Source organism: Streptomyces sp. TRM49041 (genome assembly GCF_008271805.1).
Lineage (GTDB): Bacteria > Actinomycetota > Actinomycetes > Streptomycetales > Streptomycetaceae > Streptomyces.
The window spans coordinates 1-55,627 of sequence record NZ_VSRY01000139.1 but is presented as its reverse complement, the minus strand read 5'-3'; the positions used below and the strand labels follow the sequence as shown (position 1 = coordinate 55,627).

Here is a 55,627-nt window from a genome sequence, read left to right as displayed (position 1 = left end):
GCCGGTTGGCCAGTGCGCAGCCTGCCGAGCCTCCGCCGACGATGATGTAGTCGTACTCCGTCCGGCCCATGCCGCTCCTCGGGTTCTTTGCGCTCCCCAGCGTGACGCGCTAAAGATAAACGGCGAGGAATTTCTGCGCACAACGGTGCCGGCTACATTCGGCTCAACCGGGGAAGGACTGCCACGTCCAGTCTGTTCATCGGCGGAAAGTGGATGGCCGCCTCCGGTGGCGCCACACGCGACATCCTGAACCCCTACGACCAGTCCGTGGTCCGAACGGTCGACGAGGGAGACCGGGCCGACGCGCTCGCGGCCGTGGCCGCGGCGAGGGCCGCGTTCGACCACGGAGCCTGGCCCTCATGGACCCCGCGACAGCGCTCCGAACTGCTGCACAGAACGGCGGATTACCTCCAGCGGGACCGCGCGGAGATCGCCCGGCTGGAGACGCGGGACACCGGCAAGACACTGGTCGAGAGCGGTATCGACGTCGATGACGTGACAGCGGTTTTCCGCTACTACGCGGGCCAGGCCGAGGCGGACGCCGGGCGGGTGGTGGACGCGGGTGACCCGAGGGTGCGCAGCCGTGTCGTCCACGAGCCGGTCGGGGTGTGCGCGCTGATCACGCCCTGGAACTACCCGCTGCTCCAGGCGTCGTGGAAGGTGGCCCCCGCGCTGGCCGCCGGAAACACCATGGTCGTCAAGCCGAGCGAGATCACCCCCCTGACCACCGTCAAGATGGTGGAGCTGATCGAGGAGGCCGGTGCACCCGCCGGCGTCGTCAACCTCGTCCTCGGCGCGGGCGCGACGGCCGGCGCGCCGCTGGTCGAGAGCCCCCACGTCGACCTGGTGTCCTTCACCGGCGGGCTGTCGACCGGACAGATGATCATGCGCACGGCAGCCGACACCGTGAAGAACGTCGCCCTGGAACTGGGCGGCAAGAACCCCAACATCGTATTCGCGGACGCCGATGTCGAGACCGCCATCGACCACGCCCTCACCGCCGTGTTCTTCCACGCCGGGCAAGTCTGCTCGGCGGGCACACGGCTCATCGTGGAAGACTCCCTGCACGACGTGTTCCTCGCCGAGCTCGTCGACCGGACCGAGCGCATCAGGCTCGGCAACGGGCTCGACGAGCACACCGAGAGCGGCCCCCTCGTCTCCGCCGAGCACCGCGACAAAGTCGAGTCCTACGTCCGACTCGGCATCCAGGAGGGCGCGAAACTGGTCGCCGGCGGCAGACGCCCCGACGAACCGGAGCTGCGCAACGGCTTCTTCTACCGGCCCACCGTGTTCGACGACTGCACACAGGACATGCGCATCGTGCAGGAGGAGACCTTCGGACCCATCCTGACCGTCGAGCGCTTCACCGACGAGGACCGCGCCGTCGAGCTGGGCAACCACACCGACTACGGACTCGCCGGCGCCGTATGGACCACGGACACCGCCCGCGCCGAACGCGTCGCACGGCGCCTGCGGCACGGCACGGTGTGGATCAATGACTTCGGCCCGTACCTGCCACAGGCGGAATGGGGCGGCTTCAAGCGCTCCGGCATCGGCCGGGAGCTCGGCCACGAGGGCCTCGCCGAGTACCGCCAGACCAAACACATCTACGAGAACACCGCCCCCACGCCACAACGCTGGTTCGCCCGCTGAGGCCCCGGCCAGCCGTCACGGCTGCCGGTCCGACCAGCACCCGCAGCGCGAGGACGCTCCCCGCCGGGCGCCCGGCGACCCGCCGCGGCCCGACGCCGCGCGGGCCCCGTACTGTCCCCGCGGCGACCCACCGTTTGTCCCTTCAGGAGCCCGGCAGACGCGCCGGCCCGCACCGTCGGCACGCGAGCCGACACCGTCCTCGGCGCCGCCTCGGCGTGCTCCCGGGAGGCCCTGGGGCCGTGTACCCCCCTGCCGCCCCTTCCGGTGCCGGGCTCGCCCGGGCCCGGCACGGCACCCGTCTCCCCCGATCACGACAAGGCCCCCGCCGACCACCGGCCGTAGCAGCTGCTGCCGACCTCGATCAGCGCTTCGATCAAAGGCTCGCGAGCAGACTTTCCAGGGGAGCAGGTACCCGCTCGGAATCGAGGGCCTCGACCAGGAGGCGGCCGTAGCGGATCTTGCGGCCCTTCTTCGTGCCGAGGAAGCGCCGCATCTGTTGCTGCGGGGGCCGGCCCTGGTGTGCGGGCTGGCGCACGAAGGTCTCCCAGGCCGGGAGCTCACCCTCGGCCCGGACGATCTCCTCGACCTGTGCCACGCCCAGCGCCCGGATGAGTTCGTCCTCCAGGTCGGCCACACACACGAAGAACCCTTGGCGCGGCGCGCGCGCCCGCTCAAGACCGCGGTCGTAGAAGCGCTGCTCGCCCTCATCGCACAGTCCGGTGAGGCGCAGCCCCAACCCCGGCGGCCCGAGGAGGCCGGCGTAACGGCCGACGCTCATGGCTCCGCCCATGGGCATGACGCACACCCCCTCGGCGGCCAGGTCCCGGCCATAGCGGGCCGCCAGCGTCTCGACGGCGGCGAGGTCGCTCGCCCCTTCCAGCAGCACCGCAGTGCGCACGCGCAGCCGCACGGCCAGCTCACCGGCCGGCCCACCGGGGCTGCCCGCCGCCCAGCTGGTGACCGCGTCCCGGAACGCCTCCATGTCCGCCATGGGGCGATTCTGCTCCGGCGCGGCGGCCGCGGCACGCGGTTTTTCGTCGGCCGCCCCGGAAGGGGCTCACATGAGGCAGAAAAGCGGCTCTGCCCGTTCGCGACACCTCGTCAACTGCGAGTCTCCAGCAACCCCAACCACCCCGTACAGACCCGGGCCCTGCACGCCTACGTGCGGTGGCACGAGCCGAGCCCCGTGAAGTGATCTGAGTCACGTCCTGTCACAGCGACCGATGACGCGGTGTCTTGAGGCCGAACACCTGGAAACGGAGGAGGCACCATGACTGAGAACACCGACGTGGTCGTAATCGGCGGCGGATACGCGGGCGTGATGGCCGCGAACCGGCTGACGCGGCGCGCCGACGTGACCGTGACGCTGATCAACCCGCGCCCGACCTTCGTCCACCGGGTCCGCCTGCACCAGCTGGTGGGCGGGTCCGACGACGCGGTCGTCGCCTACCAGGACGTCCTGGCCGGCGGCGTCCGGCTGGTGGTCGACACCGTGACCCGGATCAGCGCGGCCGAGCGCAGCGTGACACTGGCGGCCGGCGGCACGCTCGACTACGACTACCTGATCTACGCAGTGGGCAGCGGCGGCGCCGGCCCGAGCGTGCCCGGGGCGGCCGAGTTCGCCTACCCGATCTCCACCCTGGAGGAGGCACAGCGGCTGCGCCCGGTCCTCGACGCCGCGCCCGCTACCGCCCGCGTGACGGTGGTCGGCGCCGGTCCCACCGGCATCGAGACCGCCGCCGAGCTGGCGGAGTCCGGCCGCACGGTGACCCTGGTCTGCGGCGGCGTGCTCGGCCCGTACCTGCATACCCGCGGCCGACGTTCCGTCGCCAAGCGGCTGGCCAAGCTCGGTGTGACGGTCGTCGACGGCTCCGACGCGAAGGTGAGGGCCGTGACCCGCGACGCCGTGCGGCTCGCGCACGGCCGTGAGCTGCCGAGCCAGGTCACCATCTGGACCGCCGGCTTCGGCGTTCCGGACCTGGCCGCGCGCAGTGGGCTGAGCACTGACACCCTGGGCCGCCTGCTCACGGACGAGACGCTGACGAGTGTGGACGACGCGCGCATCGTCGCGGCCGGGGATTCGGCGGCACCGTCCGACCTGCCACTGCGGATGAGCTGCCAGGCCGCGATGCCGCAGGGCGCGCGGGCCGCCGACACCGTGCTCAGCCGGCTCGTGGGTGAGCAGCCGGAGAACCTTCACCAGTCGCTCCACGCCCAGTGCATCAGCCTGGGCCGACGCGCCGGTATCTTCCAGTTCGCCAACAGGTCGGATGTCGCGGTGTGGTTCCACATCGACGACCGACTGGGCGCCAGGCTCAAGGAGGCCGCCTGCAAGGCCGTCCACAAGCAGCTTGCCGACGAGGCGCACAAGCCCGGCTCGTACAGCCTGCACCGCATGGCAGGAGGTGCCGCCAAGCGCCGGCAGCTGCTACGGGCAAAGCGCGCCGGGGCACCGGCCGCCGCGGACCGGGCAGCCTGACCGGTGCGTGCCGTGAGGATCTTGCTGTGGACGCACGTGAACGCGGACGGCCGCCAGGGCCGACCGCGAAGGACGAGGAGAAGGGCCGAGAGATGAGCGACGACGCCACCGACCCGGCGACCAGGGCGTTCCTCGCCCATCGCAGCCTGCTCTTCACCGTCGCCTACGAGATGCTCGGATCGGCGGCCGACGCCGAAGACGTCCTCCAGGAGACCTGGCTGCGCTGGGTCAAGGCCGACCAGGGGCAGGTGCGCGACCAGCGTGCCTACCTGGTCCGCATCACGGCCCGGCAGGCGCTCAACCGGCTGCGCACCATGAAACGCCGCCGGGAGGCGTACGTCGGTCCCTGGCTGCCCGAGCCGCTGCTCACCACGCCGGACGTGGCCGAGGACGTCGAGCTCGCCGAGAGCGTTTCGATGGCGCTGATGCTCGTCCTCGAGACGCTGTCGCCCACCGAGCGCGCCGTCTTCGTGCTGCGCGAGGTCTTCGATGCCGGCTACGACGAGATCGCGGCCGCTGTCGACAAGAGCCCCGCGGCCGTCCGCCAGATCGCGCACCGCGCCCGTCGGCACGTCGATTCCCGCCGCCCTCGCCGGGTGGTCTCGCCGGGCGAGACCGAGGCGGTCCTGGAGTCGTTCCAGCGCGCGCTCGAAACCGGGGACCCGAAGGACCTCCTCGAAGTGCTCGCCCCCGAGGTCGTCCTGGTGAGCGACGGCGGCGGCGTGAAGCACGCCGCACTGCGGCCGGTTGCCGGCGCCGAGAAGGTGGCCCGTATGTTCGCCGGCGGCATCGGAAAGCTCGAAGGCAGGCTCACGGCCGAACCGACCGTGGTCAACGGCGACCCGGCGTTCCTCGTCCGCCTGGACGGCGAGCTCGACGGCGTCATGGCGATCCGTGTCGAGGACGCCCGCATCACCGGCCTCTACTACGTCCGCAACCCGGAGAAACTGTCCCACGTCGCATCCGCGAACCCGCTCACCCTGCGCTGAACACCACCGGCCCCCCGACGCGCGGACGCCAATCCTTCCAAGACCCCGCACAACGATGTGAGGAGGGTCGTACCGAAGTGCTGATACGCCGTGCACTCATGCAGCGGAGCCCGTGACCGGGGACCAAGGTCCCCAGCAGCCCGGGCCACGCCGGGACGCCTGCGGAGAACCCCGCCTCGCCTCCGGCGACTTGGAGGCGAGGCGGGCGCACCTGGGGCCACCAGCTCGGCGACGACGAGACCACCGTCGACCAGCTCCGCACATGTAGTGCACACAGCTCCTCCGCGCTGCTCACGGCGACGAGGATCCCCGGCCCCGGCCGGCACGGCTCTCGCCTGAGCTCGGCCCACCCACGCCCTACGCTGTTTCATCACGAGAAGCGTGGTCCGAGGAGACGGTCGACGACCAGGCCAGGGGGGCGAACTGCCGGGGCCTGCGGGCAGTGCCTTCATCTCCGCCGACGACGACCCTACTGACCCGAACCCACCCACCGACAGCAAGGGAACTTCACACGTGCTGCCCATCGAGTACACCACCGGCGACGCCACCGCCCCGCAGACCGGCGACAACAAGATCATCGCGCATGTCTGCAACGACATGGGCGCCTGGGGCGCCGGGTTCGTACGAGCGCTTTCCCACCGCTGGCCGGAGCCCGAGCGGGAGTTCCGGCGCTGGTACCGCGATCGCGCCACCGAGGGCTTCCGCCTCGGCGCCGTGCAACTGGTCCAGACGGAGCCGGACCTGTGGGTGGCGAACCTGGTCGGCCAGCACGGCATCCGGACGCGCACCGGCATCCGGACCGACACCGGCACCCAGCCCACCGAACGCGGCACCGAGCTCCCCGACAGCGGCCCGCCCATCCGCTACGACGCGGTGCGCGAAGCCCTGCATACCCTCGCGGAGCACGCCCTGCGGCTCCACGCCTCCGTGCACATGCCCCGCATCGGCTGCGGTCTGGCGGGCGGCACCTGGGACCGTGTGGAACCCCTCATCGCCGAGGCCCTGGGAGCGCGGGACATCCGTACCGTGGTCTACGACCACGCATAGCCGGCGACTCCGCCCGGAAACCGGCATCGAGCCCTTCGACGCGTACGGCCCCGACGTCCTCGGATGCCCTGACACCGGCCGCGAGCGGCGGCGGCACCGGTACGGAACCGGCCGGACCCACGCGGGGCGACCTGGACCGCGCCGGGCAACCCGGACAGGGAGCCGACCACGCGGCGCAGAAGCGAGTACTGCCGGAACGCGCGGTCAGTCCCCGTTGCCGACGGCGCCCTCGGGCGGAGCGTCCGCCGGTTCCCAGCCGGACCGCAGCGCCTCCCGGCATGCCTCCGCGCTGTCCAGCAGCATGTCCAGGGCGGTCGGGTAGGCGCTGGTCACCATGCGGGCCGCCAGGAGGGGGGCCGCCTCGGCGATGCGGGGGTGGCTGGTCGCGGGAAGACGCGCGTAGGTCGAGCGCCACATGTCCTCGTCGGCGCGCTGGGAGGCACGCGGCAGGACAAGGGCCGCCGCGTCGAGGGCGGCGAAGGCCAGGGTCTGGTCGATGAAGGCGTGGTAGATACGCACGGTCTCGGCCGGCGGGAAGCCGGCCGTGCGCAGCACGTCCAGGACGGCCTCGTCGGCGGCCAGCTCGTTGGCCCGGCCGGTGACACGGCTGGTGGTCAGCTGGGCCGCCTGCGGGTGGGCGACGTAAGCGGCATGGATGCGCAGTCCGACGGCCCGCAGGTCGGCTCGCCACTCTCCCGTCGGCCGCCAGCCGTGCAGCGCCCGTCCGATCAGCGCGTCGCCGATGGCGAGCGTCAGGTCGTCCATGCCCCGGAAGTAGCGGTAGAGCGTGCTCGGGTCGCAGTCGAGGGCCAGGCCGAGGCGCCGTGCCGTGAGCCCGGCGCTGCCGTGCTCACCGAGCATACGCAGCGCGGTGTCGACGATCAGTTGCTCGGACAGCACGGTGCCGCTCTTGGTGGGACGGCGCCTGCGCCGCTTCTCCTCCGGCACGACCGGTTTCGGCACCACGGGTCTCCCTTGCTGTTCGCTCCGCTCCGGACGGCTCCCGCCCTTATGCCAACGCCATTGACCTTAGCCCGTCCCGACGGGTTGCATCTCCGGCGGGGCCCCATCACGTCGTAGACCTTCAGCCGAGGGAGTTCTTGTCATGCGTGTACTGCTCGTGGGCGCCGGTGGCGTGGGCACCGCCATCACCCGGATCGCGGCCCGGCGGTCGTTCTTCGAGGCGATGGTCGTGGCCGACTACGACCCGGCACGGGCCGAGGCGGCGGTGGCCGCCGCCGGCGACGCGGAAGGCCGGTTCCGGGCCGCGCGGGTCGACGCCGGTGACGAGGCGGCGGTCCGTGCCCTGCTGGCGCGGCACGACTGCGATGTGCTGCTGAACGCCACCGATCCGCGCTTCGTGATGTCTCTCTTCCGGGCGGCCCGAGCCGCCGGCGCGACCTATGTCGACATGGCGATGTCGCTGTCGCGGCCGCACGTGGAACGCCCGTACGAGGAGTGCGGGATCAAGCTCGGCGACGAACAGTTCGCGCAGGCCGGGGAATGGGAGAAGGTAGGAGCCCTGGCGCTGGTCGGCATGGGCGTGGAGCCGGGCCTGTCGGACGTCTTCGCCCGGTACGCCGCCGACGAACTCTTCGACGAGATCGAGGAGATCGGCGTGCGTGACGGTGCGGACCTGACTGTCGACGGGCATGATTTCGCGCCGTCCTTCAGTATCTGGACCACCATTGAGGAGTGCCTGAACCCGCCCGTGGTCTACGAGGCCGGGCGCGGCTGGTTCACGACCGAACCCTTCAGCGAACCGGAGGTGTTCGACTTCCCGGAGGGCATCGGACCGGTCGAGTGCGTGAACGTGGAGCACGAGGAGGTGCTGCTCGTGCCCCGCTGGGTCGGCGCGCGCCGGGTCACCTTCAAGTACGGCCTGGGTGAGGAGTTCATCCGCACGCTGAAGACGCTGCGCCTGCTGGGCCTGGACCGCACCGAGCCGGTGACCGTGCCGGGCGCGGACGGCCCGGTGCGGGTCTCGCCCCGGGACGTCGTGGCCGCCTGCCTGCCGGATCCGGCGGCGCTGGGCGAGCGGATGCGCGGCAGGACCTGTGCGGGCACCTGGGTCCGCGGCGTCAAGGACGGGGCGCCGCGCGAGGTGTATCTGTACCACGTGGTGGACAACCAGTGGTCCATGGCGGAGTACGGCTGCCAGGCGGTCGTCTGGCAGACCGCCGTCAACCCTGTCGTGGCGCTCGAACTGCTCGCCACCCGTATGTGGACCGGCTCCGGAGTCCTGGGCCCCGAGGCATTCCCGCCGCGCCCCTTCCTGGACCTGCTGACCGCGTACGGCTCGCCGTGGGGCATGAGAGAGCAGTAGAGCCGGCCCGCGTCGGCCGCTCCTCGGCCCCCGGTCGGCCGGCTCAGCGAGACCGCAGGACTCCACGTCGGCTCTGACTCCGCGATGCCGAACTCGCCCTGCCGGACATCACCGCCCACCAACCGGTGCCTTCGCCGGGAGACGGGAGAACCCGGGGCGTCGAGCCCGACGGTCCGCATCGCCGTGCCGACCCGGCCACGCCCCCCTGCCGGGCGGCCCTCCGAAAGCGATCCGCTCGGAGCAGGCGCTGTCGCCGTGACGGTCCGTCGGTTTCCGATGCCTGTCGCGTACGGACATGGGATGGTTGGGATCGTGACGCCTCTGGAAGCGACGTGAACCGGAGCATGACGTGACCCGGGAAGAAGCACTGGACGCGCTGCGGAACCGGGTGGCGGAAGCCATGGCGGTGCTGGAGGGGCGCTCACAACCCGGCCCGGAGGCAGCCCTGTTCGACGAGGCGGCCCGGAGCATGGCCGCCCAACTCGCCACCAACGCACGGCTGGACGGGGAGGCACGCTTCGTCCTGGGCCTGTACCACTGGTCGCGTCACCTGGTCACGCTGGACGGCGACAGCCCGCATCCGGTGAGGGGGCACGGGACACACACGCACACGCGCACCACACCCGACCAGCCAGACGACGAATCGGACCTGGAGGCAGCGGTCCGCTGCCTCCAGCCGGTCTACGCCGTCGAAAGCCGGATGGTGCCGAGCGCGCTGCACCCGCTGCTCGCCGCGTCGGTCGAGCTGTCGCCGGACCAGGGGGCAGCGTACGAACTCCCCGATCCGATCCGGCAGACCATCTCCGGACTGGAGAGGTACCGTCACAGCGCGGACCCCGCCGATCTCTCGGCGGTCATCGGCGCACTCACGTCCTTCGCCACCCCGGCGCGGCGGGCAACCCGTGCACTGCTGGCCGACTGCCTGTACAACCGGGCCGTCCGGCTGGGCGAGCTCACCGGATCGCCGGCGGCCGAGGCGACGGCCGAGGCTGCCGAGGCGACGCCCGAGGCGACGGCCGACAAAGCGCCCAGCGACAGTGCCCCAGTGGTGGAAGCCATCGGTCTCGCGGTCTCGGCGTACCGGAGTCTGGCCGAGGAAGACCCCGCGCACCTGCCCGATCTGGCCATGGCGCTGCACACCCAGGCCGTCGACCTGACCACGGCCCGACGGTTCGCCCAAGCGGTCGAGTCGGAGCGCGAGGCCGCCGGGATCTACCGGGCGCTGGCCGACGACAACGACGATTATCTGGCAGACCTGGCGACCTCGCTGGGCGGCGTCGCCCACCGGTCGTACCTGGCCTTCGGCGCCGCGCAGGCCGTGGAACCGGCGAGACAGGCGGTAGACGCCTGCCGCCGGCTCCCCGACGGCGGCCGACCCGACCTCCAGATCATGCTCGGCGACGCGCTCGGCACTCTCGTCGGCTGCCTCGCCGAGGCAGGGCTCGCCGCGGAGGCGACCGCCGCGGCGGAGGAGGCAGCCGAGCTGCACACCGATCTCGGCGCACAGGCGGACGCCCTCAACGACCTGTCGAACCGGTACGCCGAGCAGGGCCGCTGGGCCGAGGCGCTGGAGGCCGCCGAGCGAAGCGAGTCCATCCGGCGCGGCCTGCCACTGGACACCGCTGAAGACCGCGCGGACCTGGCCATGGTGCTCACCAACCTCTCGAACCGGCTGGGCGACCTCGCACGGCCGGTCGACGCGCTCGGCCCGGCACGAGAAGCGGTCGCGCTCTACCGGGAGCTCGCCGACGGCTCTGCCTCGCCAGATGTCGCGCTGTCGCTCAACAACCTCAGCATCTGGCTCTCCGACGCGGGCCGGCACGCCGAGGCCCTCGCCGCCGCACAGGAGGCCGCCGACATCTACCGGCGGGTCGCCGCCACGTCCCCGCGACACCGGCCGCAGCTCGCCGCCGCGCTGAACAACCTGTCGAACCGGCTGGTGGAGGCGGCGCTCCCGCAGGAGGCCGAGGGGGTGATCGCCGAGGCCGTGACGATCCGCCGCGAACTGGTGGCGAAGGAACCCCATGCTCATCGAGCCGACCTCGCCGGCAGCCTCAACAACTGGGCGAACCGGCTCTTCGACACAGGCCGTGGGGTACAAGGGCTCGCCGTCGTGGGAGAAGCGGTGCGCACCTACCATGAGCTCGCCACCGAGGACCCGAGGGCTTACGGCGGCGATCTGGCCATCGCCCTCGACACGGCCGCCCTCTGCCTGGAATCGGCCGGCCGCCACGACGAGGCCGTGGTGGCCGCCTCCGAGTCGGTGACGGCGTACCGGACCCTGTCGGCGGAGGCTCCCGGCGCCTACCGTGGACGACTCGCCTTCGCGCTGGCCAACCTCGGCGCCCGCCTCCTGGCCGCGGGGCGCTATCCGGAGGCGGCCGAGGCGTACCGGGAGGCCGGCGACAGCCCTCAGGCCGGACGGCTCGTGCAGGTGCAGGCCGCGCGCGGGCTGGGCGCGGCACTGCATTCCGCCGGACGGTCCGCCGACGCGCTGGCGGCGTACCAGAAGGCGGTGGACTCCCTTCCCCTGGCCTCCGCACGGGCGTCACTGCGCCGCGACCGGGAGCTGGGGCTGGGCCGGCTGGCAGGGCTCGGCCCCGACGCCGCGGCGGCGGCGATCGCCTGCGGCGAACTCCCCCGCGCGATCGAGTTCCTTGAGCGAGCCCGTGGCGTCATCGCCGCCGACCGGCTCGACGTCCGGGGCGATCTGCGGCGGCTTCGCCGCGTGGACGCACCGACCGCGGACACCCTGGTCGCCCTCCGGGACCAGATCGACGCTCTGACCCACGCCGCGCTCGATCCGGCCGACGGCGACCCGGCCACAGCCGGTGGGGCGGCCCGGTTCGACGAGACCCTACGCCAGGTGAACGCCGACCGACTGGCACGGCTCGACGCCCGGTTCACCGCCCTGGTCACCGGCGTAGGCACGCGGAAGGGTTTCGAGACCTTCCTGCGGCCGCCGTCGTTCGAGGAGCTGGCCTCCGCGGCCGCGTACGGTCCCGTCGTGATCGTCAACGTGTCCCGCTACGCGTGCCATGCCCTGCTGCTCACACACGGCGGGCGAGCCCCGACTGAGGGCCCTCCCGCTCGACATCACCTTCGAAGACACCGCCCGGCAGGCCGTCCGCCTGGTGACCGCGGCCCGGCAGGCGTTCACAGCCGACCTCGGCCTCGCGGCGCGTCTCCAGGCGCAGCGGACGGCGGACGAGGTTCTGCGCTGGCTCTGGGACCGGGTCGCCCAACCGGTCCTCGCCGAGCTGGGCCTCTTCCCGGCGCCTCAGGAGCCGACGCCGGAGGTACCGCACATCTGGTGGTGTCTCACCGGGCCTATGTCCTTGCTGCCCGTCCCGGCCGCCGGAGACCGCACCGGCGACGCCCCCACGGCTGCCGACGGCAGGCAGGAGGGGCCACCGGTCCGGCGCAGCGTGCTGGAGTACGCGGTGTCGAGCCTCGCCCCGACGGTGGGCGCCCTGGTGCACGCCCGGACACGGGTGAGCCCGGTGCCGGTGCCGCACCCAGGGCCATCCGCACCCGGCCGCGGGCCCCTTCTGGTGGCGGTCCCCGACGCCGGCCAGGCGCCCGCTCCCGAGGCGGCAGGTTCGCTCGACCAGGCGGAGGCCGAGGCGCGGGCGCTCACCACGCTGCTCCCCGGCGCGCTGCCGCTGATCGGGCCGGACGCGACGCGGGACCGGGTGGTCGAGGAGATCCGCCGCCGCGGCATCGCCCACTTCGCCTGCCACGGTCACAACCATCCCAACGACCCTTCGCAGAGCCGGATGATGCTCGCGGACGGCCCGCTGACCGTGCTCGACGTCGCCCGACTGCAACTTCCGCATGCCACGCTGGCCTACCTGTCCGCATGCCACACCGCGGCCCCCGGCGACTGGCTGCCCGACGAGTCCATCCACCTCGGCGCGTCCCTGCACCTTGCCGGCTACCGGCATGTCATCGGTACGTTGTGGCCCGTGGACGACCAGCCGGCACGTCAGCTCGCCGAGCACTTCTACGCCGCCCTGATCCCGCGTGACGGCCGCGGTCCCGAACCCGATCGCGCCGCGCACGCTCTGCGGCAGGCCATGCTGCGTCTGCGTCGCACCACACCCTCATTGGTGTGGGCGGCCTATGTGCACGTCGGCGCGGTATGAGCGGCAGGCGCGCCGCTCGCCGACGGTGCGGCCCGCCGTGATGGCGCCCGCTAGCGCGCCCGCCGGGACAAGGGCACCGGCTCGGCGTGCGACAGCGTGAGCTGATCCTTCCGGGTACGGTCGGTGATCGCGGCACCTACTTCCTGCGTGAGGTCTCCGGAATGGACGATGCCCAGCCTCCCGGCCAGCTCGGCACCGTACAAGTCGACCGTGGCCTCGGTGAGATCGGCCAGCACCGCTGCCGCGCCGCGGCCGCGGACCTGCGCTGTCGCCGCCACGACCAGGGTGATCGCGGCCGCCGGCCACCACAGGACCGCGAGCGGCGCGTACAGGGCAGCCCACCCCATGAGGCGTGTGGCCGCGGAGTAGGCGTCATGCGCTGTCACCAGCTCCTTGCGTGTCTCCTCGGCCACCACCAGCCAGAGACGCGGCCAGGCCGCGGCGAGATCGAGATCGTATGCCTCCCGGCAGCGGAAGTCGGCGGACCCCAGCCGATCCCCGATCCAGCTGGCATGTGTGGGCGGAACGGGGCAGACACGGTCCCGGGCGCGCACAGCCGAACGCAGCTCCGCCTGCGGCACCGGGCCGGGCCTGCTCAGCACCGCGCCCATCGCTTCACCGATCCGCCGACTGGCCTTCTCCCATCGCCGCTTCCGCCACCGGGCGAGCACCCGCAGCGGTGGCCGGCTGCCGGACAGCGTCCACAGACCGTGCACCAGGCGCCCCAGCGCGGCTGCCGCAAGCCCGGCCCCGGCAGCCGCGATCAGCGTCGCGGCGAGGAGCAGGACGATGACCCCGGCGTTGTGGCTCGCAGGGTCCGAGGCCCGTGCCGTGATCCATCGGCCCAGCTCCCCGACGTCCAGAGCTTGGGAGTGTCCCAGCCGCAGCGCCGCACCGGCAACGCCGACATAGAGCAGACCCGGCAGCACCAGGAGCGCGACCCAGCGCTCGGCAAGCTTCTTGCCGAGTTCGGAGAGCAGCGTGGTCACCGGCTCGGACGCTTCCGGACCAGCGGGGAGTCGTCGACGGCACAGGCGGGCGGATCCGTCGCCGCGCCGATGGCGTGCCAGCGGCCACAGCGGCCCTGGGGCCCGCGGGGGCAGGCCCAGACCTCCGCCGTCAGATGGCCGCCGTCGGAAGCGGCCGGGCTGGCCTGGTATTGCCGGGCCGTGGGTGTCAGGCCGCCCACGATGCCGTACCGGATCAGCGCAGCGTCGAGCCGGTCGAGCTCTGCCCCCAGCGCTTCCTCCGGCGTCCCGGACCTGAGGTCGGCCAGGATCTGATCGACGGCGTCCGCGGCACCGGCGTCGGCAGCGACGGGCCGCAGGTCCCCGCTGGCCAACTCGCGGCAGAATGCCGCCAACCGCTCGGATAATTTCGACATTTCCCCTCCCCGATCTTCCGAACCCATCCTTCCCGGCTCGGGCGCACCCGACCCGTCCTTCACGCATCGGGAATGGAATGCCCTCTGACCGTCCCCACCCGAGCCCCCGTCGCGGGGCCGACCAGGAAGGAGACCCGCGGCACGCCGAGGAGGCCGGGTGCACCCGGCTGACCTCTGGCGCGAGCCGGGGCTTGCGCGCGGCCTCCTCCCGTACCGGGCCGTGAAGGCCGCGACCTGGATCGGGCCGCCGTGCTGCTGCTGCGGGGCGTTGCGGGGTCTGGTCCTGTCCGGCGTGATGGCACGGTCCCCGCCCTGGTCGCCCACAGGCCGGTGCCCCGCCCGGCCACGGCGGCCGGGCGGGGCACCGGCCGCACCCCGGCGTCCGTGACCGTGCAGGCCGCGGGCAGGCGACGATACGGGCCGGGCAGCACGCGGCGCCTGTCGGTGTCACTGCCCGGCGGCGGGGCGTGACGGGCGAGGCGCGCCCTCGGGTGCCAGAGGCACCCGGAAGCCCCGAGCGACCGGCCCTATCACCTCGTGCAGAACCCGCGGACGGATATCCCGCCGCGCCGCGACCTCATGAAGGCCCGCAGCTCACAACACTCCGTGCTCGCCGCGCTCGCCGCGCGCGCTCGCTCCAGGCGACGGCGGGCGGCGTCGCCACAGGGACGAGTCGTCGCGGCCCCGCGGACGGGCGACGCGCACACAGCTGTGAGTGTGGTGTCTCACCCGCCGACATTGTCGTCCGCTGCCCGGGACTGTGGGACCGGTGCCGCCGTGGAGGGCGCGGGGGTGGGGACCGGGTTACGGGGCGTTGAGGGCTGGTTGGTGTCGTCGCCTGTGGTGGCTGGGGGCGTTGAGGGCTGGGGTGGTGCCGGACGGCTCGTCGGCGCCGACGGTGTGGGTAGCGGCGTCGGTGGGGTCGGCGTCGTCCGGTCGCCGGCCGGCGGGGGAGCGAGCGGTGGCGTCGGGGACGTGGGGGCGACCGGACTTGCGAGGTACAGCGGGATGGTGATGAGGGCTGCGACGGCGCAGGTCACGCCGAGCCCCGCCGCCGTGCGCAGTGTGCGGCGGCGGGATGCTGTGCGGCGGATCTGCGCGAAGCGGCCGGGCGGCGGGGCCAGGTGGTCGGAGGGAGCGCGCAGGACCGCCGTGAGGTGGTCGTCGGGTGTGGGCTCCGGACCGTCCACGTCGTCGTCAAAGCGTGTGGTCAAGGCTTCTCCTCATCTGGGTGCGGAGCAGTTCGCGGGCCGCGTGGAGGTCGGCCTTGACGGTTCCTTCCTTGCGCCCGGTCAGCATGGACACCTCCCGGATCGGCATGTCGGCGTAGTAGTGGAGAAGGATCGGGGTGCGGAGTCGTTCCGGCAGGGACTGGACCAGCAGGCGTACCGAGGGGTCGGCCTGCTCGTTGTGTGAGTGCACTCCGGCTTGCGTCGTCACCCGGCGTATCGCCCGCCGCTCGCGCTCCAGTTTGCGCCAGTGGTCCCGTACGAGGTTGGCCGCGGTGACATAGAGGAATCCGCGCGGCTCCTTCACCTGGCTCCAGCGGGCCCAGAGCCGGGTGAAGGATTCGGAGGCGATCTCGTGTGCGGTCTCGTCGTCGTCCACGAGGCCGCGGCACCAGCCCGCCAGGCGCGGATAGAGGGCGGTGAACAGTTCGGAAGCTGCCTTGTCTCGGGACCGTTTCAACGCTCTCCATGGTCGTTGGGGCTTCGCACGGTTCGGTGGGGAAGGATGCGGGGCCGCCGACAGCCGACCTCCGGTCGGCTGCCGACGTTCCGGTCTCCGTGCGTGCCGTGTTCTTGGGGTCAGGGGGCAGGGGGCGTAGAGGCGGCCAGGCGGGCGAAGACGATCACGTTGTCGCGGTACTCGTCGCCCGTGCGAGGGCCGCCGCACGTGATCAGCCGCAGTTCCGGGTGGCTCGTGTCGCCGTAGACGTCGTCGGCAGGGAAGTACGCCTTGGCGACGGTCCGTACGGCGCTGACCGCGAACTCCGCCGATGCGCCGTCCTGCCTGCGTGCCACGATCCGGTCGCCCCGGCGCATCCGGGCGAGGTGTCGGAACACCCCGTCCCCGTAGGGGCCCACGGTGACATGGCCGAGGATGACCGACGGACCGGCCTGGCCCGGGGTCGGCGAGTGTCGGTACCAGCCCGCCCGGTCGTCGGCCGTGACCGGCGGCACCCGCACGGTGCCGTCCGGAGCCAGCCCCAGCCCGATGACCGGGGTGTCGACCCCGATCGCCGGGATCTGCAGCCTGACCGGGACCGAGCGTCCGAGGGAACGGGCCGTGTTCGCGGATGCCGAGGGCGCGGGAGGGGGTGGCGGTGGCGTGTCCTCGGCACTTCTGTGCGTGCCCCCCGCAGCGCCGCTCGCCCTTCGGGGACGTCTGGTGGAGTCCTGCTGCTCGGCTTCGCGGCCGGCACACCCCGCCATCAGCACAGCCACGCCCGCCGCGGCGAATGCGCGCCTGGAGAGCGGCGTCATGCCCCGTTCGCACGCCTTCGCCGTACGGCGAAGGCCGTTGTGCCGCCGACGGCGAGTATCGCGGCGGCTGCACCGCCGATCAGCTCACCTCGTCCGGTCCCGGACCCAGAAGCGGCCGCCGTCACTCCGGTGTCGGGAGCGCCCGACGGTACGACGGAGACCTGGCCGCCGTCGGCCGCCCGGGTCGGTTCGGCCGACGGCGGTGAGGGGACGGGGGAGGGGGCCCGGGTCGGTTCGCCACCGTCGGCCGGGGTGGCAGTGGCCGAGGGGACGGTGGCCGTAGGGCTGGGGGCCGGGCTCGTGGAGGTCCCGTCGGCGGATGCGGGCGTGGTGCTTGCCGTCAGGGCGGTGGCGGTGAGTGCCATGGCGCTGAGGATGATTCGGCGCATCGACTCGCTCTCTTTCTTGTCCGCCCGGTGTGCGGACGGGCTGGGTGATGGGTCGAGCGGAGAGACGACACGGCAGAGGGCCGGGTTGTAAAGAGAAGGCAAAGGCATCCGAAGCTCCACGCCGGCCCGGCTCACGCCCGCCCGCCGGCGACTGCGGTCGCCTTCCTCCATCTCCTCAACTGGCTCGAAAGCCAGAACCTCGCCCCGCCACTTGCCGCCGGGGTGACGGTGCGCTGAGCCCTCTCTCAGAAGATCGCCCGCGGTCCCGGCTTACGGCGTAGGCGTGGCCGGGCTTAGGCCCGGGGCCGGGACGCCGTGATTGGCGCCGCATCGTCTGCGCGTACATCCCCAGCACCCGCAAGATCACTTCCTGGATCACGCGGCCCAGCGCGTTGCTCACCGAGAGCCGGAGCGAGCGGCTGCTTCGATTTCGGCTCGCCTGCCCGGGGCGTCACCCAGGCCGGCGCCCGCCATGTGGCCGACCCCGCCGACCCCGCCTGGACAAGCAGGAGCACACCGAAACGTACGGCCCATCCGGCGATCAACACCTGTGCGCGGGCTTGCCTACCTGTTCGGTACTCACCGCGCCCAGCGGCATCTCATACATGAATCGAACGATATGGGCATGTTTGAGGCAGATACTCTCCCTCACCCCTTGACCAGCACTTCCGGGCATACCTAACATGTATGTACAACAGGTCCGGCGAGGGACAGCAACTGGCATCGAGCCGGACAAGGTCACGGGAATCGGGTGTGACGCTCGTGACGAATGAAGCCGGGCGTGAGGATTCAGCGCCGTTCGCCCGGACTGCTGATGAGATGAGCGAGGCAAGGTCATGGCTCTGGCACCGACCACCATCTGCCCCACCGCATCGCGCGGGCGTCGCCTCCTCCACGCAGGCTACGGAACGTCGCCCGCCAAGCGGCTCGCGACCGGTGAGGTCACCGCCCACCGCGTCGTGATCACCCTGCCGGCCGAGGAGCGCCGGGTTCACACGGTCCGCCGGTTCAGCGCGGCTCATCTGTCCCGCTGGGGGCTGAGCGAGCCTGACCGGGACTCCGTGGTCCTCGTCATCGGCGAGCTGGCCGGCAATGCCGCGCGGCACGGCGGCAAGGACATGACCGTCAGCCTGGCCCTGACCGGCCAGGAGATATGTGTCGACGTGGTCGACACCGGAGCTTCGGACCGCCCCCGGGCCCAGGGTGGCGCTGTCGCCGAGGACGAACACGGCCGAGGTCTGGGCATCGTGGATCACCTGGCGATCTGGACCAAGTTCGGCCCCGACGGGGACGGCTGGCGCAGCCGGGCGGGCCTGCGCATCACTTCTGCGGTGGTCGCCACCGGCTACTAGACCGCCCCCGGTCCGGACGCCGGTGTCGCCGCCGTTGCGGTGCGGCCTCGGCTCACAGCGAGTCGCTCAGCGTATCCGTGACGCGCTGTCGCACGGCCCGGGCGGCGGGTAGCGCCGAGACGGCAACCGCGCCCGTCACCGCAGCGGCCACGACAACGATCAGGTAGGCCGGCGGGGGGCTCTGGGCGATGCCCGCGCCGATGCCGCTGGAATGGCCTTGGAGATCGATCAGCCAGTCCGAGACCTGCACCCCGACGACCGTTCCGAGCACGCTGGCGGCAAGTGCGATAAAGCCTGTGTCGGCCACGATCACCGACATGATCTGGCGTGGAGTGAGCCCGATGGCCTTGAGGGCGAGCAGGTCCCGGCGCCGGTTCTGAGCACCCGCGGCGGTGGTCGCCGACAGCTCGGCCAATCCGATCAGCCCCAGCACGACGATGAGGCCAATGATGATCACGCTGCGCACCGGTGGGAGCGCTTCCGCAGGTTTGCCGATTTCGCGGACGTCGAGCCTGCCCTCGGCGGTCCCGGCCAGATCGTCCTTCACCGCGCCGGCATCGGCGCCGTTCTCGAGTACCAGATGATGGAAGCCGGGCCGCAGCGCAGGACTACTCTCCCGGAGTGTGTCCAGGGATGTGGAGATCACGCGTCCGTTGTCCTCCGGCTCGATGCTGCGCCCGACGATGTGGAGCACCTGAGGGTTCCCCTGCACCGTCACGCGCACCCAGTCGCCGACCTCGGCATCGAGGAGATCGAGCAGGCCCTGCCCCGCCACCGCCTCGTCCGGACCGCTCGGTGTCCGTCCTTCGGCGACGACGAACGGGTACGGGCGGTCCTCCTCGCCGAGGCCCCGGAGCCTGATCGTGCCGGTCTGCCCCGGCACCAGAGCCGCGACTTCGGAGCCCGGGTATGCCGCCGCCACCTCGGGGTGAGCCGTCAGCAGCTGTCGTACGGACGCCTGGTCGGGACCCTCGCCGCGCGCGGTGAGCGAGGCGGCGAGCCCCACCGCCTGCGGCCGGTGCTCAAAGGCGTCCAGCGTGGTCCAGGTGCCCAGGGCCACAGTGATCAGCAACAGTGGTACGGCCAGTCGTCCGACGGCTGCCACAGCGCGCCCCGGGCGGTCGAAGGCACCGCGCCAGCCGAGCACGAGGGCAGGTGGGAGGCGCAGCCCCAGGGCACGGCGTACGCTTCTGGACAAATGGCGGCCGGTCGGGACCGCTGCCCGCGCGACCGGCACGGGCGGTACACGTCCGGCCCGCCAGGCGGCCGCCCCTGTCGTGGCGGCGATGAGCAGCAGCGTGCCCGCCGATATCGCCGCGGGCACCCACGCATGGCCGGGCAGCGCCTGCCACAGCTGCATCGCCTCACCGACTCGGCCAGGCAGCAGCGGGCCCAGCAGTTCGATGGCGAGCGTCCCGCACACGACGCCGACCAGTGCCAGCAACAGGTGCTCCCCCAGGTACATCCGCACCAGTTGCGCGGGGGTGAAACCGATTGCCTTGAGCACGGAGATGTCCCGCAGATGTCCCCGGATGCGGGTGCTGATGGCGCCCGTCACCGCCAGGACCGCGGCCAGCAGGGCGCCGAGCCCGAATACCCCGAGAAGCAGACCGAGGAGCCGGCTCCCGCCTTCGGCCTCGCCCTGGGCCTGCTGCCAGGTGGAGACCCTGGCCACCTGGTCGGCTCCGAGCTCGGTGACCGCCCGTTGGACGACGAAGTCGGTGTCTTCGGCATTCTCCAGCCGAAGCCCGATGGTCTGACCACGGCGCTCGGGGTCGGGCGCCACCTGGGCGAGGACGGTCGGCAGCACCCATCCGACGCCGGGGGTTTCTTCCGCGCGATAGCGCGGTTCCGCGGTGTCGGCGGTGCCCACGACGCGCAGGGTGCGGTCGGTTCCGTCGGTGCCGCGCAGCTGCAGCGAGTCGCCTGGCTCGGCCACCAGCGCCTGGGCCACCGAGTTCTCCAGCACGATGCCCTCGGGGTCGTCAGGCGTGAGCCAGTGACCGGACACGATCAGTGGGCGCGCCACGTCCGGCGGCTGGGAGGCGGTGGCGCGCATCTCCAGCGTCGCATCGACGCCACGCAGTTCCGCTGTGGCCTCCGCGGTGCTGAACGGCCCCGACACGCTCTCCACGCCGTCGATGTCGGCCAGTGATCGGGCGTCGGCCGATGCCGTGGTGTGGATCCAGACATGGGCGCCGGACGACTGGGTGAAGACCCGCTGCCAGGGGTTGGTGGCGTAGGAGAGGAAGGCGCTGGCGAGCAGCAGCGAGATGATGATCCCGGCCGTTGCGAGGACCACCAGCAGCGCTTCGCCGCGCACTGCCCGGAGATCGGCGCGTACCCAGCGCACCGGGGCCCTCATCGCCACTCAGCCTTTCAGTTCGATCGTGCCGGCGACGCCCCCCGCGCGTGGGGGCTCCTTGCCGAACGTGGCCTCGTCGACGATCCGCCCGTCGAAGAGGTGGATCACCCGGTCCGCGGCGCTGGCCAGCCGGGCGTCATGCGTCACCATCACGATGGTCTGGCCGCGCTCGTGGTAGCGGGAGAGCAGCCGGAGGACCTCCCGGGTGCCCTTGCTGTCAAGGCTGCCCGCGGGTTCGTCCGCCAGGAGCAGGGTGGGGTGGTTGACCAGCGCGCGGGCGAGCGCGACCCGCTGCTGCTCACCGCCGGAGAGCTCGCCCGGCACGCTGCGCTCCCTGCCCTCCAGGCCCAGCTCTGCCAACAGCCCGGCGCGTGCCTGACGGGCCTCCCGGGTCGAGTACCCGGCAAGCAGCGCCGGCAGCTCGACGTTGTCGGCCACGCTCAGGTTGGATATCAGGTTGAAGAACTGGAAGACGATGCCGATACTTCGGCGGCGCAGCACGGCCCAGCGGGCCTCACCGTAGGTGTCGACCCGTTTGTCCCCGAGCCAGATCTGTCCACTGTCCGGCCGGTCAAGGCCACCGAGCAGGTGGAGCAAGGTTGACTTGCCGGCTCCCGAGGGCCCGGTGATGGCAAGGAACTCGCCGCGCTCCACGCGCAGATCGACACCGCGTACGGCTTTCACGGGGACACCGTCGGCCTGGTGCGTCTTGACCAGGCCCTGTGCTCGCACGATGGGTTCGGAATCGGCGGAGGTGCTCCCGCCTGCCGTGACGGGAGGGGCTTCGTCACTCATTCCAGGTCCTCCTGGCAGCGTTCGAGCCAGTCGAGGTCCGCCTGCAGGTGGAGCATCGCGCCCTCGATCAGCAGCTGCGAGAAACGGTTGTCCCGGTCCTCGGACGCGGCCAGCTTGGACAGGTCACGCATGGTGTTGAGGTAGTGACGCCGCTGCATGTTGATCAGGGCGATCCGTTTCTCCGTGTCGGGCGCGAGGGCGAGCTTCAGAAAGAACTCGTCCCGCAACCGCGGCTCCTCGGCCGGTTCCTTGAGCCATGAGGCCACAGCGTCGCGTCCAGCAGGGGTCAGCTGGTAGATCCGCTTGTTCGGCCGGGTCGACTGGGCGACATCCGTCCCTTCGATCAGCCCAGCCTTTTCCAGCCTACCGAGCGTGACGTAGATCTGTCCGATATTAGGCTCGGGATATGCTGTCCCTAGAAGCTTCTCCAGGGACTGCTTGAGTTCGTACCCGTGAGCCGGGCCTTTCGCGAGGAGAGCCAAGAGGGGAAGACGCACCGGGGTCCTCCCTCCTGGAATACCTTCTTGCTGAGTGGACACCTCCGGCCGTGAGCCGTATTGCCCACGGCCAGATTCCCCTATCCATTATCCGCCTTGCCTAACCGATATGCATGCACCGGATGAGGCGGCAGGCACCGATGGGCCGGGAGGAACCGATGCGGCGGAATCGTGCTCCGATCGGGGGCCTTCTGGCCACGGCGCTGATCTTCGCGGCTTCCGTGGGCGCATGTTCCTCGGGAAACCAAGGCGGATCGGATGGCCGTGGTCCCCTCACGATGGTCGCGAGCGCGGACCCGTCCGGCTACACGCGAGGTGTGTTGGCCGAGTGGAACCGTACTCACCCGACCGAGAAGGTCACCCTGCTGCAATTCCCCTGGTCTTCGGACGAGGCACGCGCCCAAATGGCCAGCCACCTGCGATCGGGCAGCGACCGCTTCGACGTGCTCGACCTCGATGTGGCGTGGACGGTGGAGTTCGCCGCCGCGGGCTGGCTCGCACGGCTGAACGCCGACCGATTCCCGATCAAGGAATTCCTGCCGCCCGTCGTGAACACCGCGACCCTTGACGGGGAACTGTACTCATTGCCGTACATCACCAACGCCGGGATGCTCTACTACCGCAAGGACATCCTCGACCGGGCCGGCGAGCGCCCACCGCGCACCTGGGCGGAGCTGGAGCACCTGGCGAAGACGGTGGCTCCGAAGTACGGCCTCCAGGGCTACGCGGGGCAGTTCCTGCCGTATGAGGGGCTCACGGTCAACGCCACCGAGGCCGTGCAGTCGGCCGGCGGCTCGATCCTCTCGGACGACGGCACCAGGGTGACGGTGGACTCCGAGAAGACGCGCAAGGCCCTGGCCTTCCTGGCCGACGGCGTGCGCGACGGATGGATCCCCAGGGAGGCGCTCACCTACAAGGAGGAGGAGTCCCGCAAGGCATTCCAAGACGGCAACCTGCTCTTCCTGCGCAACTGGGCTTACGTCTACCCACTGGCCAGCGGGAAGGACTCGAAGGTGGCGGGCAAGTTCGATGTGGCCCCGCTGCCCGGTCTGAACGAGTCCGCCGTCGGCGTCCTGGGAGGGTCGAACCTGGCGATCAACGAGAACTCCCCGAACAAGGCGTCGGCAACCGACTTGCTCGCCTATCTGACCAGCGAGAAGGTCCAGCGCCGGATGCTCACCGAAGGCGGGCTCGCACCTGTGCGGGCCGACGTGTACGAGGACCCGTCCCTGGTGCGCCGGTTCCCGTATCTGCCGACTCTGCGCGACAGCGTGCTGGCGGCCCAGCCGCGGCCGAAGAGCACGCAGTACGAACAGGTGAGCAGCGTAATCCAGGCGGTGGTCCACGACACCCTGGCCCAGAGGGAGACACCCGAGGACGCCGTAGAGCGCCTGACGCGGGAGTTGAACGCCATCGTCGAACGCGACTGATCCGATCCACCCCGGAACCCGGCCGGTCCCCTCGGCACGCGCTACTCACTTGTCCTCGTGGAGAGCCGCCCCGACCCGTGCGGACCGGCCTTGAGCGGCGACGGCCTGCAGGTAGTCGGTCATGGTCGGTCATGCCCCCTCGAAGATGCTTGCCGGAGTCGTTCGTGCCGGCATCGAGTACCTTCCTGTCGACGGTTGGCCGGGGTCCTCGTTGTCATGGCAGGGAGTTGGTGCGGCAGCTGGTGCCAGACAGTTGTGGGATCCTTTCCTTCGAGTGAAGCCCGAGGCGCCGGTGCGTCCGCAAGGCGGTGGACGTCGGAGGGCTGACGATCGCGGAGTCCTGGCCGCGATTCTGTTCGTTGCCACCTCGGAAGTCCCGGTCGACCAGGTCCGGCGGGCGGGGCGCCGACGGATCGGGGACAGTGGTCCGCCGCCGACGGCGGATGACGCCCTCCAGACCCAGCTCGCGCATCAGCCGCTCGACCGTGCGGCGGGCCACGACGATCCCCTTGCATCGCAGTGCGCGGGTGATCCGGCGGGCGCCATAGGTGCCACCGGAGTCGGCGTGAAGCTGTTCGATCAGCGGCATGAGTTGCTCGTCGCGGAGGCTTCGGGCCGACTTCGGCCGCTTCTTGCGGGCGAAGTACGTCGACGGCGACAGCTGCAGGATCCGGCAGATCGGATCGACCCCGCGACCCTTCTCGCGCAGGTGGTCGATCACTTAGACGTCATCTCATTTGGTGAGTCCGTGCGACGATTCGTCGGCCAGTAGGAAGCCACGAGCAGGGGCGAAGGTCGATGGAGTACGTCAATCTCGATGCGCAGGTCGGCGACCTGTCAGGAGTCTTGGACCCGGCTCGCTACCTTGACCATCTGCCCTCGATCTCCGGTGATCTGCCGCCGGGTGCTCGGGCCTTCGCCACTGACAGGGACCACTACGACTTCCAGAGCAGGCGATGTGTGAAGGACCTGACGCTTGGGGCCGTCCGGGGCGCCGGCGGCGAGGAGATGGAGGTCGAGTTCCAGCACAACTGCTGGAAACATGACCGAGACCTCGTCATCCGCTACACAGGGGTGTCTAGCTTCGCCATCGATCCTGTCGACGAGGACCGAGGGGCGGACCCCGGGGCGGTGATTCTCGACGAGGTCCTGCCGCACAGGGACGGCTGCAGCCACGAAGTCGCCTGCTGGGAGGGCACACTCACCATTGTCTGCCGTGACCTCCGGGCGATCTGGACCGAGACCGACTGCTCAAGCAAGTCGTAGGCGCGACAGTTCGCCAGCGGGTGGTGCTGGACGCGCCGTGTCGGCCTCAGGGCGATGGTCGGCGTCGGCATGGCGACCGGAGGTGCTGGCGGCGATCGTGTTCGTGGCCACGTCGGGCTGTACGTGGCAGCAGCTGCCGACAGCGTCCTTCGGCTTGTCAGGGGGCAACGGCTCACCGGCGGTTCAGCGAGTGGTCGCAGGCTCGGGTGTGGGCCAAACTCCACCGCGTGGTGCTCGATGAGCTCGGCGCCCGCGGCGAGCTGGACTGGTCCCGCTGCGCGATCGACTCGGTGAACATGCGGGCCCTGAAAGGGGGGACCTGACAGGTCCGACTCCTGTCGACCGGGGCAAGTACGCTCAAAGATCCACTTGATCACCGAGCGGACAGGTCTGTCCATCTCTGTCGGGATCCCGGCGGCGAACCTGCACGACAGTCAGGCCCTGATCCCGCTGGTGAAGGGCATACCGCCAATCCGGTCCCGTCGCGGACGCAGACGGCGCAAGCCAGGCAAGCTACACGGCGACATGGGATACGACTACTCCCACCTGCGGCGATGGTTACGCGAGCGCGGCATCACCCACCGCATCGCCCGCAAAGGCATCGAGACTTCACAACGGCTGGGCCGCCACCGCTGGACCATCGAACGCACCATGCCCCGGCTCGTCGGCTGCCGCCGACTCCACCGACGCTACGAACGCGAAGCCGACTTAGTCACCCTGTCCGTCGGCGCCGAGCCGCTGTTCATGGCGCTGGGAGACGCCGCCCGCCGTCGGGAAGTCGTGCCGGCGGTCTGGACGTCCTCGGGAGCCGGGTCGCAGGCGACAACAGCGCTGGCTACGGAGTCCGGTGACCGGCGGCGCGGCTCAGACGCCGTCCCGAGGGCGCCGTGTGCGTGGTCTCGATCCGTGCAGGGACGCGGTGAGGATACGGGGCTGTCCCCGCCTGCGGCGTCCACTCGCACGATCCTGATGCGGCACGGACCACCGTGTACGGCAGCGAGGAGCGGGGAAGCCTTTGCCCAGGCGGTGCGTCGAGGGGGAGCCGCGACGCACAGGGGGTCACGCCAAGGGGGCACACATGGTGCGGGGCGGCCGAAGAATCCTCATTATCGTGGTGGCGTTGCTGGTCACGGCGTTGACGCCCGTGGTGTGGCTGCTCGACAGTCCTGACACCGGGCAGTTCGTGGGCGCGTCGATCCAGGCCGGTACGGGCGTAGCGGCGGTGGTATGGGCGCTGCTTCAGCCATCGGGCGGACCACCGGCAGGGCCGGACGACACGGTCGTCGACACGGGAGAGGCCGAGAGTACGGATGGGGGAGCGGCTCGTACGGGGATACGGCGTCGCGGAGCCGCCGACGGGGCCGGTTCTGCGCGGGCCGAGCGGACCGGTGACGCCGCGGCACACGGCCCGGGCAGCGCTGCCTCGACCGGCATCGAATACGACTGAGGGCCGGTGCCGCAATGAGGTCCGACGAAGGATGTGCTGACACGCGTGCCGGGGCCATGGGTTCGGAAGCCGAGCCGGGGGCGCCGGGGCCCTCCGTGGAAGTGGCGGACACGGGGGACGCCGAGGCCGGCGACGGAGGGAGGGCGACGACCGGCTACCGGGGACCGGAACCGTCCGGTGACGGGCGGCAGTCCGGCACCGTGAGCGTTGCGGGCACCGGCAACGCCACGGCGTCCGGGCGTGGGGCCGTGGCCAACAGCGGCTATATCCATGCGCTGACCGTCGTGCACCAGGAGGCGCCGCGGGCCCGGAAGCACCTGCCGCACCAGGTCGGTGTCATCCCGCCCCGTGCTCTGGCTTTCCAGTACCGGGCCGTGTCCGGGCTGCTGCACACGGCTGTGGGGAATGGTGGGACTGCGGTGCTCCATCAGGTCCTCTCCGGGCTGGGCGGTGTAGGCAAGACGCAGCTCGCCGCCGAGTACGCGCGCCGAGCGTGGCGGGAGCGCGCGGTCGATCTGCTGTTGTGGGTGACCGCGAGCAGCCGCGCCGAAGTCCTGTCGGGCTACGCACACGCCGCGGCCGACGTTCTGGGCGCCGACCCGGAGCGGCCGGAGCAGGCCGCCCGGGAGTTCCTCGCCTGGCTCGAACCCAAACCGCGATCCCCGCGCTGTCGGTGGCTGATCGTCCTGGACGACCTGTCCGAGCTGGCGGACATGCGCGGACTGTGGCCCCCCGGCAATCCCCTGGGCCGTACTTTGGTCACGACCCGCCGCAAGGACGCCGCGTTGAGCGGACACGGGAGACGGATGGTGACCGTGGGCCTGTTCACTGCGCAGGAGGCCGTCTCGTACCTCACGGAGGTTCTGGCCGCCCGCGACCGTCGAGAACCTCCCGCGGAGCTGGCAGCCCTGGCCGCGGACCTGGGGTATCTGCCGCTGGCGCTGTCGCAGGCCGCCGCCCACCTCGTCGACGAGGGCCTCGACTGCGCCGCGTACCGCAGGCTGCTCGCCGCACGCACGACGAAACTCCGCGACACGATGCCCGAGGAGGGCGGCTTCCTCCCTGACGACCAGGCGACCACGGCGGCGGCAACCTGGTCCCTTTCCATCGACCGTGCCGGCACCATGCGGCCCGGGGGTTTGGCACCCCGGGTCCTTCACCTGGCCGCGATGCTCGACCCCAACGGGATCCCCGGCGCCGTCATGAGTGCGGCACCGGTGCTGGTCCATCTCGGCACCGCCGCCGAGCCGCTTCCCGCCGATCAGGTCACCGGCGCGTTGAGGGTCCTGAACCGGCTCAGCCTTCTCGAGCACATACCCGACACGCCCCATCACGCGATCCGCGTGCACCAGCTCGTCCAGCGTTCCGTCCGCGACGGGCTGTCGGAGGAGCGCCGCCACCAGGTGGCCCGCACGGCCGCCGACGCACTCGCCGCGGCCTGGCCCGAGATCCAGCGCGACACCGTACTCGCGGGGGCACTGCGCACGAACGCGGACGCGTTGCTGCGGCACAGCCCCGAGGCACTGTGGGAGCCGGGCGCCCACGCCCTGCTGTTCCGCCTGGGCACGAGCCTCGGGGAGAGCGGCTACGTCACGGCCGCCACCCAGTACTTCCACGAGCTCGCCCATACAGCCGCCGAGCGACTCGGAGCCGATGACCGCGCGACGCACACGGCGCGCTTCGAGCACGCCTCGTGGCGCGGGCAGGCGGGCGACGCGGCGGGTGCCGCGGGCGGGCTCGCCGACCTCCTGCACGACTGCGAACGCGTCCTGGGGCCCGAGAGCCGCCAGGCCCTCACCGTACGCAGCCATCTCGCCCGCTGGCGGGGTGAGGCGGGGGATACGGGCGGCGCCGCGACCATGACCGCCGAACTCGTCCGCACCATGGGCCGTGTGCTCGGTCCCGACTGCGTCGACACGCTGGCCGCCCGCGGCAACCTCGCCCGCTGGCAGGGCCGCTCGGACGATCCTTCCGGTGCCGCCGACGCGTTCGCCCACCTGGTGGTCGACCGAGAACGCGTCCTCGGCACCGATCATCCGTTGACCCTGGCAGCATGGCACGGCGTGGCCTTCTGGCGCGGCGAGGCGGGCGACGCTCCGGGTGCCGTCGAAGCGTTCACCGACCTCCTCGAACACCGGATGCGCGTACTGGGCCCGGACCATCCGCACGTGCTCACCACCCGCCACGACCTGGCCCGCTGGCAGGGCACGGCGGGAGACACGGCCGGCGCCGTCACCGCACTCGCCGGGCTGCTCGCCGACCGCGAACGCGTCCTTGGCCCCGACCACCCGGCCACCATAGCGACCCGAGCCGAACTCGCCACCTGGTGTGACCTGGTGGAGCCTCAGGACGGGGCCTGAACTCCGGCACAGGCGTGGCGCAACTCTGCGCCGGACACTGCGGACCGCGGCGTCAGTGCCCGTACTTCCAACGGGGTCGCACCGGGCGTACGGCCACCCTGGTAGGCGACCTCGTACATCCAACCCACCCTGACCTCGTCGTAGGACGTCCGCGCGGTCGAGGGACCGGAGTCGACGAAGCGGAAGGTGCCCGAGCTGGTGGTCATGGTCAGCTCACCGCCCGACTCTCCCTTCCGGCAGACCACCACGGTGCTCGTCCGGACCCTGTCGCGGTGCGCATACTCGTACAGCAGATAGGCGGGGTAGGCGAGGACGAGCAGAGCCGCCAACGAGCAGCAGCCTCCCCGGCTTCGGGTCGGGCCGCGGTGGGTGTCGCCCCACCGCTGCTGATCCTCGAGGTGACGCTCCCGCTCCTCATCCCACATATCGTTCCCCCCGACTCCCGCCCCTCGTACGGCCGTCCCGTGCCACGCCCCGTCGGTGCACGGGAAGGGCGTGGCGGTCAGGGGTCGCCGTTCGGGCCCGTCGACAGAGGGCCTGCCCGCCGAGATGCGGCTCCAAAGACCGCTCGCGTCCGCGGGAGCCGGATTCCGTGGGCGGCACCGCCATCAGGCGACGGCAAGACTACTCAAAGACTCACGAACCGCCCTCTCAAACCCCTGCCGATCGACGGCTATGGCCGTGACGTGCCCCAAGGTCGTCAGGTGGTGTCGTGACTGCAGCGCAGCATTTGCATGGGCCAGGCGGCACACGGGTGCGCATCCACCGCCGTTGCAGCCGTTGCAGCCGTTGCACCGGATCGCCGGAACCGCCTCCGGCGGGGGAGACGTCCCGAAGGATCAAGTGGCCGGCAGTCCATCAGGGTGATCCGCTCACCCATCATCCGGTGTGAGCCAAGGCTCCTGAGGCTGGTGGTCTTGCAGGTGCTCTCGTGGCTACGGTCATGACCGTTCCTGAGGGCCCCTGTCTCCGGCTGACCACTGGAGCTTCCCGAAGCAGACTGACCAGGGGGAGTTGGTTTCGACGTGCGACACGCCTTCAGCGATGGGTAACCATGCGACCTCACCGCGGCGCCATCGCCCACAAACGCATCCGGCCCTACCGCCTCCGGACCAACGGCAAAGTCAAGCGCTTCAACCGCACCCTGCTCGAAGAATGGGCCTACCTGCGGCCGTACACCAGCAGCACCGAGCGGACCGCAGGCCTGGCTCATGCGTCATCCGGCGCCAGGACCGGACCGTACTCGGTGAGCAGCAGGGCGATGTCGTCGGCGCGGTACGGGGAGCGTCGGGCGTCGTGCAGAAGCCGGTCAGCGAGTTCGTCCAGTGAATCCGCGCGGGCGTGGGCCAGGGATGCCCGCAGCCGGTCGATTCCCACGTCGATGCCGGTGCCACGCTCCTCGACCAAGCCGTCCGTGTAGAGGGCGAGCACGGAGCCCGGTGGGAGGCCGAGACGGGTTCCCGGATAGGTGCTCGTGCGATCCACACCGAGAAGAGGGCCGACGTCCAGGTCGAGGACGTCGGTCGTCCCGTCGGGGCGGCGGAGCAGAGGCGGGAGGTGGCCGGCACTGACGGCGTATGCCTGGTGGCTGCGGGGGTCGAAACGGATGTAGCAGCAGCTGGCCAGCAGCCCGGCATCGAGATCGATGAGGGTCCGGTTGGCGCCCGCCACCACCTCACCGGGCGTCAGACCCACCGCCGCGAAGGCCCGTACCGCACTGCGAAGTTGAGCCATTGTTGCCGCGGCAGCGATGCTGTGCCCCTCCACGTCTCCGATGACGAAAGACACTCCGTCACCGGTGAGGATGACGTCGTACCAGTCGCCGCCGATGTCCATTCCGCTGGTGCCGGGCAGATAGCGCGCGGTGCTGCGGGCGCCCGGGACTGCCGGCAGCCGGTGTGGCAGGAGGGCCTGCTGCAGACCGCGGGCGAGGGCGAATTCCGAGTCGTAGAGCCGCGCTCGTTCCAGGGCCTGGGCGATCAGCCCGGCAAGTGCAGTGAGGACGCCGCGGTCCTTCGCGGAGAACGGATGGGTCTCGTCGAAGCCGAGAACACAGGTGCCCACGGGGCGGCTGGAGGCGATAAGCGGCAGATATGCCCAGGAGCTCACCTCGCCCGCGGGTATGTCCGGGTATCCCTGGGAGAGGTCCTGCCGTGACTCGATGAAGAGCGGGGCCCCGGAGGTCAGAGCCTCCGTACCGGGAAGGCGGGCGTGCAGAGGTACGCCCTCCGGCAGGTCGGGGAAGTTCTCGTGGTGGCCGGTGTGGAACAGCAAATGCATCGTTCCCTCGCGGACCACGTAGATCGCCAGCTGCTGGCCGCCGAAGGCCGGAAGAAGCTGGTCGGCGACGACATCGCAGACTTCGCGGACGGTGACTGCCTCAGTCAGCGCACTGCCCAGCTGCAGGACGTGATACATGACGCCGAGACGCGCCGACGCGGCCGCGGGTGCCGACACGGCCGATGGGGCAGGTGCTGTTCCCGCGGGCGGGGCAGCCCCTGCCTTCGCACCCGGGGCAGGATGCTCCACGGAGACCACCCGGCCGGTCACCCCGTCCGCCTCCGGATGGAGGTAGAAGGCGAGCCACCGGTCGGGCGGGCGGCATGCAAGGAAGGAGACCGGCGTCTGCGAGATCATCGCGGACCGGTGCCGGTACTCGAAATCGGGGTCGGACAGCCACGGCAGCACGTCCCAGAGGCACTGGCCGAGCAGCTCGTCGCCGCGCACGCCCAGCAGCTGCTCAAGCCTGTGGTTGGCGTGGCTGATCCGTCCGTCGGGAGCGAGGGAGAAGAACCCGTCCCGGAGCCGCTCGACCGCGGCAACGGCCGCGCTGCCGGCCCGCGCGTCGACGACCCCGCCGACCAGATGGGTGCGCGCCTGCGCGCCGTCAGGCTCCGGTACGCGGCCCCACAGCTCGACGGTCCGGTACGCCTCGCCATGGCCCGTTCGCTCTCGTATGCGCAGCCGCCGTCCGTTGATCCGGCCCTCGTCGGCTGCGTCGCGGGCCGCGGCCCGGAAGGCAGCGAGGTCACCGGGGTGCAGGCGGGAAGTAAGCGTTGTGGCTCGTCCGTCGAAAGCGCGCGGGTCGATACCGAAGATCGCGCAGAGCTCGTCGTCCACGGTGAAGGTGCCGGCGACGAGGTCCCAGTCGAACAATCCGACCCGCACAGCCGACTCCGAGGGAGCCGGGAACTCGACGGGAACCGTCTGCGGGTCGCACTCGACGGGATCGCCGGTACGGGCCCGGAGCGCGTCGAGGGAAGCTCCGAGCCGGTTGGCGATGGTGCGCACCTGGCGGCGCTGGGCCTTGGACAGCCCTTCGCCACCCTGAGACGCCCCCCAGACGACCGCGAGCGCCCCGAAGGTCTCGCCCGCTGCGCTCACCGGCACGGAGCACGAGCCGAAGGCATGCGGCAGAGCCAACGCGAGCTGAGGAAACCGGCGCATCGTTTCGTCGGTGTCGGCCAGGTGCACCGTGCGCCCGGAGCTGTACGCCACGGCGACCGGGATCGGGCTGCTCACCGGAATGAGACGCCAGCCGCCCAGCAGGGAGGGCGGCACCCCGCACGTCGCGGCGAGCACAATCGAGCGGCGGTCGCCGGAGCGGAGAAAGACGCTCCCGGCGTGCGCGCCGGTTCCTGCGACGGCTTTGACGACGGCCGCAGCAAGCAGATCCTCGCGCTCCGCCGTCTCAGCGGCGATTGTCCCGCGCATGGTCCCATTGTGCGCGGATCTCGCCCGACCGGCCCAGTACGGCAACCCAGCGAGATGCGCTGATCACAGAGCGGAGCGCCTTCCGCCGACTGCGGTGGGCATCTAAGACATTTTTCTCTCTCCAGCGCCCCAGACATCGCCGCCGGCTCCTGCTCGGTCACCGTCCGCCCCCGCGCGGACGGCTCCTGGGCGGCGCGGACGTCCATATGTCGCTGGTGGCGCGGCTGCTGGAGCTCGATGCGGCCGGGGCGTCGACCACGGCGCATGTGCGTGCGGGCGCGCAGGTCGGTGGGGTGAGTTGTGCGGACGGTGCGGCGGTGGCTGGAGGCGGCGCGGGCGGATGGCCGTGTGGAGCACAGGCGCGAGCCCGGCTGGAGTTGTCCGACCGGGCGTGGGAGGTGCTGGCACAGGCAGGCGGGGAACGTGGCGGCGCTGCACCCGCGACTGAAGGAGGCCGGGGGTCAGATGCCCTCGCTGGCGTCGTTGCACCGGGTGGTACGCAGGGATCTTCAGGCCGGCAGGATCCTGCCGGATCGCGTGGTGGTGCGGCGGGAGCGGGAGGAGCAGCAGACGAATCAGGCGCTGGCTGACCTCGCCCTGGCCGGGCCGCGGGAGGGGCGCGGTGAAGATGTCTGCGCCACCGTGTCTCGGACCGGATGCGACCAGCGGCTTGCCGGTGGGGGAGGGCGGTGCGGTGGCGGGTGTGGCGTTGCCGGTGGGAGCGCATCTGGTGCGGTCGTCGTCGGTGCGGGCGGTGGCCCAGGCGGTCGGGCAGGCGATGGCGACGGAGGGCGCGGTGTGTGTTCGGCGACCCGGGCCGGGGAAGACCGTTGCCGTGCGGATGGCGCTCCACGGAGTGCCTGCAGGTTTCGAAAGGTGACGTGGGTGTCAGTGCCGGTTCGGCCGTCGGTGGCCGGCATGAGGCGGGCGGTGTTCGACGCTCTGGCGCTGCCGGGCCGCTTTTCGCACATATCTGCGCTGGCCGACACCGTGGTCACGGGGGCTTTGGGCGAGGCGCGGGTGCTGGTGGTCGATGAGGCGCAGCGCCTGCCTGTGCCGTGCGTGCAGTACCTGCAGACCTTGTGGACCACCCTGGCACGCGGATCACGTTGGTGCGTGGCGGGCAGCTGTCGACGGTCAGGCAATTCCCCACGATCTGCATGATCAGCGTCACGTAATTCCCCATCCCTGCGATCACGACTCCCCATGGGGACGGCGAATCCGTCGGTGTGCACTCGGCAGGCCGTGACCGGCCCTTACGATGATCCGATGCGTCAGCCCGCCGCAGAGCCGTACTGGAACACCAACGTTGCCCGGCACCCGGGCATCCTCCGGGCTGTTCCTGAGGGGTGCGGTGATGCCCTGGACGTTGGCTGCGGGGACGGGCTGCTGGCGCGGAAGCTTGCCGGGCGGGCGAAACACGTCATAGGGATCGACAAGTCGCCGGACATGATCGCCTGCGCACGCGAGTTGGCTGCCGGCCGCCCGCAACTCACCTTCGTCGAGGGAGACTTCCTCGCCGCAGAACTTCCCGGTTCGGGGTACGACTTCGTCTGCTCGGTGACCACGGTCCATCACATGAACTTCGAGGCGGCCCTCGTCCGCACGAGGTGGCGGCACGATGAGCGTGATGGACACCGCCCTGCGCGAGTCACTGAGCAGTGTGCATCGTGAAGTCGCAGGTCACGGGTCTGGCGTGAGTCGTCTTCGGAATTCTCGGGCTGGTAGTGGGCGGATGCCTCTCGCGAAGATCATCGGTCAGCGGGCGATTTCGCGGTTGGTCAGCACCAGCAGGGCCTGACCAGCGCGGTCGCCGACTTCGGGCCGGTGGGGAGGTTTGTAAGGACGCGCCAGTTCTTCAGGTGGGCGAAGCCGTGCTCGACCGGGGCGCGGACTGCGGCCAGCACGGTGTTCGACAGTTTCTGGCCGGGGGTCAGGGGCCTGTTGCGGGCGGCCTTGTAGCCGGTGAGCACGGCCGGGCCGGCATCCGGGTTGTCGTTGTCATCGAGGCCGATGAAGCCTAGGTCGGCGATGGCGCCGAGGCCGGTCGCGCGCAGACGGGCGGTGAGGTGGTCGTGCCGGCAGGCGGTGATCTCCGAGGTGCATCCGGGCCGGGCCGCGGAGACCCAGAGCAGCCGGCCACGATCATCTGTGAGTGCGATCACGAGTAGTCCGTGGAATTTGCCCTTACCGGAGTAGCTCTTCCGGTTCGCGTCTCCGGTGCGGCGTCGGGTGCGTATCAGCGAGCCGTCCAGCAGTACGATGCCGCCGCCCGTTCGGGCGATCTTCTTGAGCGCGCGATCCAGGCGCTGGGCGCGGGCGGCCAGCAGGCCGACGACCTCGCGTACCCACCGGCTCACGGTGGTGCGGTGGATGCCGTTGCCGCCGGCCAGGTCGCCGGGCCGCTGATCACAGCGCAGCGCCGCCAGCACGATCCCGGCGATCTTCCCGGCGGGCAGCGCCCGCCACGGCGAGCGGATCTGCTTGCAGTGGCCGCGGATCAGATCGGCGAGATAGTTCAAGGTGGCGCTCGACAGCGGCAGGCGGGAGGTGTAGACAAGGCCGTCAGGGCCCTCGACGGTTTCGTTGCTTTCTTCACACCAAACTCAACTGCCGCCGGGTGCCCACCGGTTACGCCCACCCGCTCTTCGAGTCCGGCGACTACGGGCGCACGGCGAACTTGCCGTCGCCCCGCTTGTGCAGCCAGCCCGATCGGCCAGCTTGGTCAACTTCCCGCGCAGCGGCTCCAGCTTGCCCCGCACCCCGGTGTCCAGATCCAACGCCTCACCGACGGCCCGGGTGGCGACCGGCCCGCCGGCCTACCGCACGGCGGCCAGGATGCGCTGGTAGTCCGCCGGCAGCGCGGACTCGGCCACCCCTGACGCCCGGTCCGGGACCAGCCGCACCGCCCGACCGGCCACTTGCACCACCGGCGACCCGGCCGTTGCCCGCTCGTCAGCGAGCTGCTCGCTCATCCGCTGCCACACCCCCACCGCCAGGGCCAGCCCGTCCCGCTCGGCCCGCACCTCGGACAGCTGCTTGACCAGCTGCTCTTCGAGTTCATCCAGCTCCGCGCGGCGCGCGGTGATCCGCTCATGCACCTCGGGGTCCACCATGCGCCGGAGCGTACAAGCGCAACCCAAGACGGCGGATGAGAGTTCGCAAATCCCGTACCTGCCAGACGATCTACGTCCCAGACTGCCGCCTTACCTGGCAGCCCCGGCGTCAGGCCGTCCGGATCCGGTCCCGCACCTCCGGCCACACCTCGAACCCGGCCGCCTTGTACGCGGCGACGCCACCGACGTTGGAACTCGGCGTGCACACACGTACGCTCGACGAGCCCATCTCCCGCAGCGCGGACGCCCCGGCCACGGTTATCGCCCGGCCGTAGCCGCGACCACGGTGGTCCTCGTGGACGCCCATCGGCTCGACCAGCCCCGGCTTCCCCGGGCCGGCCGACCACACCGTCACCACCGCCGCCACGCTGCCCCGGTCGTCATAGGCGCCCAGGCAGCGGGCGTCGGCGTAGAACGGTCCCGCCGACATCGCGTGCCAGTACTCGCGCGTAGGCCGCGAGGTGTTGAACGCCGACCGCAGAACGTCGGCGAAGTCCTGCGCCCGCTTCGGGCCGATCGACTTGATCTGCACGCCGGGGTCCTCCACCGGCTCGGTGAGGTCGCGGAAGAGCGGCGTCCACGGCTCGTCGACGCCCCAGCCCTCCTTGCTCAGCAGGTCGTGGAGCAGCAGGCCCAGCGGCGCCTCGATGGACACCGCTCCTTCCGGCAGCACGCCGCGCTCAGGCAGCGAGAAGTCCTCGACAAGCCGCCGCGCCAAGTTCTCATCCTGGAAAGCGTCCGGAGCGACCGTCATCCGCACCAGCGTCGGCGAGTCGAGCATCCCGACCGCGAGAATCCGCCCGTCCCGACTCCAGGTCCGGACCACCGCGGCCGTCTCGGCCGTTCCGAACCGGTAGTTCCAGCCGATGTCCCCGGAATGCAACTGCATCGGCGCTTCGTCGTACTGCCACTCCCGCAGCGCGGCCATGGCCTCGCGTACCCCGTCGACAGTCGGCGTACCCAGCACAATCGTCATAGCCGGGATCAGACACTCCATCCCGAAGGTCCGCAACCGATTAACCGGGCCGGCCACTGCTCCCGCAGCGGCCCGACCAAGAGCTTCTGCTCCCGCAATTGCCCAGCAGCTTCGGTGCCCCCGTTCCTCGCGGCGCGCGGTGATCCGCTCATGCACCTCGGGGTCCACCATGCGCCGGAGCGTACGAGCGCAACCCGAGACGGCGGGCGAGAAATCGCAAAACCCGCCGTCCGCGACGACGTCCGCGCCTACGCCGTCGATCACCTCGGCACCGGCAACAGCGTGCTGATCGTGGACGAGACCGGCTTCGTGAAGAAGGGCCACGCCTCGGCGGGAGTGCGGCGCAAGTACACCGGCACCGCCAGGCGCAACGAGAACTCCCAGGTCGGCGTCTTCCTCGCCTACGCCACCAGCCGGGGGAGGGGCTGGTCGACCGCCGGCTCTACCTGCCCGAGTAGTCCTGGTGCGGCGATCCCGGGCGCCGCCAGGCTGCCGGGATACCCCAGGAGGTGCAGTTCGCGACCAAACCCCGCCTGGCCGGGGAGATGATCGCCGCCACGCTGGAAGCCGGGGTGAAGGCGCAGTGGGTGACCGGCGACGAAGCCTGCGGGCAGGACCCGCAGCTTCGTGCCGCTCTGGAGACACGCTGCACCGGCTACGTGATGGCCGTCGCCTGCTCGACGCGGGTGCGGATCAACCAAGGCCGCACCCCTGTCCGCGCGGACACCGTCGCCGAACGCCTGCCCGCCACCGGCTGGCAGCCGCACAGCGCGGGCAACGGCGCGAAGGGCACGCGCCACTACGACTGGGCCTGGATCCACATCGGCACCGACGAGCACCGCCACCTGCTGATCTGCCGCAACCGCACCACCGGGGAACTCGCCTTCTACCTGTGCTGGTCACCCGCCACGGTCACCCTTGCACAGCTCGTCCGCGTCGCCGGTGTCCGCTGGAGCGTCGAGGAGTGTTTCCAGGCCGCCAAGGGCGGCCGGACGCGACCACTACCAGGTCAGGCACTGGACCTCGTGGCACCGTCACATCACCCTCGCCATGCTCGCCCTGGCCTTCCTGACCGCCGTCGCCGCCGACGCGGCACAACAACGGGCCACCGATCCGCACCAGCCCGCCCGCAGCAGCAACCCCATCGCGTTGACCGTCCCGGAAAGCCGCCACCTCCTCCGCACCGTCCTCCGCCCGCCACTCGTGTCGGCAGCCAGACTGCTGCACTGGTCCACCTGGCGCAGACACCACCAGGCAACAGCCCGACGCAGCCACTACCGACGGCGAACCCACTGGATAGATCACGAAACCACACTGGAGTACTAACCGGCATCATTCGACGCAATCTCGCAACTGAGGAGGTCGCCTGGCTGGCATTCGAGGATGTCGCAAATAGCCGTCAGTGTGGAGAAGCGGACGGCCTTCGCGTGGCCGTTCTTGAGGATCGACATGTTCGCGATGGTGACGCCCACCCGGTCCGCGAGTTCGGTCAAGGTCATACCGCGGTCGGTGAGCAAGGTGTCGAGGTGCACTCTGATGCGGTGCGGGCTGTCGGGGTCTGCCGCCATGGGTCAGACGAGTCCTTCCACCTCTTTGCGGAGCGTGCTGCCGTGGTCGAACGCCTCGGCCAGCGCGAACAGCACCAGCCCTCCCACTATGGGCAGGAGCGAAAGGTTGAAGGCGACGTCGAGCTTCCCACCAATATTCGCATGGTCTACGAGGTAGGAGGTACAGGCGAAGCTCGCCACCTGGACGGCGGGGCCCGCGAAGGCGCAGATGCCGCCAGCCTGCCGCAGGCGTCGTGGCACTCGGGCCTCGAACGGCTCACCCGCCTTCGTGGCGCGTGCCATTGCGTACAGAGCGATGGACACCGCAAGCAGGACGAGCAGGGGACCGGCCGTGACCAGGCGGACAGCCAGCTGGTCCGCGAGGGAGGGATCTGCCAGCCTCACGACGGCCTCGCCACCCGTGATACGTATTCCGTTCCCTGCGGCACCGCCGACGGCCGTGATGGATTCGGGGGTCACCGCGGCCTTCACCTCCAGTGGGCCCACGCCTCGGTGCTCGACCAGTTCGGTGATCGTCCTGCCGGTGGCCAAGGCCGCCGCGGCGCCGACTGCACTGACTGCGATCAAGGCGCCCAATAGAACCCGGAAGTACCCTGACGCCTCGCGGTCGGCCCTGTTCCGCACAGCTGCGCCCACGGCAAGCAAGGCAACACCGATGGGAATGTGCCGTTCGGCACCCCCGAGCACCGAGCCCGCGCGGCGCTGAAGCCAGAACAGCCCCCCGGCGCAGAGCACCAGAAGCACGAGCACAGCGAGACCGCCCAGGGCGTCCTTCGTCGCGACCGGCTCCCCCTCCTCTTCAACACCCACCTCAGCAGCGCCATCCTGATTCTTGCTCGTGTTCATGTGCTCCCCTCCACGGCTGAGGCGTCAGGCATGCACCCACACCCGACTCTTATCGAAAAACGATAGCATTGTTTTTCGATAAGAGTCGGGTGTTCGGAGGGTCTCACCCTCGGGCGACCCGCACGCTCAGGAGGTGGGAAGGGGCGGCACCGCTGGTCAGGTGGCTGGCCTCGGCAGGGCAGTGCGGCAGGTACGGGAACAGATGGCGCAGATGGGCTCGGGCATGGCGCAGCCAGCGGGCCTCGCTGGTGAAGCCGAGCAGGGCCTGCATCACCGCCAGGGTGGCCAGTTCGGCGTCGCTGAGCTTGGGTGCTATGCCACCGCCGGTCGCCAGGGGGCCAGGTACGGAGCGGCTTTCAGCAGGTCGTCGGTCGTCACGTGAAGTGCGGTCGCGAGGGTGTCCAGGTTGTTCGCCACACAACGATCTTGGACACCTCGTTCACGTCTCCACGGGCGCCCCTTGGAATCGATCATCTTAGAGGCTGGGGAAGGTCAGAGTGGTGGTGCGCCCTGCCCGCACGGCCACGCCGTCGGCGTTGCAGCGGCTGCCGTCGGTCGTGTACGAGACGTCGTACGTGCCGCGGTCCGGGGTGACGAGGTACGTCGCGGGCGCGGTCGGGGTGAGCGCGCGGGAGACGCCGACGGTCGGCCCGGCCGATGGCTGCAGGGCGAGCGAGCCGGGGCGCGCGGCGCGGATGCGCAGGGTGGCGAGGTCCTGCGCGGCCGGGTGCTTCGTGAGGCCGGTGAGGGCGCGCCGACCGGTGACGGTATGGCCGAGGGCGTAGTCGACGCCGCTCGGCGACGACCAGTACGCGTCGAACCACTGCTTCACCGAGCCGGGCTCGGCGGCCGGGCCGAGGTGCGCGACGCGGAGGTTCGGGCGGGAGTTTATCCGGTTGAGGAACCGCTCCGCGCCCCTGTGGGAGACGGTGAGGAACATCCCGCTGTGCAGGAAGCGCGCGGAGCCGTCGGGCGGGCGCACGTCGACGGGGCGCGCGGTGCGGGCGTCGACGGTGACGGTGGTGTCGCGGTCGAGGTCGAGCCGCGGCTGCACGATCCAGTCGTCGCCGCCGTCCGCGTCGGCGGTCAGGGCGCTGTCCAGCACGTACCGCCCGCGCGGCAGCCGGACGGTGGCCGTGCCGTCGGCGTCGTACGGCTGCACGTGGGCGTCCGCGCCCGCGCCGGAGAGGCCGGCGACGGTGGTCTTGTAGGCGGCGGTCGGGCGGCCGGCGCGGTCGAGGTGCCGGATGGTGAGGGTGACGGTGTCGGGCGAGGCGGCGGTGGCGGTGGCGGGCGTGACCGTGGCCAGGACGGCGGCGGCGACGAGGACGCGCAGGACGCGACGGCGGGCTGCAGAAGAAAGGTTCATGCCGGTGCACTGCCGGGAGCCCGGCCCGGGTTCCCGTGGTGCATGTCACCGGAACCCGCGCAACGCGGGCGGCAGAGCAGAGTGTGGAAACATTCATGAGGAATCGCTTCCGCCGCGGCGACCCCGAGGCGCTGGCCGAACTCTACGACGAGCACGCCCAAGTGCTCCACCGGTACGCCCTGCGCGTGACGGGGAACTGGGCGGAGGCGGAGGACGTGGTCTCGACGACGTTCCTGGAGGCGTGGCGGGGCCGTGAGAAGCTGCGGCCGGAGGGGGACGGGCTGCGCCCGTGGCTCCTTGGCATCGCGACGAACGTCATGCGCCGCAACGCCCGTACGCGACGGCTCCGCGAACACGCCCTCGCCCGCCTGCCGGAGCGCGGCTCGGTCCCGGACTTCGCGGACGACCTGGTGGCGCAGCTGGCGGACGCAGAGGAACTGAGGGCCGCTCAGGTGGCGCTGTCCCACCTGAGACGCCGCGACCGCGAGGTCTTCACCCTGGTCGTCTGGGCGGGCCTCGACTACGCCGCCGCCGCAGAGGCCCTCGGCGTCCCTGTCGGCACCGTTCGCTCCCGCCTCTCCCGAGCCCGCACCCGCCTCCGCGAGCTGGCCGACAAGGAGGCGGCCAGGCCGCGGCCCGGCCGCGAACCCCACCGTCGGCCGCAACCGGCCGCCCCGCCGGACGCCCGCGCCGCCCGCCGTCCGAGAGCCGGCGGCGCAGCCGGCCGGGAGGCCGGAGCCGCCGTTCCGCCAGACGCCGGTGCCGACTCGCGTGCCGACGCCCAGCTCTCTGCCCGCTCAGCCGCCGCCCCCTCCCCCACTCACCCCCTGGAGAACCGCCGATGAACGCCGCCGTCCCCCGCCGTCCTGCCGATGAGGCCGAGCGGCGTGAGCTTGCTGCGTTGCTGCCACCGCCGCCCGTGCCCGATCTCCCGTGTGAGCGGGGGCGGTTGTTGAAGCAGGCCGTGTTGTGGCACGCACTGCGGGCCGGCCCTGCTCGACGGCCCCGGGGCCTCCGCCTTCGGGTCCTTGTGCCCCTCGTCGCCTGTGTTGTCACCGTTGCCGGGGTCGTGGTCGTCAGCGGCGAGCGGTCCGCCGACGGCGACCATCAGGCTGCCCCCACCGCGCAGTTGCTCGATCGGATCGCGCTGGCCGCCGGGGCGCGGACCCCGGCCGCCATTCGACCGGAGCAGTTCGTGTACGTCGAGAGCAAGGTCGCGTATGCGGGACAGAGCGCCGACGGGGGGCCGCTCGCGCTTTCGTCCGTGCGGACCCGCCAGGTCTGGCTCTCCGCCGACGGGAGTCGGGCCGGGCTCGTGCGTGAGGACGGCCGACCCGACTCGCAGGTTGTCGACGCGAGTTCCTCCGCGCCGTCCGTCTCCGACCCCTCCCACACCTTCGTCGCCTCCCTCCCCACCGACCCCGACGCCCTCCTCGCCCTCATCCGCGAGCAGACCCGCGGCCAGGGCCAGGACCCCGATCAGCGGGCCTTCGAGGCGATCGGGGAGCTGCTCGCAGAGACCGCCGCGCCGCCGCACGTGTCCGCCGCGCTCTACCGGGCCGCCGCCGAGATCCCCGGCGTGACTATGGCCGGCACCGCCAAGGACGCCGCCGGCCGCGCGGGCGTCACCATCGCCCGCACCACCCACGGTCGGCAGAAGCAGTGGATCTTCGACCGGACCACGTATGTGTTCCTCGGCGTGCGCACCGTCCTCGTCGACGACCGTGCCGGCCCAGCCGGAACGGTCGTCGGCACGTCCGCGATCCTCACCACGGCCGCCGCCGACCGCGCGGGCGAGGCCCCCGCGACCCGCTGAGCGGCTCCCCGAGGCCGCTTAGCTGGTGCGGCATCAGACACCTGATGCCGCACTAGCCTAGGGGCGGCGTCGAAGATGCCTTCGGGGCTGCTGAGACCGAGGGCTTCCCCGTCGGTCCCGTGCCGGTCGACGGGGGAGTGGGCGGCGCGGGTGCAGGTGTGTCGGGTGTTCGGGGCCAGCATGATGTAGCCGATGGCGATGGCCGCGGTGGTGGCGAGTGCGGCCGGCGGCAGGGCGAGGCGGCGCAGCGGCGACCGCAACAGGGAGTGATCGTTTGCATACGGGCTTCGAAGGCGCGCCGCACACGCGCCTCGACAAGGTGTTCGGGGCCGGTCGGGTGCCGCTTGTTCACGGGCTCCTCGACCGCCGCGTCGAGGGGCACGAGCCCGAAGTCAGTGCGGCAGTGGCGGCAGGCCTAGTGCATGATGCCTGGACCGCCGCCGACCTCCGTGACAACGTGGTGCCACGAGCACCAGCGCTGGTCCTCCACGCTCACCTCCCGGCCAGGTGGCCATCGGCGGGCGTGCGGGGCGTCCATGGCTGCGGCAAAGTCTCGTGATCTTGGATTGTTGCTGGTCAGGTGAGGTCCAGGAGGTCGAGCGGGCGGCGGAAGATTCGTAGGACATCTCGGGGAGGCCGACGGCGATGTTCGCGTGGCCCGCTGTTTCCTCGACGGGGAAGTGGGCGTGTGCGCGCTGCGTGTGCAGGGCGTCGGCGGTCACCGTCACGCCGGTCAAGGTCGTAGGGCTCCAACAGGGCGGCGAAGCAGGTGATTTCATTGGTCTGTCCGGCACCCGCAGTCGGGTGACGGCCGTCCCGGCATCGGTCATCGCGGCCAGCAGATGTGCGGCCGAGCTGTCGCCGCTGCGCGAGCCGCGGGCGCTCTTGCCGTCCACGGCCAGGGTGTAGGACCCGGTTGGGCCGGCGCCGAGCAGGTCGGTCAGTCCGCGGGGAAGGTGGCGTTTCCGGGCTCGGCGCGACGCGGAAGGCGAACACGCTGGTGGTGCGGGCACCGGGCCGGGCGAGAGCCTCCTGCGGAGCGTTCATGGCCCGCTGGCCGATCGCGGCGAACGAGCGGGCCCGGCCGAGCACGCGATCAGCAGCACGCCCGCAAACGGGTGACGCTTCCCGTGCCGTGCCGTGCCGCGGATCAGCCAGTATGGCCAGCCGCTGCGGCAGTCCCGGCAGCGCGCGGTACTGATACGAGGGCGACTTGACTGCGCCGTGTTCTCAGGAGCAGAAGGGCTCACCATCATCGGCCAGGTCAAGGACGCGCAAGGTCGGCCGGGCGCAGTCGCCCTGGAGACAACCATCGGAATGGACGGCGGTCAGGTCGAGGACCGGCTGGTCTTCGACGAGTCCACGTCTGGGGGCTGGCCGACGAGAGCGTGGTGGGGAAGGAGACCGCAAAGTCGTCCAAGGCCTTCAAGCCAGGTACGATCACGGATTCCGTGATTGTCGTAGAAACGGTCTCGACGGACCAGGGCCCCAAGAAGCGGCCCGCTGAAGAGATCAAGCTCAAGGGCTGCCCAAGCACGGGACAGCGCAGAAATATCCAGGGCCGTGCGCCGCCGACCCTGTCAGCGGAGCAGGGCCATCACGTGTTGTGGAGTGACTTCGATGACCAATACGCCTTCCCCGGAAGCTTTCCGCGCGGCCAAGGCCGAGGGCAACGAGCGGCTGCGCCAGAGCGGTTCGCTCTTCGAACCCTTCTTCGCGCTGGATTCATCGGCGTACGAGCCCGGTGCGCTTCCTGTATCGGTGAAGGAACTGCTCGGCCTCGTGGTATCCGTTATGAAGGACTGCGAAGAGTGCGTCTACTACCACCTTCAGCGGTGCGACGAAGAGGGTGTTGCTCGCGACCAAGTGCTCGAAGCGCTGCAAATTGCGCTCGTGGGTGCCGGGTCGGTCACCGTTCCGCTCCTTCGCCGGGCCGTCACCTTCATGGAGAAGCTTCCGAACCTCGGCGCAACGGAGCATCAGGCATAGCACAGCCCTGAACTCACGCTGCCAAAGCAGCGGCTCGAAACAAGAGATCGAGCACGCCCGGACGCCACCGCGCTGCGCGCCCGGCAGCGAGCCGACATCGCCGAACGGCGCGCCACGCCGGACGGGGAGCGCTGTGGGGCGCGGGGGACGACGCTCGGCATCGCGCTGGCGTCCTCGCGGCAGAGCCTGGCGACACACGCGCACCGCGCATGACCATCGGCCCACCGAACAGCCGGAACTGGGGAACAAGTCGTCCGGGCAGCAGGCGCCATTCCGCTACAGTTGCGGCGTAACGCATCCCTTGGCGGCCTCCGCGGGTGATGCGGGCGGCTGCGTGCAGCAGCCGATAGCGGCAGTTTGGGGTCCTCTCCGGAAGGGGAGTTCAGTATCCGGCCGGGCGCACCAGTCCCGTTTCGTACGCGAAGACCGCTGCCTGGGTCCGGTCGCGCAGGCCCAGCTTGACCAGGATCCGGCTCACATGGGTCTTCACGGTCTGCTCCGCCACTACCAGACGCTCGGCGATCTCCCCGTTGGACAGGCCGTTCGCGATCAGGGACAGGACCTCGGTCTCACGTTCCGTCAGGCCGCCGACGCGGTCCTTGAGCGGAGCGCGCGGCGTGGCGGTCACCGGGGAGAACTCGGCGATGAGGCGCTTGGTGATGTTCGGGGCGAGCAGGGCGTCGCCGGCCGCCACCACCCGTACCGCATGGGAGAGTTCATCGGCCGCCGCGTCCTTGAGGAGAAACCCGGACGCGCCCGCGCGGAGCGCCTTGTACACGTACTCGTCCAGGCCGAAGGTGGTCAGAACGAGGACCTTGACGGTGGTGCCGGCGGGTTTGGTGATGCGACGGGTCGCCTCGATGCCGCCAAAACCTGGCATTCTGATGTCCATCAATACGGCATCAGGGACAAGTTCGGCGACTTTGGCGACAGCGTCGAGGCCATCCACGGCCTGGCCGGCGACCTCGATGCCGGGTTCGGCGTTGAGCAGCACGGTGAAGCCTTGGCGGACCATCATCTGGTCGTCGGCAATCAGTACACGGATGGTCGTCATGGGCTGTCCTCAACAGAGTCGGCAGGCAGCTTCGGGGCGTTGGCGGGCAGGGTCGCGGTCACCTCGTAGCCGCCGTCCGGGGTAGGGCCGACGGCCAGATCGCCGCCCAGCATGGTGGCGCGTTCGCGCATGCCCAGCAGCCCGTGTCCGGCACCCTGCGAGGGAGGGCCGAGCTTGTCCGGTGCGGTGTTGGCGACGCGGATAGTGAGACTGTCCGGCTGGTACCCGATCTCCACCCGCACGCCGCTCCGGGCGCGTGCCGCATCGCGTTGCTGAGCGCCTCCCGTGAACACGCTGGCTGCGCTCAAATCGATCCGCGCCGCCCGCCCGGACGGTGCCCCGATCTACGTGATCATGGACAACCTGTCTGCTCACAAGGGCGCCGACATCCGTCGCTGGGCGAAGAAGAACAAGGTCGAGCTGTGTTTCACCCCGACTTACGCCTCTTGGGCCAACCCCATCGAGGCGCACTTCGGACCGCTGAGGCAGTTCACCATCGCCAACTCCAACCACCCCAACCACACCGTGCAGACCCGGGCCCTGCACGCCTACCTGCGCTGGCGCAACGCCAACGCCCGCCACCGCGACGTCCTGGCCGCCGAGCGCAAGGAACGCGCCCGCATCCGCAGCGAGAAGGGCATCCGCTGGGGCGGACGCCCCCTCGCCACCGCGGCCTGAACAACCCGGCGAACCTATGGTCAGAGCACTAGCATCCCCTGTCGTGAGTGATTCGGAGGATGTTCTTGACTGGCTGCAGCACTGGTACGCCGCGCAGTGCAACGAGGAGTGGGAGCACGAGTGGGGCGTGAAGATCGCCACGCTCGACAACCCCGGCTGGACCGTCACCATCGACCTGGAGGAAACGGACCTGGAGCAACATGAGTACCCCCGCCAGGACGTCAACCGCAGCCCTCACGACTGGGTCTGGGCGTGGACTTCCGAGAAGACCTTTCACGCCAGATGCGGCCCCGGCAACCTCACCGAAGCCCTCGCCTTGTTCCGCTCCTGGGCGACCGCGAACACTCCCTGAGCAATCGCACAGCGGCGGGCCACCAACCATCGGGGACAGCACCAGCTTGACCAGCGTCTGTACGGTGTCCAGGCCGACCCCGGAGGCAAGCATCGCGCCCGACGCCACGGTCCACACCACCAGCACGGCTATGACCGGCCTGAACAGCCGGTCCAGCCTGGCGCCCAGCCACTGCCGGTACGTCGTGCCTCGGGCGCGAGCGGACTCGTAACTCTGCGTCCCGACCCGTCCGCCCACCAGATAGAACACCGCCAAGGTTTGGAGAACCCAGGAAACCGGGGCGAGTCGAGGCATGTGCTGAAGCGGGCTGGTGCCGCGCACCGTGCCGCTGTCGGTTGCCAGGGAGGTCACCAGCCAGTGGCCGAGCACCACACCAAGAATGGCCAGGGCGCGCAGCGCGTCGACGGCACGGTCGCGGTCGGGCGGAGTTTCGGAATTGATCCGACGGATGAGGTCACGCACGACGACCCTCCTCGGAAGGGATCTGCCCGGAGACAATCCGAGCGATGTTCCGAAGGGGTACGGAACCGGGCTTCAGGTAGTCGCTGTGACCGCCATCGCCGGCGGTGAAGAGCCGGGCGCCGAAGGCGGGCGAGACCGGACCGGCCGCCCAACTCCTACTGGAGCACCATCGCACCGGCCTGGAAGCGTTCGTAGGTGTTAAGGCTGGTGTCCGAGCCCGGGACCAGAACCGCGATCCGCTCGGCCCGGGAGAGGTCGCCGAAGACCTCGGCAGTGCGCCCGCCGTATCGGCCGTCGAAGGAGAGGAACTGGCGCGCCGGGTCCACCATCGCGCGCAGTGTGGCGGCCCGCCTCTTGTCTCCGCAGTTCGCGGCCATCCGCTCAGCCGCCCTGATACCTTCGCGGTTGGCAGCGTACCGCTCGGCGAGAGCGGCGGGGGGCGCGGCCCGCATCGGGCCGAGGGCGGCCGGCGCCGGCGCCGGGACAGCCGCAGGACGAGCCGCACACGACAATGGCACGGCCACCGAAGCGGTCACCAGCACTGCGAGCAGGGCGCGGCACAGGCGGCTCCCTCGCGGGTGTAACGGCATGGCGGATCTCCTCTGGTACCAGACTTCTGTCGTGCTTTGCGGTACCGAAGCTATGGATCACGCGTCATGACCGACGTCCCGCCTGGGAGCTCACTTTCCATGTAGCCCTGAAGTACTACGGGTAGGGGACGGGGGCCCACGCTGAGCGCACACTGCCGGGCGCGCGGGACGCTCGATACCCTGAAGCGGGTCCTGGCAGTGACCGATGAACTGGGTAACCGGCCCATTCAGCACTGGATGGTCAGGTCGCTGGTGGGGACAGCGCTGCACAGCAGGACCGAGTCCGCGGGGATGGACGCGAGCGGCTGCGACAGATAGGCGGCGGTCCCGGCGGACACGGTCTGCAAGCAGGAACGGCAGGCGCCGCTCCGGCAGGCGGCTCGTGGCTGGAGTCCTTGGGCCTCAGCCAGGTCGAGCAGGCTTCCGGCGTCCGGGTCCCAGCGGGCCCGGACGCCGCTGGCGGCGAAGTGGACGGTGAAGGGGCCGGGTGCGGGTGGTTTCACGGCATTCGCGTGGGCCGCGTCGGGTGACGTGAACAGCTCGTAGTGGATCAGGCCGGGGTCGGCTCCGGCTGCGATCAGTGCCGACTTGGCCTGGCGCATGAAGGCGGGGGGACCGCACAGGTGGGCCGCGGCGAGCTGAGCCGCGTCGGTGAGGACACCGAGGTCGACCCTGCCTTCGGTGGCGTCGTACGCCGCGATGTCACCGGGTTCGGGTCGGCTGAGGAACAGCCGCGCCTCACCGTTCGGCAGTCGCTGCACCAGTTCCTCGGCTTCCGGCCACAGCGCCAGGGCGCGTCCGTCACGGGCGCCGTGGAGGAGCGTGACGCGGCGGGTGGAACCGCGGTCGGCGCAGGCTCTGAGCATCGCGATCATCGGCGTGATCCCGATGCCTGCGCTGGCCATCAGCAGGGGGCCGTCGTCGGCTTCCGGCAGGGTCATGTGGCCGAAGGGTCCGCTGATGAGCACGGGATCAGCGGTGGAATGGAGCAGGGCTGACATACGGCCGTCCCGTTTGACGCTGATGCGCAGGAGGTCGCCATCGGTCGCGGACACGGTGTAGGAGCGCCACAGCGGCCCGTCATCGTCCCGGCCGTGCACGCGCACGTGCTGGCCGGGCAGCGATGCTTCGCGCCGGCCCGCCAGCGGGTCGGACAGCCACAGGCTCACCACGTCGCGGCTCTCGCGCGAGCGGGAGACGATCCGTGCCGGTCGGGGCCACTGCGCAGGGCCGCCCTGCGTCGCATCCACCGCGGCGGCTGCGGCGTTCCGTCCGAGGTCGACGACGGGGGCTCCCGGGGCCAGCGGCCCCCCTTTGGCCACCTTGGCGTAGACACCGCAGAAGATGTGCCCGAACTCCCGTCCGAGCAGCAGCGGTACGTTCATGTCCGCGCCGGCGGTCACGGGGTTGATCGAGGTCGCCCGGCACCTGTCGATGGGCCGCAGCACGTCGAGCTCCGCCTCACCGATCCTGATCCGGTGCCCGACCAGGCCGAGTTCCTCCCACGCGGGCATCTCCTGAAGGTAGAGGTTGCCGCGGAAACGCAAGGGGTCGAGTGACTGCCCTGCCGCGTCCGACAGAGCATGGACCGTCTCCAGGTTGATCAGCGAGACGTGGGCGTCCTCGTGGTCCCAGTAACCGGCGTCCGCCCTGACCAGCCGGGTGGACGAGGAAGGGAACCACCCGGCGAGCACTTCACCAGCGGCCGCCGGATTGTCGAGGGCGATCGTGAGTTCTTCCCCGTCGGGTGAGACCAGAGTCAGGTCCCGTTCGTCGGCGGCCAGGCGGAACAGCGGAAGATCGGGGTTGGTCGTCAGCCGGACGAACGCCTCGCAGCGGGTCCAGCCGCCTTCTGGGTCCACGGGGACGCGCCCGTCCGCAAGGGCGAGAGACCTGTCGCCGGGCAGGCCACCGCCGACCCGGAGCGCCGTCCGGTCCAGTTCCTGGCCGGCGAAGCCCTTCAGCGGATAACGCACCAGCCGTGCAAGTCGGGGCATCACAACTCCCCTTCGGTGCCGATGACGAGGACGCGGGCGTCTGCTCCCAGGCCCAGCGCGGTGCGCACAGCGGGTTCCAGCGCCAGCAGGCCCGCTGCTCCGCCCGCGCCGCAGGCGGAGACCCGGACGCCCTCGGCGGCCAGGAGCCGCGCGGCGGCCTCGGCCTCCTCGTCGGTGACGGTAACGAAGGCATCCGCCAGGCGGGACAGCAGCTGCCAGGCAAGCAGGGAGGGCTCGCGGCAGTCCAGACGTCCGAGCACGGTCGGTCCGCCCTCGACCCGCACCGGCCGTCCTTCACGCGCGCTCACCAGCAGGCACGGGGCGGCCTGCGGTTCGACGACCACGATCCGCGGCCGCTCGCCCCAGCGATCGCGAGCATAGGCGGCGGCCGCACCGGCCAGTCCGCCCACTCCCGCCTGGACGAATATGTGCGTGGGACGGTCTTCGATCTCCTCGAACAGCACGGTGTAGCCGCGCATGACATTCAGCGGAACGACGGTGTACCCCTCCCAGGAGCTGTCGGAGACCAGACGCCAGCCGTGTCTCTCGGTGGCCTCCCGGGCCGCGGCCATGCTCTGCTCGTAGTCGCGTCCACTGCGCTGTACCTCTGCTCCGAGCGAACGCAGGCCGCGGGCGAACTGCTCGGGGACGCCTTCGCTGAGGAACACGACGACGGTCCCGCCGAGTTGGCGCACTGCCGTCGTCACCGACAGGCCGTGGTTGCCGGCGCTCGCGCAGATGAACGGAGTGCGTGCGGCGACTGCACGCAACTCCTCCTCGGTGGCGTGCGGGCCGTGGCGTTCCTGGGCCTCGGCACGCACCAGCCGGGCGACCGCGTACATACCGCCCAGAGCCTTGAAGCTACTCAGACCCATGCGCGCGCTCTCGTCCTTGAGCCGGATCGAGGCGACGCCCGCCGTACCGGCCAGAGCGGGCAACGAGCGCAGCGGGGTGGGACGGTACGACGGATGACGGTGGAAGTAGGCGCGAGCAGACGCAGCGTGGTCGAGGCCGACCAGCTCGCGTTCCGTCGGGGAGTAGATGTCTCGGGCCGTGTTCAGCCAACTTCTCATCATGGTGAGAAACACTAGAAGGGCCAGGCGCGGCCGGACCGCGCCTGATCGATAGATTCTGCGGCCGAGCTGCGTGGTCCGGCCCTATCCTGCGGTCATGCGCACACCCAGTCTTGATCAGCTCGACTACTCCATACTCCGGCGCCTCCAACGGGACGCCCGCACGATCGCCGAGTCGATCGCCGCCGAAGTGGGCATGTCCACCGCCGCGGTTCAGCGGCGCATCAAGCGGCTCCGTGAGACCGGCGTGATCAGGCGCGAGGTAGCGGTGCTGAATCCCAAGGCGCTCGGCCTGGCGATGACGTTCATCGTCGAGGTGGAGATGGAGCGCGAGCGGTCGGACGTACACGACGCCTTCCGCTACCAGATGGACGCCGACGAGAACGTCCAGCAGTGCTACTACGTGACGGGAGCGTACGATTTCATACTGATCGTGACGGCCCGGGACATGGAGGACTTCGAGGAGTTCACCCAGCGGACCTTCTTCGACAACCCCAATGTACGGCGGTTCTCCACCAGCATCGTCATGCGCCCGATCAAGGTGGGGCTGACGTTGCCGCTCTCCGCGCAGGCGTAGCGGAGGCCACCCGTGGCTGGTACCCCTCCCGAGTCGTCAAACCCGATGGCCGGTATGTCGTCACATGAGTCGGCTCAGCTGGAGAATCGCGAAGACGAGTAGCGAGACACCGCAGCACGCCTCGAGCACACGCACGGCCAGTGGCGGCAGCGCCCTGCGCAGCACCACGATGAGCCCCGCCGCGATCAGGCACCACAGCACTGAGGAGGCCATGAACCCGGCAAAGAAGACGCCCAGCTCCGCCACGTCGGTCTGGCCCAGCACGGCACTCACCCCGCCGGCCGCGCCCGACCAGTAGATGATGTTCCATGGGTTTGCCAGCGACATGCCCGCCCCACGGCCATGGCCTTGCGGTCCTGCTTGCCGTACGGCTCCGCCAGCGGATCGGGCCCTTTCCGCGCGAGCGCGTCGCGTAGGCCCGACACTCCCAGCCAGGCCAGCAGCAAGCACCCGGCCACGGTGAGCGGCACGCGCAGGGCCGGCACCGCGAACAGCGTCCCCACGCCCGCCAGGCCGAGCACCGCCCAGACGGCGTCGCCCATCAGCGAGCCGGCCTGGACCGCGAAGGCAGGGCCGAACCCGCCCCGGATCCCGCGCCGCAGAGACTCGCTGAACACCGCGCCCGGCGCCGCGTTGAACACCAGCCCCAACCACAGAGCCACCATGAAGATCTCGGTCATGCCGACCACTGTGGCGGGGGCGGTCTGTGCGGTCTTGTCAGATGTTGACCTGGCACAGCCGACGGTACCGGCCCGGTGTGATGGCGTAGGCCGCAGCGAAGTGGCGGTGGAAATGCGCCTGATCGGCGAAGCCGAGCACGTGCGCGACATCGGCGACGGGCTCACCCTTGCGCAGCCGGCGCCGCGCCTCGGCCAGCCGGGCCGACAGGTGCCAGGCGTAGGGCGGGGTGCCGGTGGCGCGTGTGAACGTCCGGATCAGATGCTCCCGCGACATCCCAGCCTGATCGGCCAGCTCGGCCAGCGGGGGCGTGCCGGACAGGTCGGCGCGGAGCCGGTCGAGCACCGCGGCGATTCGGGCGTCAGCCGGCTCTGGAGCACGCATGCGCCGCCCTGCAGCCAGGTCGAGCAGCCGCGACAACACGAGCACCAGCCGCTCCTGGACCAGGACGGCGGATTCAGCCGGCGGAAGGTGCCCGTCCGGCGCTGGCTCGCGCAAGGCTCTGGCGGCGGCGAGGAAGTCACCACGTAGGTGCGGAGAGCGGACGACGGGCCGTTCGAAGTCGACCGGGGCCCCGCCCGTCAACGATTCCACCGTCGTTGACGGGACATACCAGCTCACGGCCGCGAAGGACGCGTCGGGCGGGACCTGGGTGGTGCACGACTGCACCTGGCCGGGGTTATAGGCGGTGACCTCGTCCAGGCTCACGTCGAACGAAGTGTGATCCAGCCGGACCCGCTCCAGGCCGCAGAGGTTGACGCTGATCACGTACTCGTCGTGACTGTGCCGTGGGAACCCGCCCGACGGAGGACGCACTACCGTCAGCTGACCTCCGCCCTCCACGACTTGCATCCGTAGAGGCTACGGCAGGCCGCGGGCGTGGCCGGACAGGGGCAGGAACCCTGTTCAATCATGCGAGCTCGCTGCGGTACGACAACCGCTTCTCATGTCACGGCGGAGGAGAGGACCAACCGTGGAGGCTGAAGGGCCGCGGCTGGCGGGCCGATGTGCCGCGCTAGCCTGGACCGGCACCGGCCTGGTAGCGGCCACCGTGCTGCGGGCTGCGGCCGCCTTGGTGCCGGTCGGGCGGGCGTAAGCGGAACCTGGTGGCGGACTGCCTCGGCCTGGTCCTGCCCTTCGCAGTGACCGCGGCGAGCGTGCAGGACCGGGACGCTCGGTTGCCTGGTTGAGGGGGTGGCCGGGGAACTGCCATGCCCGCAGCCCGCTCAGGTGCCACCGACCCCACCACCGCACTCGGCGTGCCGACTTCACGACCGACCACGAAAGGCGGCTCGGCCGGGACGTCGGCCACCGTCTCAGGGGCTTGGGCCAGACGTTGGAGCGTGGGCTCCGCTGTGGCGAGCGCGGTCTGCATCTGGCCTGAGCGCGTGAGTGTCCGGCCGGGCGAGCTGCTGGGTGGGGGGCAGAGGTGCCGGAGATTCAGGTGGTGGCAAGGTGCTCGTCCAGGAACCGGAGAATCTCCTGGCGGGCGATCTGGCTGGCGAAGCCACCCCAGTTCATATCGAACATGTGCTCCGTGAGAGGAAGCTCGATCAGGCGGTGCGGCACGGACGCCGCGCGCAGGCGCTCGGCGTAGCGCCGGTGGTCCTCCCCCGTGACGAAGAGGTCCCAGCCACCCTGGATCAGCAGGGTGGGTGCCATTTCCTCGCGGACGTAGGTAATGGGGGAGGCAGCGCGGTGCAGCTCGGGCTTCTCGTCGGGGGAACCGCCCATCGTCTCCTCGAACAGCTCCTGCAACTCGGCGCCGATGGGGGAGTGCCGCTGCCGCCACGGCAGCTCCGCGGCTTCGTTCGTCACGTCGGTCAGTGCGTACCAGGCGATCAGGGCGTCCGGTGAAGGCTGCGGCCCGGGGCATGACGGAGTGACCTCCCGCGATGTCGTGGTGCCGGCGAGCAGGGTGGTCAGCCCGCCTGCGGACTGCCCCATGACGGCGATCCGGCTGGGATCGGCGCCGAACTCCGGGGCGTGCTCGGCGATCCAGCCGATCGCACACTTGACGTCCGCGGCCGGGCCCTGCCACTGGCCGGCAGGGAAGTCGAACCGGTAGTCGACGTCGAAGACCACATAGCCCTGGTCGGCGAGCCAGGTGTCCCAGCGCGGGAACATGCTCTGGTCGAAGTCCTGGGAGCCGCCGTGCACGTTGACCACGATGGGCAGGCGCGTCGAGTCAGCGCGCTCAGCCGGCTCCCAGACATCCAGTCGAAGGTCCTCGCCGCCGATGCGGGCGTAGGTGCGGGTCACCGGCTCGCGGTCGGCACTGAAGGACAGCCCGGCGAAGTAACCGCCGAGCGACAGGTCGGCTCCATGGTCCCGGGCCGCGGACCACAGGGCAGCGGGCGGCAGGAGCGCGCCGCACAGCGCCAGCGCGTTGACCCACGCGGCCGAAGTGGCCAGGCCCCGCGCCCAGGAGCGCGGACGACGTGCGCGTGCGGTCAGGGCGAGCCCCAGCCCCAGCACAGCGAGCAGCGCGAACACCAGACTGAACTCCAGCACGAGGAGCCCCAGTTGCCATGCAAGCCAGGACGGAGGCGGCAGCAGGACCACTGCCGCGCCCAGAACGGCCAGGAGCGCGAGGATCACGGCGGCGGCGAGAGCCATGCCCCTCAGGGCCGCGCGCCATCGCGGGGGACGGCCGGGCCGGCTGCTGTCGCCGACCGGTGCCCCGTCACGAGCCGCGGCAGGGCGGGACTCCGGCGGTGTCAGTGGCTCCAGAGTCGGTGATGTCATGAGCCCCTCCGAGAATACGTGTGTATCGATACGATCGTACTCTAATGGAGGTGCGGCAGAATGCGCACATGCCCAGGTCAGTGGACAAGGACGCGCGACGCCGCGCCGTAGCGAACGCCCTGTTCCGCATCGTCGCGCGGGAGGGACTGAGCGCCGTGAGCATGCGCACCGTCGCGCACGAGGCGGGCCTGTCGCTCGGCGCCGTTCAGCGCTACTTCCGTAGCAAGGAGGAGATGCTCCGGTTCGCCCTCGACCAGGCCGTCGCCAAGGCTCGGGAGAGGATGAGCCAGATCGCCGTCGGCCCGGACCGGCTGTCCTTCGCCGAGGGACTGCGCCAGGCGCTCCTCACGTTCCTTCCGGAGGACGAGCGGCGACTCGCCGAGGCTCGCATCTGGGTCGCCTTCTACGCCGAAGCCACCGTCCACCCGGCATTCGCCCAAGCGCTGCACGAACTGGACACCGAAGCCCGGGACAACCTGCGCCGACTCCTGGCCTACGCCCGCTCAACCGGCGAACTCGCCCCTGACCAGGACCCCCACGCCGCAGCCGAACTGCTCCTCGCCCTCTTCGACGGCCTGCTGTGGATGGCTGTCCGCCAGCCTCCCGGGACCCCGCCGGAACCGCAGCACGCCGCGCGCGCCGCCATCGAAGCCGCCGTCACCGCCCTCACCGCCCGAGGTTGAGGCTCTGGACACGGTGGCCCGATCCTGCTGCCACACCTCCGGGAAACAGCCCTCCCGGGCCGGGCGAACCGGCCGTGTGCGGTCAGCCCGACGGGCCACAGACCGGAGGCAGTCGGTGCCAGGCGCACCCCGTCGATGAGGGCCACGCTGCTCCCTCTGGGGCGCCGACTGCTGGAAACCGTGTGACAGACGATGCCTGCCGAGGAAGACTCGCGTCATGCGAGATCGTGTGGATGCTTCCGGTGGCCTGGTGCTGCGGCGGTGGAAGGCCGGGGACGTCTCAGCGGTGATGACCGCGTTCGCGGATCCACTCATGCGTGGGCAGTCCAGCGAGCCGGTTGATTCCGTCCAGGCGGCCGAGCGGTGGATAGCGGCTTGTGGTGACCAGTGGGATGCGGGCCTTGCGTATTCCTTCGCCGTGATCGACGAGGGCGGCCTCGTTGTGGGCCAGGTGCGTGTCGGCCCGGTGGATCGGCGTCATTCAACCGGATGGGTGTCCTACTGGACGACCGCGTCGGCTCGTGGCCGGGGCGTGGCTTGCCGTGCCTGCCGCGCAGTGGCCCGCTGGGCTTTCGACGATGCGGAGCTCTTCCGATTGGAGCTTGGGCACCGGGTGAACAATCCTGCCTCATGCCGAGTGGCTCGTGCTGCGGGCTTCGCGGTGGAGGGACGGCAGAGGCAGAAGCTCGAGTACGACGGCGTTCGCTACGACGTCGAACTCCATGCCCGTCTGGTGATGGACCAGATCCCCTCCCCGGAACCATCAACCAGACGATCATCCCGCAGCCCCCGACCACGAACCTGACAACGCCGCTACGCGCCCTGGGGGTCGCGGACAGCCGCCCCGCCTGAGGGGCCACGAAGTTTCCGGACAGGGACCCAATAGGGTTGTCCTGAACAGGAAACGAGGAAGAAGTGGCATCACTCA

Annotated in this window: 50 protein-coding genes and 9 pseudogenes (1 of these 59 cut by a window edge); 27 read left to right on the top strand and 32 right to left on the bottom strand. The window is 70.7% G+C overall.

Annotation, left to right across the window (positions count from 1 at the left end):
* On the bottom strand, window positions 1-70 hold the 5' portion of the coding sequence (betA, locus tag FVS66_RS17730; protein WP_149182145.1) for a choline dehydrogenase. 1,589 nt of this gene lie to the left of the window's left edge; 70 of the gene's 1,659 nt are visible here — the first part of the coding sequence; the start codon lies at window positions 68-70; the stop codon falls past the left edge of the window.
* 143 nt (window positions 71-213) lie between these two features.
* On the opposite strand from betA, the gene FVS66_RS17725 reads away from it, so the two are divergent.
* On the top strand, window positions 214-1,653 hold the full coding sequence (locus FVS66_RS17725) for an aldehyde dehydrogenase family protein (protein WP_149182144.1): 1,440 nt from the start codon (window positions 214-216) through the stop codon (window positions 1,651-1,653).
* Between the two features lie 373 nt (window positions 1,654-2,026).
* Here the strand turns inward: FVS66_RS17725 and FVS66_RS17720 are convergent, their stop codons facing one another.
* Window positions 2,027-2,644 carry a TOPRIM nucleotidyl transferase/hydrolase domain-containing protein gene (locus tag FVS66_RS17720; RefSeq protein WP_149182143.1) on the bottom strand — a complete coding sequence of 206 codons (618 nt, stop codon included), beginning with the start codon at window positions 2,642-2,644 and terminating at the stop codon, window positions 2,027-2,029.
* A gap of 279 nt (window positions 2,645-2,923) precedes the next feature.
* Here FVS66_RS17720 and FVS66_RS17715 point away from each other — a divergent pair, with 279 nt between their 5' ends.
* The 3 genes from FVS66_RS17715 to FVS66_RS17705 all read left to right on the top strand — a co-directional run bounded on the left by FVS66_RS17715 (window position 2,924) and on the right by FVS66_RS17705 (window position 6,168).
* A complete protein-coding gene (locus FVS66_RS17715; RefSeq protein ID WP_149182142.1) occupies window positions 2,924-4,132 on the top strand; it encodes an FAD-dependent oxidoreductase in 1,209 nt (402 codons plus the stop codon).
* Window positions 4,133-4,224: 92 nt separating this feature from the next.
* Window positions 4,225-5,121: an RNA polymerase sigma-70 factor gene (locus FVS66_RS17710; RefSeq protein WP_149182193.1), complete on the top strand. Its 897-nt coding sequence runs from the start codon at window positions 4,225-4,227 to the stop codon at window positions 5,119-5,121.
* 513 nt (window positions 5,122-5,634) lie between these two features.
* The gene (locus tag FVS66_RS17705) at window positions 5,635-6,168 is read left to right on the top strand and encodes a macro domain-containing protein (protein WP_149182141.1); all 534 of its coding nucleotides are present in this window, start codon (window positions 5,635-5,637) and stop codon (window positions 6,166-6,168) included.
* A gap of 204 nt (window positions 6,169-6,372) precedes the next feature.
* On the opposite strand, the gene FVS66_RS17700 is transcribed toward FVS66_RS17705, so the two are convergent.
* Window positions 6,373-7,131 carry a TetR/AcrR family transcriptional regulator gene (locus tag FVS66_RS17700; protein WP_149182192.1) on the bottom strand — a complete coding sequence of 253 codons (759 nt, stop codon included), beginning with the start codon at window positions 7,129-7,131 and terminating at the stop codon, window positions 6,373-6,375.
* A 142-nt stretch (window positions 7,132-7,273) separates the two neighbouring features.
* Between FVS66_RS17700 and FVS66_RS17695 the strand changes: the two genes are divergently transcribed.
* The 3 genes and pseudogenes from FVS66_RS17695 to FVS66_RS36885 all read left to right on the top strand — a co-directional run bounded on the left by FVS66_RS17695 (window position 7,274) and on the right by FVS66_RS36885 (window position 12,642).
* Window positions 7,274-8,494, top strand: a complete 1,221-nt coding sequence (locus tag FVS66_RS17695; RefSeq protein WP_149182140.1) for a saccharopine dehydrogenase C-terminal domain-containing protein — start codon at window positions 7,274-7,276, stop codon at window positions 8,492-8,494.
* Window positions 8,495-8,894: 400 nt separating this feature from the next.
* A pseudogene (locus FVS66_RS36890) lies at window positions 8,895-10,493 on the top strand (tetratricopeptide repeat protein); the annotation flags it as partial.
* Window positions 10,494-11,532: 1,039 nt separating this feature from the next.
* Window positions 11,533-12,642 carry a CHAT domain-containing protein gene (locus FVS66_RS36885; protein WP_399225777.1) on the top strand — a complete coding sequence of 370 codons (1,110 nt, stop codon included), beginning with the start codon at window positions 11,533-11,535 and terminating at the stop codon, window positions 12,640-12,642.
* A gap of 50 nt (window positions 12,643-12,692) precedes the next feature.
* Here the strand turns inward: FVS66_RS36885 and FVS66_RS17685 are convergent, their stop codons facing one another.
* The 6 genes from FVS66_RS17685 to FVS66_RS17660 all read right to left on the bottom strand — a co-directional run bounded on the left by FVS66_RS17685 (window position 12,693) and on the right by FVS66_RS17660 (window position 16,901).
* A complete protein-coding gene (locus FVS66_RS17685) occupies window positions 12,693-13,631 on the bottom strand; it encodes a hypothetical protein (RefSeq protein WP_149182138.1) in 939 nt (312 codons plus the stop codon).
* Entirely contained in the window at window positions 13,628-14,026 is a 399-nt protein-coding gene (locus tag FVS66_RS17680; protein ID WP_149182137.1) for a hypothetical protein, read from the bottom strand. The genes FVS66_RS17685 and FVS66_RS17680 overlap by 4 nt, the downstream gene beginning before the upstream one ends.
* Before the next feature lie 725 nt (window positions 14,027-14,751).
* Entirely contained in the window at window positions 14,752-15,240 is a 489-nt protein-coding gene (locus FVS66_RS17675) for a hypothetical protein (RefSeq protein ID WP_149182136.1), read from the bottom strand.
* Complete coding sequence (locus FVS66_RS17670; RefSeq protein ID WP_149182135.1) at window positions 15,224-15,715, bottom strand: RNA polymerase sigma factor; 492 nt, start codon at window positions 15,713-15,715, stop codon at window positions 15,224-15,226. The genes FVS66_RS17675 and FVS66_RS17670 overlap by 17 nt, the downstream gene beginning before the upstream one ends.
* Window positions 15,716-15,834: 119 nt before the next feature.
* A complete protein-coding gene (locus FVS66_RS17665) occupies window positions 15,835-16,512 on the bottom strand; it encodes a class F sortase (RefSeq protein WP_149182134.1) in 678 nt (225 codons plus the stop codon).
* On the bottom strand, window positions 16,509-16,901 hold the full coding sequence (locus tag FVS66_RS17660) for a Tat pathway signal sequence domain protein (RefSeq protein ID WP_149182133.1): 393 nt from the start codon (window positions 16,899-16,901) through the stop codon (window positions 16,509-16,511). The genes FVS66_RS17665 and FVS66_RS17660 overlap by 4 nt, the downstream gene beginning before the upstream one ends.
* An 836-nt stretch (window positions 16,902-17,737) precedes the next feature.
* Between FVS66_RS17660 and FVS66_RS17655 the strand changes: the two genes are divergently transcribed.
* Window positions 17,738-18,253, top strand: a complete 516-nt coding sequence (locus FVS66_RS17655) for an ATP-binding protein (RefSeq protein ID WP_149182132.1) — start codon at window positions 17,738-17,740, stop codon at window positions 18,251-18,253.
* Window positions 18,254-18,305: 52 nt separating this feature from the next.
* Here the strand turns inward: FVS66_RS17655 and FVS66_RS17650 are convergent, their stop codons facing one another.
* From FVS66_RS17650 to FVS66_RS17640, 3 genes are read right to left on the bottom strand one after another with little or no spacing between them, the layout of a single operon-like run.
* A complete protein-coding gene (locus tag FVS66_RS17650; protein WP_149182131.1) occupies window positions 18,306-20,618 on the bottom strand; it encodes an ABC transporter permease in 2,313 nt (770 codons plus the stop codon).
* A 6-nt stretch (window positions 20,619-20,624) separates the two neighbouring features.
* The gene (locus FVS66_RS17645) at window positions 20,625-21,413 is read right to left on the bottom strand and encodes an ABC transporter ATP-binding protein (RefSeq protein WP_149182130.1); all 789 of its coding nucleotides are present in this window, start codon (window positions 21,411-21,413) and stop codon (window positions 20,625-20,627) included.
* Window positions 21,410-21,910, bottom strand: coding sequence for a PadR family transcriptional regulator (locus FVS66_RS17640; protein WP_149182129.1), 501 nt, complete (start codon window positions 21,908-21,910; stop codon window positions 21,410-21,412). The genes FVS66_RS17645 and FVS66_RS17640 overlap by 4 nt, the downstream gene beginning before the upstream one ends.
* Before the next feature lie 158 nt (window positions 21,911-22,068).
* On the opposite strand from FVS66_RS17640, the gene FVS66_RS17635 reads away from it, so the two are divergent.
* Window positions 22,069-23,340, top strand: coding sequence for an ABC transporter substrate-binding protein (locus tag FVS66_RS17635; protein WP_149182128.1), 1,272 nt, complete (start codon window positions 22,069-22,071; stop codon window positions 23,338-23,340).
* Between the two features lie 214 nt (window positions 23,341-23,554).
* Here FVS66_RS17635 and FVS66_RS36880 read toward each other — a convergent pair whose 3' ends face one another.
* The gene (locus FVS66_RS36880) at window positions 23,555-24,061 is read right to left on the bottom strand and encodes an IS3 family transposase (RefSeq protein WP_149182127.1); all 507 of its coding nucleotides are present in this window, start codon (window positions 24,059-24,061) and stop codon (window positions 23,555-23,557) included.
* 77 nt (window positions 24,062-24,138) lie between these two features.
* Here FVS66_RS36880 and FVS66_RS17625 point away from each other — a divergent pair, with 77 nt between their 5' ends.
* The 4 genes and pseudogenes from FVS66_RS17625 (at window position 24,139) to FVS66_RS17610 (ending at window position 28,413) form a co-directional block, all read left to right on the top strand.
* Window positions 24,139-24,606 carry a hypothetical protein gene (locus tag FVS66_RS17625; RefSeq protein WP_149182126.1) on the top strand — a complete coding sequence of 156 codons (468 nt, stop codon included), beginning with the start codon at window positions 24,139-24,141 and terminating at the stop codon, window positions 24,604-24,606.
* A pseudogene (locus FVS66_RS17620) lies at window positions 24,573-25,314 on the top strand (IS5 family transposase); the annotation flags it as partial. The gene FVS66_RS17625 and the pseudogene FVS66_RS17620, both read left to right, overlap by 34 nt.
* A 403-nt stretch (window positions 25,315-25,717) precedes the next feature.
* Complete coding sequence (locus FVS66_RS17615; protein ID WP_316248194.1) at window positions 25,718-26,053, top strand: hypothetical protein; 336 nt, start codon at window positions 25,718-25,720, stop codon at window positions 26,051-26,053.
* A 200-nt stretch (window positions 26,054-26,253) separates the two neighbouring features.
* Window positions 26,254-28,413 (top strand): tetratricopeptide repeat protein, encoded by a 2,160-nt coding sequence (locus FVS66_RS17610; protein ID WP_187645567.1) that lies wholly within the window; start codon window positions 26,254-26,256, stop codon window positions 28,411-28,413.
* On the opposite strand, the gene FVS66_RS17605 is transcribed toward FVS66_RS17610, so the two are convergent.
* Window positions 28,398-28,742: a hypothetical protein gene (locus tag FVS66_RS17605; protein ID WP_149182124.1), complete on the bottom strand. Its 345-nt coding sequence runs from the start codon at window positions 28,740-28,742 to the stop codon at window positions 28,398-28,400. The two genes, FVS66_RS17610 and FVS66_RS17605, sit on opposite strands and share 16 nt — an antisense overlap.
* A gap of 746 nt (window positions 28,743-29,488) precedes the next feature.
* On the opposite strand from FVS66_RS17605, the pseudogene FVS66_RS17600 reads away from it, so the two are divergent.
* A pseudogene (locus tag FVS66_RS17600) lies at window positions 29,489-29,614 on the top strand (integrase core domain-containing protein); the annotation flags it as partial.
* Window positions 29,615-29,622: 8 nt separating this feature from the next.
* On the opposite strand, the gene FVS66_RS17595 reads toward FVS66_RS17600, so the two are convergent.
* A complete protein-coding gene (locus tag FVS66_RS17595; RefSeq protein WP_149182123.1) occupies window positions 29,623-32,127 on the bottom strand; it encodes a SpoIIE family protein phosphatase in 2,505 nt (834 codons plus the stop codon).
* Between the two features lie 885 nt (window positions 32,128-33,012).
* On the opposite strand from FVS66_RS17595, the gene FVS66_RS35070 reads away from it, so the two are divergent.
* Complete coding sequence (locus FVS66_RS35070; RefSeq protein WP_222946948.1) at window positions 33,013-33,291, top strand: ATP-binding protein; 279 nt, start codon at window positions 33,013-33,015, stop codon at window positions 33,289-33,291.
* A gap of 105 nt (window positions 33,292-33,396) precedes the next feature.
* Window positions 33,397-33,801 (top strand): class I SAM-dependent methyltransferase, encoded by a 405-nt coding sequence (locus tag FVS66_RS17585; protein ID WP_262387052.1) that lies wholly within the window; start codon window positions 33,397-33,399, stop codon window positions 33,799-33,801.
* 84 nt (window positions 33,802-33,885) lie between these two features.
* Here FVS66_RS17585 and FVS66_RS17580 read toward each other — a convergent pair.
* From FVS66_RS17580 to FVS66_RS17570, 3 genes and pseudogenes are all read right to left on the bottom strand, one after another.
* Window positions 33,886-34,670 (bottom strand): annotated as a pseudogene (locus FVS66_RS17580) (transposase family protein).
* A gap of 276 nt (window positions 34,671-34,946) precedes the next feature.
* Window positions 34,947-35,243 (bottom strand): hypothetical protein, encoded by a 297-nt coding sequence (locus FVS66_RS17575; protein WP_262387050.1) that lies wholly within the window; start codon window positions 35,241-35,243, stop codon window positions 34,947-34,949.
* Between the two features lie 109 nt (window positions 35,244-35,352).
* Window positions 35,353-36,219 (bottom strand): GNAT family N-acetyltransferase, encoded by an 867-nt coding sequence (locus FVS66_RS17570; RefSeq protein ID WP_149182122.1) that lies wholly within the window; start codon window positions 36,217-36,219, stop codon window positions 35,353-35,355.
* Here FVS66_RS17570 and FVS66_RS36875 point away from each other — a divergent pair.
* From FVS66_RS36875 to FVS66_RS17555, 3 genes and pseudogenes are all read left to right on the top strand, one after another.
* On the top strand, window positions 36,121-36,768 hold the full coding sequence (locus tag FVS66_RS36875) for a transposase (protein ID WP_399225754.1): 648 nt from the start codon (window positions 36,121-36,123) through the stop codon (window positions 36,766-36,768). The genes FVS66_RS17570 and FVS66_RS36875 overlap by 99 nt on opposite strands.
* Window positions 36,729-36,878 (top strand): annotated as a pseudogene (locus FVS66_RS36870) (IS701 family transposase); the annotation flags it as partial. The gene FVS66_RS36875 and the pseudogene FVS66_RS36870, both read left to right, overlap by 40 nt.
* Window positions 36,879-37,269: 391 nt before the next feature.
* Complete coding sequence (locus FVS66_RS17555; protein ID WP_149182120.1) at window positions 37,270-37,545, top strand: hypothetical protein; 276 nt, start codon at window positions 37,270-37,272, stop codon at window positions 37,543-37,545.
* Here the strand turns inward: FVS66_RS17555 and FVS66_RS17550 are convergent.
* The 4 genes and pseudogenes from FVS66_RS17550 to FVS66_RS17535 all read right to left on the bottom strand — a co-directional run bounded on the left by FVS66_RS17550 (window position 37,542) and on the right by FVS66_RS17535 (window position 40,002).
* Window positions 37,542-37,787: a helix-turn-helix transcriptional regulator gene (locus FVS66_RS17550; RefSeq protein ID WP_149182119.1), complete on the bottom strand. Its 246-nt coding sequence runs from the start codon at window positions 37,785-37,787 to the stop codon at window positions 37,542-37,544. The genes FVS66_RS17555 and FVS66_RS17550 overlap by 4 nt on opposite strands.
* 3 nt (window positions 37,788-37,790) lie before the next feature.
* Complete coding sequence (locus FVS66_RS17545; RefSeq protein ID WP_149182118.1) at window positions 37,791-38,633, bottom strand: DUF2975 domain-containing protein; 843 nt, start codon at window positions 38,631-38,633, stop codon at window positions 37,791-37,793.
* Window positions 38,634-38,817: 184 nt separating this feature from the next.
* A pseudogene (locus tag FVS66_RS17540) lies at window positions 38,818-39,050 on the bottom strand (IS982 family transposase); the annotation flags it as partial.
* 58 nt (window positions 39,051-39,108) lie between these two features.
* Window positions 39,109-40,002 (bottom strand): hypothetical protein, encoded by an 894-nt coding sequence (locus FVS66_RS17535; protein ID WP_149182117.1) that lies wholly within the window; start codon window positions 40,000-40,002, stop codon window positions 39,109-39,111.
* 95 nt (window positions 40,003-40,097) lie between these two features.
* Here FVS66_RS17535 and FVS66_RS17530 point away from each other — a divergent pair, with 95 nt between their 5' ends.
* From FVS66_RS17530 to FVS66_RS17515, 3 genes are all read left to right on the top strand, one after another.
* Window positions 40,098-40,847, top strand: a complete 750-nt coding sequence (locus tag FVS66_RS17530) for a sigma-70 family RNA polymerase sigma factor (RefSeq protein ID WP_222946947.1) — start codon at window positions 40,098-40,100, stop codon at window positions 40,845-40,847.
* Window positions 40,844-41,818: a CU044_5270 family protein gene (locus FVS66_RS17525; RefSeq protein ID WP_187645565.1), complete on the top strand. Its 975-nt coding sequence runs from the start codon at window positions 40,844-40,846 to the stop codon at window positions 41,816-41,818. The genes FVS66_RS17530 and FVS66_RS17525 overlap by 4 nt, the downstream gene beginning before the upstream one ends.
* A 1,620-nt stretch (window positions 41,819-43,438) precedes the next feature.
* Window positions 43,439-43,807, top strand: a complete 369-nt coding sequence (locus FVS66_RS17515) for a carboxymuconolactone decarboxylase family protein (RefSeq protein ID WP_149182115.1) — start codon at window positions 43,439-43,441, stop codon at window positions 43,805-43,807.
* Between the two features lie 382 nt (window positions 43,808-44,189).
* Here the strand turns inward: FVS66_RS17515 and FVS66_RS17510 are convergent, their stop codons facing one another.
* Both FVS66_RS17510 and FVS66_RS17505 read right to left on the bottom strand, forming a co-directional pair.
* The gene (locus FVS66_RS17510; protein WP_149182114.1) at window positions 44,190-44,861 is read right to left on the bottom strand and encodes a response regulator transcription factor; all 672 of its coding nucleotides are present in this window, start codon (window positions 44,859-44,861) and stop codon (window positions 44,190-44,192) included.
* Window positions 44,858-45,147 (bottom strand): annotated as a pseudogene (locus FVS66_RS17505) (ATP-binding protein); the annotation flags it as partial. The pseudogene FVS66_RS17505 and the gene FVS66_RS17510, both read right to left, overlap by 4 nt.
* A gap of 2 nt (window positions 45,148-45,149) precedes the next feature.
* Here FVS66_RS17505 and FVS66_RS17500 point away from each other — a divergent pair.
* Window positions 45,150-45,539 (top strand): annotated as a pseudogene (locus tag FVS66_RS17500) (transposase); the annotation flags it as partial.
* A gap of 43 nt (window positions 45,540-45,582) precedes the next feature.
* Complete coding sequence (locus tag FVS66_RS36055; protein WP_262387049.1) at window positions 45,583-45,891, top strand: immunity 53 family protein; 309 nt, start codon at window positions 45,583-45,585, stop codon at window positions 45,889-45,891.
* Window positions 45,892-45,918: 27 nt separating this feature from the next.
* Here the strand turns inward: FVS66_RS36055 and FVS66_RS36050 are convergent.
* The 4 genes and pseudogenes from FVS66_RS36050 to FVS66_RS17480 form a co-directional block, all read right to left on the bottom strand.
* A pseudogene (locus FVS66_RS36050) lies at window positions 45,919-46,353 on the bottom strand (acyltransferase family protein); the annotation flags it as partial.
* 155 nt (window positions 46,354-46,508) lie between these two features.
* The gene (locus tag FVS66_RS36595; RefSeq protein WP_316248193.1) at window positions 46,509-46,805 is read right to left on the bottom strand and encodes an alpha/beta hydrolase; all 297 of its coding nucleotides are present in this window, start codon (window positions 46,803-46,805) and stop codon (window positions 46,509-46,511) included.
* 365 nt (window positions 46,806-47,170) lie between these two features.
* Entirely contained in the window at window positions 47,171-48,940 is a 1,770-nt protein-coding gene (locus FVS66_RS17485) for an MOSC domain-containing protein (RefSeq protein WP_149182111.1), read from the bottom strand.
* Entirely contained in the window at window positions 48,940-50,016 is a 1,077-nt protein-coding gene (locus FVS66_RS17480; RefSeq protein ID WP_222946946.1) for a diaminopropionate ammonia-lyase, read from the bottom strand. Before FVS66_RS17480 ends, FVS66_RS17485 begins: the two co-directional genes overlap by 1 nt.
* 94 nt (window positions 50,017-50,110) lie before the next feature.
* Here FVS66_RS17480 and FVS66_RS17475 point away from each other — a divergent pair, with 94 nt between their 5' ends.
* A complete protein-coding gene (locus FVS66_RS17475; protein ID WP_149182110.1) occupies window positions 50,111-50,590 on the top strand; it encodes an Lrp/AsnC family transcriptional regulator in 480 nt (159 codons plus the stop codon).
* A gap of 60 nt (window positions 50,591-50,650) precedes the next feature.
* Here the strand turns inward: FVS66_RS17475 and FVS66_RS35505 are convergent, their stop codons facing one another.
* From FVS66_RS35505 to FVS66_RS17455, 4 genes are all read right to left on the bottom strand, one after another.
* Complete coding sequence (locus FVS66_RS35505) at window positions 50,651-50,917, bottom strand: LysE family transporter (RefSeq protein WP_222946945.1); 267 nt, start codon at window positions 50,915-50,917, stop codon at window positions 50,651-50,653.
* A complete protein-coding gene (locus tag FVS66_RS17470) occupies window positions 50,860-51,270 on the bottom strand; it encodes a LysE family transporter (protein ID WP_222946944.1) in 411 nt (136 codons plus the stop codon). The genes FVS66_RS35505 and FVS66_RS17470 overlap by 58 nt, the downstream gene beginning before the upstream one ends.
* 37 nt (window positions 51,271-51,307) lie before the next feature.
* The gene (locus tag FVS66_RS17465) at window positions 51,308-52,120 is read right to left on the bottom strand and encodes an AraC family transcriptional regulator (protein WP_149182109.1); all 813 of its coding nucleotides are present in this window, start codon (window positions 52,118-52,120) and stop codon (window positions 51,308-51,310) included.
* A 588-nt stretch (window positions 52,121-52,708) separates the two neighbouring features.
* The gene (locus FVS66_RS17455) at window positions 52,709-53,887 is read right to left on the bottom strand and encodes an alpha/beta hydrolase (protein WP_149182108.1); all 1,179 of its coding nucleotides are present in this window, start codon (window positions 53,885-53,887) and stop codon (window positions 52,709-52,711) included.
* A 197-nt stretch (window positions 53,888-54,084) separates the two neighbouring features.
* Here FVS66_RS17455 and FVS66_RS17450 point away from each other — a divergent pair, with 197 nt between their 5' ends.
* On the top strand, window positions 54,085-54,699 hold the full coding sequence (locus FVS66_RS17450) for a TetR/AcrR family transcriptional regulator (RefSeq protein WP_149182107.1): 615 nt from the start codon (window positions 54,085-54,087) through the stop codon (window positions 54,697-54,699).
* A 217-nt stretch (window positions 54,700-54,916) separates the two neighbouring features.
* A complete protein-coding gene (locus FVS66_RS17445; protein ID WP_149182106.1) occupies window positions 54,917-55,504 on the top strand; it encodes a GNAT family N-acetyltransferase in 588 nt (195 codons plus the stop codon).
* The last annotated feature ends 123 nt before the right edge of the window (window positions 55,505-55,627 follow it).

Coding starts and splice junctions, on each gene's coding strand:
- FVS66_RS17455 (WP_149182108.1), bottom strand. CDS start 53,887: ATGGCTCTCGCCGCCGCCGTGATCCTCGCGCTCCTGGCCGTTCTGGGC.
- FVS66_RS17595 (WP_149182123.1), bottom strand. CDS start 32,127: ATGCGCGGGACAATCGCCGCTGAGACGGCGGAGCGCGAGGATCTGCTT.
- FVS66_RS17665 (WP_149182134.1), bottom strand. CDS start 16,512: ATGACGCCGCTCTCCAGGCGCGCATTCGCCGCGGCGGGCGTGGCTGTG.
- FVS66_RS17635 (WP_149182128.1), top strand. CDS start 22,069: ATGCGGCGGAATCGTGCTCCGATCGGGGGCCTTCTGGCCACGGCGCTG.
- FVS66_RS17525 (WP_187645565.1), top strand. CDS start 40,844: ATGAACGCCGCCGTCCCCCGCCGTCCTGCCGATGAGGCCGAGCGGCGT.
- FVS66_RS17450 (WP_149182107.1), top strand. CDS start 54,085: ATGCCCAGGTCAGTGGACAAGGACGCGCGACGCCGCGCCGTAGCGAAC.
- FVS66_RS17720 (WP_149182143.1), bottom strand. CDS start 2,644: ATGGCGGACATGGAGGCGTTCCGGGACGCGGTCACCAGCTGGGCGGCG.
- FVS66_RS17660 (WP_149182133.1), bottom strand. CDS start 16,901: ATGCGCCGAATCATCCTCAGCGCCATGGCACTCACCGCCACCGCCCTG.
- FVS66_RS17655 (WP_149182132.1), top strand. CDS start 17,738: ATGGCTCTGGCACCGACCACCATCTGCCCCACCGCATCGCGCGGGCGT.
- FVS66_RS17465 (WP_149182109.1), bottom strand. CDS start 52,120: ATGCAAGTCGTGGAGGGCGGAGGTCAGCTGACGGTAGTGCGTCCTCCG.
- FVS66_RS17585 (WP_262387052.1), top strand. CDS start 33,397: ATGCGTCAGCCCGCCGCAGAGCCGTACTGGAACACCAACGTTGCCCGG.
- FVS66_RS17650 (WP_149182131.1), bottom strand. CDS start 20,618: ATGAGGGCCCCGGTGCGCTGGGTACGCGCCGATCTCCGGGCAGTGCGC.
- FVS66_RS17545 (WP_149182118.1), bottom strand. CDS start 38,633: ATGAACACGAGCAAGAATCAGGATGGCGCTGCTGAGGTGGGTGTTGAA.
- FVS66_RS17575 (WP_262387050.1), bottom strand. CDS start 35,243: ATGGTGGACCCCGAGGTGCATGAGCGGATCACCGCGCGCCGCGCGGAG.
- FVS66_RS17515 (WP_149182115.1), top strand. CDS start 43,439: ATGACCAATACGCCTTCCCCGGAAGCTTTCCGCGCGGCCAAGGCCGAG.
- FVS66_RS36875 (WP_399225754.1), top strand. CDS start 36,121: ATGCAACTGCATCGGCGCTTCGTCGTACTGCCACTCCCGCAGCGCGGC.
- FVS66_RS17570 (WP_149182122.1), bottom strand. CDS start 36,219: ATGACGATTGTGCTGGGTACGCCGACTGTCGACGGGGTACGCGAGGCC.
- FVS66_RS17470 (WP_222946944.1), bottom strand. CDS start 51,270: ATGACCGAGATCTTCATGGTGGCTCTGTGGTTGGGGCTGGTGTTCAAC.
- FVS66_RS17680 (WP_149182137.1), bottom strand. CDS start 14,026: ATGTCGAAATTATCCGAGCGGTTGGCGGCATTCTGCCGCGAGTTGGCC.
- FVS66_RS17445 (WP_149182106.1), top strand. CDS start 54,917: ATGCGAGATCGTGTGGATGCTTCCGGTGGCCTGGTGCTGCGGCGGTGG.
- FVS66_RS36595 (WP_316248193.1), bottom strand. CDS start 46,805: ATGCGGGCCGCGCCCCCCGCCGCTCTCGCCGAGCGGTACGCTGCCAAC.
- FVS66_RS17695 (WP_149182140.1), top strand. CDS start 7,274: ATGCGTGTACTGCTCGTGGGCGCCGGTGGCGTGGGCACCGCCATCACC.
- FVS66_RS36885 (WP_399225777.1), top strand. CDS start 11,533: ATGCCCTGCTGCTCACACACGGCGGGCGAGCCCCGACTGAGGGCCCTC.
- FVS66_RS17725 (WP_149182144.1), top strand. CDS start 214: ATGGCCGCCTCCGGTGGCGCCACACGCGACATCCTGAACCCCTACGAC.
- FVS66_RS17480 (WP_222946946.1), bottom strand. CDS start 50,016: ATGATGAGAAGTTGGCTGAACACGGCCCGAGACATCTACTCCCCGACG.
- FVS66_RS17535 (WP_149182117.1), bottom strand. CDS start 40,002: ATGAACCTTTCTTCTGCAGCCCGCCGTCGCGTCCTGCGCGTCCTCGTC.
- FVS66_RS35505 (WP_222946945.1), bottom strand. CDS start 50,917: ATGTCGCTGGCAAACCCATGGAACATCATCTACTGGTCGGGCGCGGCC.
- FVS66_RS17555 (WP_149182120.1), top strand. CDS start 37,270: ATGCTCGCCCTGGCCTTCCTGACCGCCGTCGCCGCCGACGCGGCACAA.
- FVS66_RS17645 (WP_149182130.1), bottom strand. CDS start 21,413: ATGAGTGACGAAGCCCCTCCCGTCACGGCAGGCGGGAGCACCTCCGCC.
- FVS66_RS17715 (WP_149182142.1), top strand. CDS start 2,924: ATGACTGAGAACACCGACGTGGTCGTAATCGGCGGCGGATACGCGGGC.
- FVS66_RS17625 (WP_149182126.1), top strand. CDS start 24,139: ATGGAGTACGTCAATCTCGATGCGCAGGTCGGCGACCTGTCAGGAGTC.
- FVS66_RS17485 (WP_149182111.1), bottom strand. CDS start 48,940: ATGCCCCGACTTGCACGGCTGGTGCGTTATCCGCTGAAGGGCTTCGCC.
- FVS66_RS17530 (WP_222946947.1), top strand. CDS start 40,098: ATGAGGAATCGCTTCCGCCGCGGCGACCCCGAGGCGCTGGCCGAACTC.
- FVS66_RS17475 (WP_149182110.1), top strand. CDS start 50,111: ATGCGCACACCCAGTCTTGATCAGCTCGACTACTCCATACTCCGGCGC.
- FVS66_RS17710 (WP_149182193.1), top strand. CDS start 4,225: ATGAGCGACGACGCCACCGACCCGGCGACCAGGGCGTTCCTCGCCCAT.
- FVS66_RS17510 (WP_149182114.1), bottom strand. CDS start 44,861: ATGACGACCATCCGTGTACTGATTGCCGACGACCAGATGATGGTCCGC.
- FVS66_RS17550 (WP_149182119.1), bottom strand. CDS start 37,787: ATGGCGGCAGACCCCGACAGCCCGCACCGCATCAGAGTGCACCTCGAC.